The sequence below is a fragment of the Rhizobium viscosum genome (assembly GCF_014873945.1).
GTDB lineage: Bacteria > Pseudomonadota > Alphaproteobacteria > Rhizobiales > Rhizobiaceae > Rhizobium > Rhizobium viscosum.
The window spans coordinates 1575900-1630332 of the sequence record NZ_JADBEC010000001.1 but is presented as its reverse complement, the minus strand read 5'-3'; the positions used below and the strand labels follow the sequence as shown (position 1 = coordinate 1630332).

The window sequence follows — 54433 nt, the reverse complement described above, 5'->3', positions numbered from 1 at the left end:
GCCCATCGGTTTTCCGGGAAGACTGTCCTGCTGGCAGGGGGAGCGGGTTTCCTTGGGAAGCACTTCGTCAAGGTGTTTCAGAAGCTGAATAACGACGTGCTGGACAAGCCCTGCTCTGTCATCTCGGTGGATAACTACATCACTGGCACCAAGAACCTCGATGAAAGCATCGTGCGCGATCCCAACATCATGCAGGTCTGGGCCGATGTGACCCATCCGCTGCCCGTGCGCGAAGATATCGACTTCATCATCCAGGCTGCGGGCATCGCATCACCCGTTTTCTACATGCGTTATCCGCTCGAGACAATCGAGAGCGCGGTGCATGGCACCCGCAACCTCTTGGACCTGGCTTCACGCAACAAGAACCTCGAGGGCTTCTTGTTCTTCAGCTCCTCCGAGATCTACGGCGATCCCGACCCCCGCGCGGTGCCGATCAAGGAAGATTACCACGGCAACGTTTCGACCGTTGGGCCGCGCGCCTGCTACGACGAATCCAAACGCCTAGGCGAGACGCTCTGCACGATCTACAAAGAGCACCACGGCGTGCCGGCAAAGATCGTGCGCCCGTTCAACGTCTTTGGTCCGGGCATGGGTCACAACGACCGCCGCGTGATCCCGATGTTCACCTATCAGGCGCTCAATGGCCGTACGATCCCGGTCCACGGCACCGGCCTGCAGACGCGCACCTTCTGCTACATCACCGACGCCATCTACGGCTTCCTGATGACGCTGCTTGAGGGCAAGTGCGGCGAGGCCTACAACATCGGCAACCCGGACAACGAAATCTCGATGATCAAGCTGGCGGAGATGTATCCCAAGCTGCTGCCGGGCGCCTCCTTCACCCGCATCGACTATCCGGACACCTATCCGGCGGGAGAACCTAACCGTCGCTGCCCGGATATCACCAAGGCGCGGGAAACCTTTGGTTATACCTCCGAGGTGGATGTCGAAGATGGTCTCGCGCGCTTCATCGACTGGGCTCGCAATGAGCGGAACTATATCGATTTCGAGCCCGAAGCGGCGCTCAAAAAGGCCGGATAACAATAGGTGGTAACACTGGGCCTCATCGGGCGGGGTGCCTGGGCGCGCATCATTGGCGCCACTCTGGACAGCCTGCCCGAAGTGCGCTGGGTGCCGCTGAACGGCCCCGGCGCTTCTGTTGACGGCGTCATCGTCGCCAACAGGAGCAAAGATCACGTGTCCTCGGCGCTCCCCTTCGTTGAGGCGGGGGTGCCGTGCTTTATTGAAAAACCTCTGGCCACATGCCTCGAGGATTTCCTGCGCCTCAAGGCGGCGGCTGGTGCAGCGGGCGGCCACGTCTTTGCAGGGCACCTGCACCGGTTCAACCCGGCCGCAGAGGCCTTTTGTGCTGCCCTGCCGGAGATCGGCCCGATCCAATCGGCAACTGCGCTCTGCGCCAATGGCAAACCGCGCGACGATACGTCCGTGATCTGGGATTGGTTGCCGCACCCGCTATCGCTGGCAGCACGGATCTTCGCCACTCCGGCCGAGCGCGCGACGGCCCGGTCGCTTGAAGGCGGAGCGCGCCCGCTTCGCGTGGCGGCACAATTGTCCTATGAAGGGCGACCTTTCGACCTTGAGGCCAGCTGGCTTTCGCCTGATCCAGCCTTTCGGATCACGGCCGCGGGCACCAAGGGACGTCTCATCTTTGATGACAAAGCCGCGCAGAAAGTCACGCTCATTCGCGACGGAAACAGTGTCGCCCTTGCCTATGATCCAGAGCTGCCTCTAACCCGCGAACTGCGCGCCTTTGTCGAGTTGATCCGTGGCGTGCGCGACAACCCGTCTCCGGTTGAGGAGGCAGAGGAAGTGCTGCGCAGCCTCGATGCCATCGAACGCTCCGCAGCAGCAGACGGCGCCCCGGTCGCGATCAATTGGCCGGATTGAGGTATCCGTAAATCTGCGCGAGGATTTCCTGAACGCGCGTGTCCACATGGCCGGTTGCCATGGCCGCCTCGTGACGCGCGATCACACCGGCCTCGCCCTGCATACGGAAATGTGCATTCGCCGCCTCCACAATGGCTTGCGGGGCCCACACATCGCTCGGTTCGAAGTAGAACAGATGCTCTTGCAAAGTGGCCAGGGCTGGAAGATCTCTCAGACTGGCCGGAAGGATCGGCACCCCCCCGGTGATCAGCGCATCAAAGACACGGATCGGCAGATCGCCACGAACCGGGATGATCCAATGGCTCATATGAGCCGCCCATTCGTCCAACCGGTCTAATTCTGTGCGGTCATGATACGTCCTCCCCACCGGACCGACGTGTTTGAAATGCGTGCTCAGCGTCTGAAGCATCGCATTACGCTCGGGGAATTGCGGATAGAGGATATGCCGCCCAAGGGGTTCCGGATCACGCGTGGCGGCGAGGAGGCGATCGCGATGTTCGCTCAGATAGGCACGTGACCACTGGATGACCGCTGCGCTTACGGGGCTTCCCATCGCCTTGGTCACCTGCGCGTAAGTCTCATTGTTATGCGGATGGCAAGGCACGTAAAAGTCGGACAGAGCTGCAAAATTCAGGGACGCCGCAACGTCATGATGATTGTCGAAATCCCAGATACAGACATGCGCACGCGGCTCGTTGACAAACATGCCCACATACTTCTGCCCAGCCTGAGCGATATCGTTGTTGTTCAGTATGTAGATAGTGTCGGGCTCGAACTGTTCGATGGCCTTCAGGTTCACCAACGAGATCCGGTCTGTCTTCTCGGTCTTGCTGAAGATCCCATCGCTCAACTGAACCCGCGTTTGCGGGCGCAGTTTCATGCCCTCAGAAAAGGCCTGTCGGCGGACTTCCTTCTGCACGTTCAACTGTTCAATCTGCTTGCTTACGGATGTCATGTCAGGTTGGTTTCGCTCTAGTTTATCTGGAAATTTTTTTAACACTTTATGGTTAAATGTTCCTAAATTGGCGGTGAATTGGTCCGGCCAGCGGGACGCTTTTCTCTCCGAGGGGCTAGGCTTTGACCCGCTCCCCTGAAAAGTCCGCGGTTGACTTTAGCCTGTTCCTCGAACGAGGAGACAGACAATGCGGAAGAGCCGATTCAGTGCAGAGAAAATCATAGTTATCCTGAAAGAACACTAGGCCGGGATGGGAGCTAAGGAGCTGTGTCGCAAGCATGGCGGCGGAGCGCACCGATGAGTATTTTCTCGTTTCCGGCCGGAAGTTTACGCTCCGCGAGCTTTTGGCGGTGATCGACGAGGAAGGCGGCAGAACGCTGAACATTTCCTGGGATGCAAGATCCTACAATCAAGGGGATATCATGGACCCCTACACGGATGGTCCGGCTCTTCCCGGCTGGCCCAAGGTGACTTTGGAAGAGGGCGTTCGCGACCTGCTTCAGCACTCTCGTCGGTGAGTTGAAAGCAAATGATGACGATGCCGAGCAACGGTGACGCTCCCCAGGATTGAAGCGCTCAAAGAATCCGGTCGATCTTGTGCTGGATATGCAGATTGGGCATCAAACCAGCCGTATGCGCGGCGCGATAAGCATTGCGCGCAGCATCGAACGTCACGCCCCACATGATGGCGCTGAGAAGAAAAGCGATGATGTAGACCTGAATCCGCATAGTGCCATCGAAATGGAGCATGGTGGCATTAATGTGGCAATGCTGAAGGGAGCTCGCATAAGGGCGAATTCTCGACAGAAGCTGTTGAAAAATAAGCTCTTTCGAGAAAGGAAATGGTGCCCAGAAGAGGACTCGAACCTCCACGCCTCGCGGCACAGGTACCTGAAACCTGCGCGTCTACCAATTCCGCCATCTGGGCGACGGAGAGCCATGTACGGGGGTGGCTCGTTACTGTCAACAGGGTTTTTGAAGTTTTCCTGACAGTCTGTGAAAAAGCTTCACGAAGCTGTGGTCGAACCCAACGGACAAGTGGATGGCAGGGCCTGTTTCTCCACCCTATATAATGGATATCGGAAAGGAACGCGCCATGTTCGACCTTCGCCCTGTCCTTCTTGTTGGTCTGTTTGCCGCATTGCCATTGGTGGGGGCCAACGCGGCCTCGCCGTCGCTTGGACCTCTCAATACCCAGTCGACGATCTGCGACTATCGCGGCTGCTTCGGCTTCGGTCCGCAGCAGTGGCATCGCCCTGCCTACGTCCAGCCGAACTATCGCCCGCCGAATGCAGCCGGTCCAAATTATTACCAACCGCCCGGCCAGCTGCCGCCGCGGCTGACCTACGACCCGCCGCCGGCGCCGCGTGTGCAGCCTTCGGCTGACAATCAGACCCGCCATCAGCAGTGGTGCCGGAACGAATATCGGTCCTACAATCCGCGCACGGATCGTTTCCTGACCTATGAAGGCATCTACAAGACGTGCAACTCGCCTTATAACTGAGTGTCAGCTTTCGAGCGAAGCGCGATCGGTATGGCCAAGATCGCGGTCGGGCTCAATGATGTCGCGCACCCGCTGCTTGAGTTCCTTCGGCCCCGGAAAACCGCCGTCGCGCTTGCGCTCCCAGATCAGGTCGCCATTGACGCGGATTTCGAAATTGCCGCCGGTGCCGGGAATGAGGGCCACCTCGCCAAGGCTGTCCGTAAAAGTCTGCAGCAGCTCCTGCGCCATCCAGGCGGCACGCAGCAGCCAGTTGCACTGGGTGCAGTAGAGAATCGTCACACGGGCTTTCTCGGTCATGGGAATCTCCTTTTATCTGAAGGATCTAGAGGGCCGAAAACGGTGCTGCAATGCGCCTGGCGCCGAATCAGCGGACAGAAAGTTCGGATTCAGTCTTTTTTGATAATTTTCCGTTAGCTATTCCGGATTGGTGTTTTTCCGAAATGGCTGAAGCACCCTGGTTCTTGTTTTGCGTACGGGTGCTCATGCGTTCCACGGCTGTCCCAGCGATCCTCGTTGCCTGCCTCGCTTTGGCGGGCTGCTCGTCGGCTTCCGGTCCGGAGAGTCTTACTGCCAATGTCACATCGAAGCCTTCGAAGGAAATCACGGCTTCCGTCACCCCGCCGCCGGCACCTATGCCGCAGGCCACGGTCGCCGCGATCGATGCAGCCGATGCCACTCCGCAGACAAGCCTTGCCTGGGAGGCCCCCATGCCGGAGTCCCGGGCCTTCTCGGCGGTGACGCCTTCAGCCGTTTCGCAGCCGGGTATGCCGGTTCCGAGTGACCGCCCCGTCGAATTCGCCATGGCGGCCGCACCTGCGATCGAGCCGCCGACCCGTGGCCGCTCGCGCGTCTATGGTTACGGTTTCCGCGATGCCAAACCGATCAATTTCGGCAAGATCTCGCCTCGCAAGCTCGCCGTCCATGGCGTCGACGTCTCACGCTGGCAGGGAGACATTGATTGGGAGACGCTCAGGACCCGCGGCGCGAACTTCGCCTTCATCAAGGCGACGGATGGCGGGGACCATCTCGATCCGATGTTCAAGACCAATTGGCGGCGTGCCAAGGAAGCTGGCATCAAGCGCGGCGCCTATCATTTCTTCTACTGGTGCCGTACGGCCGGTGAGCAGGCCGACTGGTTCATCCGCAACGTCCCGCGCGATCCGGATGCATTGCCGCCGGTCATCGATGTCGAATGGAACGGCGAATCGAGCTGCAAGGTGAAGCTCTCCCGCGCCCGCGTGCTGGAAAAGATGCAGGTCTTCATGGAGAAGATCGAGCAGCACTATGGCAAGCGACCGATCATCTATACGGCCCCGGATTTCTACGCCGACAATCTCGAAGGCGCCTTCCAGAACTATCACTTCTGGCTGCGCGCGGTCGCCGAACATCCTTCGAAGGTCTATCCGAACCGCAAGTGGCTCTTCTGGCAATATTCCGGCTCCGGTCTCTCGCACGGCGTCGAAGGCCGCATCGATCTCAATGCCTTCCGGGGCAGTGAAGAAGAATGGCACCGCTGGGTGGCGGGGCTTTAAAACGCAAAAGGCTGGCCATTGGCCAGCCCTTCAATTCGCCTTCATAGCAAGATCCCGGCCTACTCGTCGCCCATCTTGAGTGCGGCGATAAACGCTTCCTGCGGAATCTCCACCTTGCCGAACTGGCGCATGCGCTTCTTGCCTTCCTTCTGCTTTTCCAGAAGTTTGCGCTTGCGGGTGGCGTCGCCGCCGTAGCACTTGGCCGTCACGTCCTTGCGCAGCGCTGAAATAGTTTCGCGGGCAATGACGTTGCTGCCGATCGCTGCCTGGATCGGGATCTTGAACATGTGCTTCGGGATCAGTTCCTTCAGCCGCTCGCACATGTCGCGGCCGCGCTTTTCGGCAGCGGCGCGATGCACCAGCATCGAGAGCGCGTCAACCGGCTCGCCGTTGACGAGGATCGACATCTTCACGAGGTTGCCTTCGCGATAGCCTTCGAGGTGATAATCGAAGGAGGCATAGCCCTTCGAGATCGACTTCAGGCGGTCGTAGAAGTCGAAGACCACTTCGTTGAGCGGCAACTCGTAGGTCACCATCGCGCGGGTGCCGACATAGGTCAGCTCGGTCTGGATGCCGCGGCGGTCCTGGCAGAGCTTCAGGATGCCGCCGAGATAATCGTCAGGCGTCATGATCGTCGCCTTGATCCAGGGCTCGCGGATTTCGGCGATCTTGACGACATCGGGCATGTCGGCCGGATTATGCAGCTCGCGCTCGCTGCCGTCGGTCATCGTCAGCTGATAGACGACGGAAGGTGCGGTCGCGATCAGGTCGAGGTCGAATTCGCGCTCCAGGCGTTCCTGAATGATTTCGAGATGCAGCAGGCCGAGGAAGCCGCAGCGGAAACCGAAGCCGAGTGCGGCAGACGATTCCATTTCGAAGGAGAAGGACGCGTCGTTGAGGCGAAGCTTGCCCATCGCGGCGCGCAGGTCTTCGAAGTCGGCCGCATCGACCGGAAACAGGCCGCAGAAGACAACCGGCTGCGCCGGCTTGAAGCCCGGCAGGGCTTCCGCCGTCGGGCGCTTGTCTTCGGTGATCGTATCGCCGACGCGCGTATCTGCCACTTCCTTGATCGAGGCGGTGATGAAGCCGATCTCGCCGGGGCCAAGGCTGTCCACATTGACCATCTTCGGCGTCAGCACGCCGACGCGTTCCACCTGATACTTGGCATCCGTGCCCATCATGCGGATCGTCTGTCCCTTGGAGAGCACGCCGTCGATGACGCGCACCAGAACCATGACGCCGAGATAGGTGTCGTACCAGCTATCGACGAGCAGCGCCTTCAGCGGCGCCTTTTCGCCGCCGGTGCTCTTCGGCGCCGGCAGCTTGTGGACGATTGCTTCCAAAACGTCGGGGATGCCGAGACCGGTTTTGGCCGAAATCAGTACGGCTTCAGAAGCGTCGATGCCGATCACTTCCTCGATCTGCTCCTTGATGCGGTCGGGTTCGGCCGCCGGCAGGTCGATCTTGTTGAGAACAGTGACAAGCTCGTGATTGTTGTCGATCGCCTGATAGACATTGGCGAGCGTCTGGGCTTCCACGCCCTGCGACGCGTCGACGACGAGAAGCGAGCCCTCGCAGGCCGACAGCGAGCGCGAGACTTCATAGGCGAAGTCGACATGGCCAGGCGTGTCGATGAGGTTCAGCACATAGGTTTCGCCGTTATTCGCCTTGTAGTGCAGGCGCACGGTCTGTGCCTTGATGGTGATGCCGCGCTCGCGCTCGATATCCATATTGTCGAGCACCTGCTCGGACATTTCGCGCTCGGCAAGGCCGCCGGTCGTCTGGATCAGGCGGTCAGCAAGCGTCGATTTGCCGTGGTCGATATGGGCCACGATCGAGAAGTTGCGGATATGGGATAGCGGAGTCGTCGAATTGGTGCTCATGCGCGCCATATAGCAGCGCGCTCATCGCCCGCAAAGCGGTAATTATACCGGGGTTTACCCTATTTTACAGACTGTGGGGCGTGGCTCAGACCCGCCACGTCTCCAGCCGCCAGGCCGAATCCCAGAACATCCATTCATATTGGGAGGCGCGCACGAAGGCGTCCATCATCTGTTGGCGCTCTGTCGGCGAGGCGGCGCGCGCAGCTATATCCGTCAAGGCAATCACTTCGCGGGCGCCGGCGGCAAATTGCGGATCGCCATAGGTGTTGATCCAGGCCTGGAACACATTGCCCTCGATCGCCGGCCTGCTCTTGATGCCTTCACCGACATGCCAGTAGATCCAGAAGCACGGCAGGATGGCCGAAAGCGCAACGGCATAGGAGCTGTGATAGGCGGTCGCCAGCAGGAAATTCGTATAGGCGAAGCAGGATGGCGAGGGCTCGGCGGCCGTCACATCGGCGCTCGAAATGCCGAACTGCGTCAGGAAACCGGCATGTAGGCCCTGCTCGACGGTGATCGCTTTCTGTGCCGAACCAAGGAAACGCAGCACCTGCGCATTGTCTGGCGCCTTGGCGGCGACGATTGCAAGGCAGCGGGCGTAATGCTTCAGGTAGATTGCATCCTGTAGGATATAATGGCGAAAAACCTCCGGCGGCAGCGTGCCGTCCGAAAGCCGCTCCAGCAGTGGCAATCGCTCGATCTCGGCCATGATGGGCTTGATCCGGTCCCAGGCGGCGGCGGTGAAGCTTTCTGTCGTCTCAGTGCCGTGCGTGATTCCGTCCATGGTGCTGTTCTCCGCTCGTGAATGCCGCTGCCATATATCGACGGCGCCATGGTGAAAGCAAGGCGGCTTACGAGGGCTTGATTCCATCATCGGATCCTGTATTTCTCTTATAGTAGAATTTTGGATCCGGATAATGGAACAGGAACTCGAACAGGCGATCGGCATCCGCATTCGGACGTTGCGGATGGACAAGGGGCTGACGCTGGATGATCTCGCAACCGCTTCAGGCGTCAGCCGCGCCATGATCTCCCGCATCGAGCGGGCCGAAGCGAGCCCGACCGCCTCGCTGCTGGCGCGGGTCTGCGCCGCGCTCGGCCTGTCGCTGTCCGAATTCTTCGCCGAGGAAGGCCAGGAGGCATCGCCGCTCTCGCGCCGCCAGGACCAGCAGGTCTGGCGCGATCCCGAAACCGGCTATATGCGCCGCGCCGTCTCACCGCCGGGCACTTCCTCGGATGTCGATATCGTCGATGTCGAATTTCCCGCCGGCGCCCACGTCAGCTTTCCGCCCCATGCCGCCAGCCGCGGCATGACGCAGCATGTCTGGCTCTTCGATGGCGAGCTGGAAATGACCGTCGGAGAAATCGTCCATCGCCTCAAGCCCGGCGACTGTCTCTTCATGCCGGTCAGCGATGGCCATGTCTTTCACAATCCGGGCCATGCGCCGGCACGCTACTGCGTCGTCCTGGCCCGCGGCGACCACTAAATCACGCGCTCACTTATCAGGGGACCATCATGCCGACTATCCGTCTTCTCTCTGCCGCCGAGGCACACGCGGCGATTCCCGATCTCTGCGAGGTGCTTGCCGATTGCGTCAATGGCGGCGCCTCGGTTGGCTTTATGCAGCCCTATACACCTGGGGATGCCGAACCCTACTGGCGTAGTGTCGCCGAAGCCGTGGCCGATGGCGCCACCCTGCTCTTCGGCGCTGAAGTTGATGGCAAAATCGTCGGCACGGTGCAGGTTGGCGCTGCGCAGATGCCGAACCAGCCGCATCGCGGTGACTTGAAGAAGCTGCTTGTTCACCGTTCCGCCCGCGGCCATGGCCTGGCGCGTTTGCTGATGGAGATGGCCGAGCAGGAGGCGGCCCGCCGCGGCAAGACGATCCTTGTGCTCGACACGGCAACGGGCAGCGATGCCGAAGCCATCTATCCGCGCCTCGGCTGGGAGCGCGTCGGCGTCATTCCCGATTATGCGCTCTGGCCTGAAGGCGGCCTGTGCGCCACCACCTTCTTTTACAAGCGCGTGGCCTGATCGCCGTGAGCAAAGGCGTCTATCGCATCGGCCAGTCTTGAAGCCGGCGTCCAGTGCAGGGCCTTCCAGCCGAATTCCTTGGCCGCCACGATATTCTCCTCGACATCGTCGATGAAGCCGATGTCTTCAGGGGCGGCACCGACTTCCTGAGTCGCAAGCCGGAAGAAATCGCTGAAAGGCTTTCGCGTGCCGAGTGCAGCCGAGTAGAACATGCCGTCGAAAAGCGCGCCGAGCCCCAACACATCGCGCAGATAGGCGGCGCGCTGATGCTCCTGGTTGGTGGCGAGGTAAAGAAGCGTGCCTTTGTCTTTTAGGCGGGCGAGGTCGTCGAGCAGCTGCCGGTCGAGGCGGGAGTCGTTTTCGAACCAGTAGTCGAGAAGGGTCTGCGCGTTAAGATGCGGTGCGATCCGGCTGAGAACCTCCGTCAGGCGCGGTTCGATCGGCTCCTGACCGGTGACGATGCCGACCCAGTAAGGTTTGAAGAATTCCTGTTGAAGCAACGGCACCGGCAGGCCGAGGTCGCGCTCGAGATAGGTGAAGAGCGGCAGACCGTCCGTCGGCCGTCCGTGAACCAGCACGCCGTCGACATCGACCATCAGGATTTTCATGAGGCTTAATCTCGTGAAGAAAAGGGACGCATTCTGAAATCGGCTTGAACGTGGCGTCATCTGCAGTGGCGATCAAGGCATGTTCAGCGCTTTTTTCTTTAGGTCGGCCTGTGTAAGGCTTGAGTCTGACAGACTGATTTGCGGAGGACACTCGTGCGCGTCATCTATTCCGAAGACCACAAGCTGCGCGATGCGAAGACGGAGCTGCACGACGGCCAGCTCGTGACGCCCTTCGAGGCGCCGTTCCGGGCGGAATGGATTCTCGCCGCAGTGAGGGAGGCAGGCTTTACGGATGTTGTTGCTCCGGAGGCGCATGGCCTGGAAACGGCGCGCAAGGTGCATGACCCCGCCTATCTGGAGTTCCTGGCGACGGTCTGGGACCGATGGGTGGCGGCAGGTTACAAGGGAGAGGCGATCGCCAATTCCTTCCCCGTGCGTCGCACCAGCCAGCGGGTGCCGGAAAACATCGTCGGCGCGATCGGCCATTATGCCAATGCCGCCGACACGTCCATCACCAAGGGGTCCTATGAGGCGGCCATTGCCTCCACGCGCTGCGCGATGACGGGCGCGGACTGGCTGAATGCTGGCAACCGCTTCGCGTTCGCCCTCTGCCGCCCGCCCGGCCATCATGCTGGCATCGATCTCTTCGGCGGCTATTGCTTCATCAATAATTCCGGTGTCGCGGCCCAGCGTCTGCTGGATCGTGGCGCCAGGAAGGTTGCCGTGCTCGATGTCGATTTCCATCACGGCAACGGCACGCAGGATCTCTTCTACCGTCGCGGCGATGTCTTCACCGCCTCGCTGCATGGCGATCCCATCCACGCCTTTCCCTATTTCCTCGGTCATGCCGACGAGGAGGGAGAAGGGCAGGGCCAGGGCGCCAATCGCAATTACCCCATGGCGCCCGGCACCACATTCGATGTCTGGTCGGCAGCCCTTGCCGATGCGCTTTCCCGCATCAAGGCCTTTGGTGCGGAAGCCATCGTCGTGGCCCTTGGCGTCGATACGTTCGAGCACGATCCGATCTCCTTCTTCAAGCTGAAGTCGGAGGACTTCGTCCGCATGGGCGAGATGATCTCAGCGGCTGGCCTGCCCGTCGTCACCTGCATGGAAGGCGGTTATGGTGTGCCGGAGATCGGCCTCAATGTCGCCAATGTGCTCAAGGGCCTGGAAGCCTGATCACTGCCGATGACCGAGGAGACCATTTCATCCGATATCCCGACGCCCCGCATGCTGAGCTGGGCACGCAATTCGACCATCTACCGGCTCGAGCGGCGCATGATGACGGAAAAACAGCTCTTTGACGCCATCACCCGCAAGGCGAAGGAGAAATTCGAGGACATCAGCGCGGCGCAGCTCAAGGCAGTCGCCGATTTCGCGGTCAAATTCGCCTATGACAACAAGGCGATCGACGATAGCGCTTATGCCGAAATCAGCACGCGTTCCGCCGTGCGCAGCGGCAAGTCGAAGCGTGCCATCGCCCAGAAGCTTGCGGTCAAGGGCGTCGCCAGCGACAAGGTGGAGGCAGCATTGGAAGAGGCTGACGATCTCTGTGCCGCGGCGATATTTGCCCGCAAACGCGCCTTCGGCCCGTTCCGCCGCGTCGAGCTTGATGAAAAGCGAAAGGCAAAGGAGCTCTCCGCCTTCGCCCGCAACGGCTTCAGCTTCGAGATCGGCAAGAAGGTCTTCGGCATGAGCTTCGAAGAGGCCGAAGAGGTGATCCTCTCAGGCCGCCTCTGATATCGCATCAAGCCTTTTGCTGCCTCGATCAGAAGTTTGAATTTGTCGCTCATGCGCTGCTCTCATATGAAGAGTGCGCAACCGGAGATACCAATGGAAGAAAGAACGAGCGCCGGAACGGGCACGCTGACGGCGAAGATGCCTGCTGCATTCGGCGGCGTGGCTGCCGGCGGCTTGATGTGCCTCATGTCCATGTCTTCCATCCAGTTCGGTGCGGCGCTATCCTCCTCCGCCATCGCCACCTATGGGCCGGTCGGCGCCACCTGGCTGCGCCTCGCTTTCGCCGCCATCATCCTGGCAATCGCCGTGCGCCCGCGCATTTTCAGCTACAGCCGCGCCCAATGGACAAGTGCCCTCGTCCTCGGCACGACCACGGCGCTGATGACGATGAGTTTTTTCTCGTCGATTGAGCGCATTCCGCTCGGTCTTGCCGTCGCAATCGATTTTCTCGGACCGCTTTCTGTCGCGACCATCGGCTACGGATTGAGCCGACGCCTCATCTGGCCGCTCATTGCCGCTTTCGGCGTTCTGGCTCTCGCTCATGACGGAGAAGGCTGGGTCGGAGATCCCCTCGGTGTTCTCTTTGCATTTGGCGCGGGAACCGGCTGGGCGATCTATATCGTGCTCACGAAGAAGATCGGTGCAAGCTTCAAGGGTCTTGAAGGGCTTTCCATGTCGCTCATCGTTGCCGCACTGGTCGCAACGCCCTTCGGCTTTGCCGGCGCTGCGCCGAAGCTTGATGCCTACGGCCTGATTGAAATGGCGGGCCTCGCCATTCTGGTGCCGTTGCTGCCTTATACACTGGAGCTGATCGCGCTGCGGCGGATGCCGACGGCCTCCTTCGGCATCCTCATGAGCCTTGAACCCGCCATTGCTGCCCTCGCAGGCTTCGTCATTCTGGCACAGCCGATGACGCTTCTGCAGATGGCCGGAACGGCTTTGGTCGTCGCCGCAAGCGCCGGCGCGACCTTTTCGGCAAGGCAGTAAAGCGTCAGCCCATCTTCTTCGCGGGATCGTCAAGCGCCGGATTGTAGAAAAGCGATAGCGTCAGGCTTTTGGCAATGCGCTCCGCCGTCGCCATGAACCAGTCCTTGGCTTCTGGCGTCGGTGCCACATCGTCGAGCGTTGCGGAAAACAGCGAAAGCCATTTCGGGAAAAGCTCCGGCGTCATGTTAGCGACGCCGAGATGCGCCTGCACCGGCTTGCCGCAATAGGCGCCGCTGCGGAAGGCGACGGACGACCAGAAGCTCTTCATCTTCTGCATATGTTCGGGCCAGCGGCCGGAAAGCCGTGCATCAAAGACTGGTCCGAGCTCGGGATGCTTGAGCACCCGCCCATAGAAAGTCTCCACCAGCTTCGAAATGAAGGCCTCGTCCACGCCGATCGCCTTCATCTCGGCCTCGGCCTTTTCACGGATCGCGGCAACATGCGCGGCCCGTCCCTGTATCTCGCTATTCATCCTTAACCCCGGTGCTGCTTACGGCTAGCAGCCTCCATATAGGTTGACGCGCTGCCGCAGCAAAGCGCGATCGTTCGATCGCGGCATTCTGCCAATCCTGCCGGACTTTTGCCTTGACCCATGGGGCTTGCCTCTTTAAATTTAGAATAATTCTAAATTATTGGAGATTACCTGTGTTGGCCCGGTTTTTCAGATCACCGAAGCGTTCATTCCGTTCCCTCTCTGAGCAGGAAATCCTGGCGCTTGCCATCGCCTCGGAAGAAGACGACGCCCGCATCTATCTCGCCTATGCAGAGCATCTTAGGCAGGAGTTTCCCGCCTCCGCCAAGGTGTTCGAGGATATGGCTGAGGTGGAAGACACACACCGCAAGTCACTGATCGAGATTCACCGCCAGCGCTTCGGTGAGCGTATTCCCCTCATCCGCCGCGAGCATGTCGAGGGCTTCTATGAGCGCAAGCCCGACTGGCTGCGCGCCAATCTTTCCCTCGATGCGATCAGACAGGAAGCCGAAGCGATGGAGGAGCAGGCCTATCGCTTCTACGTCGAGGCGATCAAGCAGACTTCTGACGCCTCTACTCGCCAGCTTCTCGGTGATCTCGCACTTGCCGAGCAAGGCCACGAGGATATTGCCCGCATGCTCGGCGACAAGCACACGCCCGAGGATGTGAAGAAGGAAGAGGACGAGACGGCACGCCGACAGTTCGTATTGACCTATGTGCAACCGGGCCTCGCCGGTCTGATGGACGGCTCGGTTTCCACGCTGGCGCCGATCTTCGCCGCCGCTTTTGCCACGCAGGATACCTGGCAAACCTTCCTCGTCGGTCTCTCGGCCTCGGTCGGCGCCGGCATTTCGATGGGCTTCACGGAGGCCGCTCACGACGACGGCAAGATCTCCGGCCGCGGCTCGCCGATCAAGCGCGGCCTTGCCTGCGGCATCATGACGGCGCTTGGCGGCCTCGGCCACGCGCTGCCCTATCTTATCCCGCAATTCTGGACCGCGACGATCACCGCCGCCGTCATCGTCTTCTTCGAGCTCTGGGCGATTGCCTTCATCCAGAACAAATACATGGAGACGCCGTTCCTGCGCGCGGCCTTCCAGGTCGTCGTCGGCGGCAGCCTCGTCCTCGCAGCCGGTATTCTGATTGGGAATGGGTGAGGAGCGGTCGGCGCAGCCGAGCAATCGATCCAGTGAATCGATTGCAGCGACGAACGCCCTGAGCCAAAGCGAAGGGCGGGGCGCCGGTAGCGTCACACCCGGCGTAATTGATCGGTCGGGCAAAGCCCGAGCAACAGGCCCAATGAATCGATTGCGGCACCGCCGCCTCACTCCGAAGCGAAAGTCCCGGTGGTCGCTGCTGCAAATTCCAAGCACCGAAAATGAAAAAGCCGGCTGTCGCCGGCTTTTTCACAGTCCCCCCTTGAAACTTTTACCTGAGAGCGCCGACCAGAACGTCGCGGCCATTCTCAATGGTAACCCAGCGGCCGGCATTGAAGCTCGACTGGCGCTTGATGAAACTATAAGGCGTCGCAAACCAGGGCTTGACGTCGGAAGCCAGGTTGTCGAGCACGAAATCGCCTTCGGCAGTGCGCAGCGTCAGCACAGCATGGCCTTCACCATCGGGCTTGCGGACGACGGTCATCAGCAGATCGGCAGGCGAGAAACCGCGCTGAATGAGGATACGGCGCTTCAGAAGCGCGAAGTCCTCGCAGTCGCCGGCCGTGGTCGGATAGGCCCAGACCTCATCCTTGCCGTAGATTTCCTTGTCGGTCATCGGTGTGATGGTGCGGTTGACGGTCGCGTTGACCGAACGGACCGTGGCCCACTTGCCACCGGTCATGGCGACCGGGCCGGTATTGCGATTGGCACCGCATTCGCTGCGGTGTGTTTGACAGAAGTCGTAGTGACCGACCGGTTGCGATGTCGCATTGCCGGTCACCATGGAGGCATTTTTGCTAGGAGCCGGAATAGCGGCCGGCGCCATTGCAAACACGGCCATCATGGCCACGAGGAAACCCTTGATCCGCACGCCCTACTTCCCTGCATCGCCCTTCATTTATTAACAAACAGTTAACGGAGAGGGCTGAAAGGAGTCAATCGTTACTTCTTGGGAGGGCCTTGCAACTCGTAGACATGGTTAAAATGCGACATAACCTTAGGGTTAGCTGAGCATAACTTGCTCAACCATAGTCCTCTATTCGGGCAGTTGCATATTTTTCGGCGAACGACTGGCCTCAGCCTATCGGATGAGGCCTTTGACGGCGCTGCGCAGCCGTTCGATATCCTGTGGGCGCGACAGCCGGTGGTCGCCGTCGCGGATGAATGTCAGCACCACGTCGTCTGCCGGAAGATGTTCCACGAGTTTCATCGCATGCAGATAAGGCACGTCAGCATCCTTCATGCCCTGCAGGATATGAATCGGGCAGCCTGTTTCGATGATGCCGGTCAGCACCCGGTTCTGGCGGCCGTCGTCGATCAGGGCGCGGGTGTAGATGTTGGGCTCCGGGCTATACTGCGAGCGTTCCTCGAAATAGCCGCGCTCCTCCAGCGAGGCGCGTTCCTTCTTCTTGAGATTCGGCTCGATGAGATCGGAGGTGAAGTCCGGCGCCGGCGCGATCAGCACCATGCCTTCGAGCTTCGGCCCGCCGCCCTTCGCAAGCTCCTGTGCCGCCCTGAGCGCGATCCAGCCGCCCATCGAAGAGCCGACGAGGATCATCCGTTTGGGGGCGGCGTCGCGGATCACCGCGAGCGCCTCCTCCAGCCAGCGCGAGATCGTGCCATCGGTGAAGGCGCCGCCGGAAACTCCGTGGCCGGAATAGTCAAGGCGGATGCAGGCGGCACCCAGCTCTTCCGCCAGCCGGTCGATTTCGACGGCCTTGCTGCCGCTCATGTCAGATCGGTAGCCGGATAGCCAGACGAGGGCGGGAAGGTCGGCACCTGTCCGCGCCGGCCGCAGCAGCATGGCGATCTGCCTTGCGTCCGCGCCTTCGCCGACGGTCAGGAACTTCGGCTGAGGAATGGGCACGTCGTCGGACATCGGGTGGAACTCCTGTTGTTTCGGCCTATAAAACAGATTCTTGACAGGCTGACAGCAGGTGATTTTTCCGCTATAGGGTGTTATTGAATCCGTTGCAGTGATGGCGTGACCCGTTTGTGCCCCCTTTCGAACTGGGACACGAAGCTGCAACGTTCCGAACAACGCGAGGAGAATACGACCATTCGCAGACCCTTTAAAACCGACGCGCCCGTAAAGGATGGACCGCGCTCGAACCGGGAGATCCGCATTCCCAAAGTTCAGCTGATTGCGGCTGACGGACAGAATATGGGCATCGTGCCCACCGACCAGGCCTTGAGAATGGCGGAAGAAGCCGGCCTCGACCTCGTCGAAATTTCCCCAAATGCCGAACCGCCTGTGTGCAAGATCCTCGATCTGGGCAAGCTGAAATATGCCAACCAGAAGAAGGCTGCCGAGGCGCGCAAGAAGCAGAAGATTGTCGAAGTCAAAGAAATCAAGATGCGTCCGAATATCGACACCCATGACTATGAGGTGAAGATGAAGGCGATGGGTCGCTTTTTTGACGAAGGCGACAAGGTGAAGGTGACGCTGAAGTTCCGCGGCCGTGAAATGGCCCACCAGGAACTCGGCATGAAGCTTCTCCAGCAGGTCAAGGCCGACACGCTTGAGATTGCCAAGGTTGAGGCCGAGCCGAAGCTCGAAGGCCGCCAGATGATGATGGTGCTGGCGCCGAAGTGACCGGTGCCGCATCCTTTCGCTCAAAGCCGTCCGACAGGGCGGCTTTTGTGTTTCCTACGGATGCAAGAATCATTCTCAGCCCCGTTGCGCTTTTATGACGCTGCGGTTATAAGCGCGCGTCCGAACTGACCGGCAGGGCATGCCGTGGCAGTTTCGAATGCTTGCGGGCAGGTTTCGTCACTGGACCCGCAGATCAACAACAAACGCTCCCACGCCTTTGGCGAAGACCGTAACCGGGCTTTCGCGGAAGGGCTTCTTTAGCGAAGCGGGTGAGGAGCTCTCAGAACGGAGTAGCAAAATGCCCAAGATGAAGACGAAGTCCTCTGCCAAGAAGCGGTTCAAGATCACCGCTACCGGCAAGGTCAAGGCGGCTGCCGCTGGCAAGCGCCATGGCATGATCAAGCGCACGAACAAGTTCATTCGCGATGCACGTGGCACGATGGTTCTGGCAGAACCCGATGGCCGCAAGGTCGTGAAGAACTATCTGCCGAACGGTCTCTGAGACTATTCCGGTAACGCGTTAGATTAAGGAGATCATGAAATGGCACGTGTAAAAAGAGGCGTCACCGCCCACGCCAAGCACAAGAAGGTTCTGAAGCAGGCCAAGGGTTTCTACGGCCGCCGCAAGAACACCATCCGTACCGCCAAGGCTGCCGTCGATCGCGCCAAGCAGTACGCATACCGCGACCGCAAGGTTAACAAGCGCAACTTCCGCGCTCTCTGGATCCAGCGTATCAACGCTGCCGTCCGCGAATTCGGCCTCACCTACGGCCGCTTCATTGACGGTCTGAACAAGGCTGGCATCGAAGTCGACCGCAAGGTTCTCTCCGACATGGCAATCCATGAGCCGGAAGCATTCGGTGCCCTGGTTGCTGCCGCCAAGAAGGCCCTTGAGTACCTCAAGGAAACCGGCACGGCTAACGAGTTTGAAGGCGCGGTTCGTTAACCAGCGCTTCCCAAGCTTGACGCTTTTTTGAATTTTGGGAAACCCGCGCTGGTTTGGGCTAGCGCGGGTTTTTCTTTCTCTATAGTGCTGGCGCGGCCTTGCCGAGCCCGCCTTTCGAACGCCGCCTGATCCGGACGGAAAGAAGACAATGTCAGATATCGACCAGCTGAAATCCTCTTTGCTTGCCGAAATTGCCGCCGCCAATGATGAGCCTGCGCTTGAAGGGGTCCGCGTTTCCGCGCTCGGCAAGAAGGGCTCCGTCTCCGAGCTCCTGAAGACGCTCGGCGCCATGACGCCGGAGGAGCGCCAGACGCGCGGCGCTGCCATCAACGCCCTGAAGAACGAGGTGACGGATGCTCTCGCCGACCGTAAGACGGTGCTGAAGGACGCGGCGATCAATGCCCGCCTGAAGGCCGAAACGGTTGACGTCAGCCTGCCGGTGCGCTCCTCGCCGGCCGAACGCGGCCGCATCCATCCGATCAGCCAGATCGTCGATGAAATCACCGCCATCTTCGGCGACATGGGCTTTTCGATCGCTGAAGGTCCTGACATCGAGACCGACTATTACAATTTCACGGCTCTGAATTTTCCCGAGGGACACCCGGCCCGCGAGATGCACGACACCTTCTTCTTCAATCCGGATGAGAAGGGCGAGCGCAAGGTTCTGCGCACGCATACTTCGCCGGTGCAAATCCGCACCATGGAAGCGCAGAAGCCGCCGATCCGCATCATCATTCCCGGCAAGACCTACCGCCAGGATTCCGATGCCACGCATTCGCCGATGTTCCATCAGGTCGAAGGCCTCGTCATCGACAAGAAGGCCAATGTCGCCAATATCCGCTGGGTGCTGGAAGAGTTCTGCAAGACCTTCTTCGAGGTCGACAGCGTGACGATGCGTTTCCGCCCGTCCTTCTTCCCCTTTACCGAGCCCTCCTTCGAGGTTGATATCCAGTGCGACCGCTCCGGCCCGATCGTCAAGTTCGGCGAGGGCACCGACTGGATGGAGATCCTCGGCTGCGGCATGGTCCACCCGAACGTGCTGCGCTACGGCGGCCTCGATCCGGATGAATATCAGGGTTTCGCCTGGGGCATGGGCCTCGACCGCATTGCCATGCTGAAATACGGCATGCCGGACCTGCGTGACTTCTTCAACGCCGACGTCCGCTGGATGAACCATTACGGCTTCCGCCCGCTCGACATGCCGACGCTGTTCGGCGGCCTGAGCGTTTAAGGGAGGATTGGACCTATGAAATTCACGCTTTCCTGGCTCAAGGATCATCTGGAAACAGATGCCACGCTCGTTGAAATCTGCACCCGCCTGACCGAGATCGGGCTGGAAGTGGAAGATGTCGACGACAAGGCAGCCTTCAAACCCTTCGTCATCGCCAAGGTTCTCTCCGCCGAAAAGCACCCGCAGGCCGATCGCCTCAAGGTGCTGATGGTCGATACTGGCCAAGGCGCGCCGGTGCAGGTCGTTTGCGGCGCGCCGAATGCGCGTGCAGGCCTCGTCGGCGCCTTTGCCGCTCCCGGTACCTATGTTCCCGGCATCGATGTGACGCTCTCCGTCGGCAACATCCGCGGTGTCGAAAGCCGCGGCATGATGTGCTCGGAAAAGGAACTGCAGATCTCCGACAATCACGACGGCATTATCGATCTGCCTGACGATGCGCCTGTCGGCACGAGCTACGCCGCATATTCCCATCTCGACGATCCGGTCATCGAGATCAACCTGACGCCGAACCGTCCGGACTGCACCTCGATCTACGGTATCGCCCGCGACCTCGCAGCCTCCGGCCTCGGCACGCTGAAGACGCGGCCGGCGCCGTCCTTCGCCGTCGAAGGCGAAACGCCGGTCAAGCTGACGCTCGATCTCGACGATGCCAAGCTCTGCCCGGGCTTCAGCCTGCGGCTCGTCCGCGGCGTGAAGAATGGTCCGAGCCCGCGCTGGATGCAGCAGCGGCTTCTCGCCATCGGCCTGCGCCCCATCAATGCGCTCGTCGATATCACCAACTACATGACCTTCGATCAGGGCCGGCCGATGCACGTCTTCGACGCCGCCAAGGTCAAGGGCAACCTGACTGTGCGTCGCGCCAGGGAAGGCGAAACCGTGCTTGCGCTCGACCAGCGCGAATATAAGCTCGGTCCGAACAATGTCGTCATCGCAGATGAGGACGGCGTTGAATCGATCGGCGGCATCATGGGCGGCGAACATTCCGGTTGCGACGAAAACACCGTCGATGTGCTGATCGAATCCGCTCTCTGGGATCCGATGAACATCGCCAAGTCCGGTCGCGCGCTCGGTATCATCACCGATGCCCGTTACCGCTTTGAACGCGGCGTCGATCCGGAATATATGGTTCCCGGCCTCGAGCGCACGACGGAACTGATGCTGGAACTTTGCGGCGGCACGCCGGCAAAGGCCGAGATCGTCGGCTACAAGGGTTACGAGCCGAAGATCATCGACTTCCCCTATTCGGAGGTCAGGCGCCTGACCGGCCTCGAAGTCTCGACCGAGGAAAGCAACACGATCCTGACCCGCCTCGGCTTCAGGGTTTCGGGCTCCGGCGAACGCGTCTCCGTCGCCGTTCCCTCCTGGCGACCGGATGTCGACGGCAAGGCCGATCTCGTTGAAGAAGTCATGCGCATTCACGGCGTCGACAATATCAAGCCGGCGCCGCTAGAAAGCCATGCCGCCGTCAACGGCCGCATCCTGACGACGCTCCAGATCCGCACCCGCGCCGCCAAGCGTGCGCTCGCCTCGCGCGGCATGCTGGAAGCTGTCACCTGGTCCTTCATCGCGGAAGATCAGGCAAAGCTCTTCGGCGGTGGCTCCGCAGCCCTCAAACTCGCCAATCCGATCGCCGCCGAAATGTCGGACATGCGCCCCTCGCTGCTGCCGGGTCTGCTCACGGCTGCCCAGCGCAATGCCGACAAGGGCTATGGCGACGTGGCAATCTTCGAAGTCTCTGGCACCTACGAAAACGACACGCCGGAAGGCCAGCGCCGTGTGGCCGGCGGCATCCGCCGCGGCACGGCCTCGCTCGCTGGTGCCGGCCGCATGTGGTCGAACGCTTCAAAGGGCGGCGGCAAGCCGGTCGACGTCTTCGATGCCAAGGCCGATGCGCTGGCCGTTATCGAAGCCTGCGGCCTGCCGATGGCCAATATCCAGATCGAGCAGGGCGGTCCTGATTGGTATCATCCCGGCCGCTCCGGCACGATCAAGATGGGTCCGAAGGTGATCCTCGGCTATTTTGGCGAGTTCCATCCCACCACGCTCGAAAAGCTTGACGTGTCCGGCGCTCTCTGCGGTTTCGAAGTCTATCTCGATGCCATGGCCGAGCCGAAAAAGAAGGCGACCCGCACCAAGCCGGCGCTCGATCTTTCGCCCTTCCAGGCCGTCAAGCGCGACTTCGCCTTCGTCGTTGACAAGACGGTGGAAGCCGGCGCCATCATCAAGGCTGCCACCGGCGCCGATCGCAAGCTGATCACAGGTGTCAACGTCTTCGATATTTTCGAAGGCGTCTCGGTCGGCGAAGGCAAGAAGTCTGTCGCGATCGAAGTCCAGATCCAGCCGGCCGAGCGCACGCTGACCGACGAGGATTTCGAAGTGCTGACGCAGAAGATCGTCGCCAGCGTTGCAAAGTTCACTGGCGGCGTTCTGAGAAGCTAAGCCGGCTACAAACCGGATATTATAGCCGGCAGCGCGCACTGCCGGCTTTTCATATGTGAAGATGATAAAGCTTGCTGACGATCGTCCAGCGGCCCTCGATCTTCAGTAGCGAGAGATAATCGGTGAAGCGCATGCCAGCGAATTCGTCGGTTACTTTCACGGTCGCTGCATCGCCTGATATATCGATGCTTTCGATATCCATGTAAGGCTGGGTGCCGGGCGGTGCTGCCCCTTCCTCGATGATTGCGGCAATGAATTCATCGCGAGAGAGCCATTCCACCGCATTTTGATAGTGCCCGATGATCGAACTCTTCGGGTGAAAGGCTTTCTTCAGGGCTGCTTCATTGGCGAAGGCCATGCCCTCGACATAGAGATGAACCGTCGCTTCGATTGCCTGCCTGTCGGCCATATCGACACCTCGCCTCATATTCTGAAGGAAATGATAGCGGGGTCGTCGGCGAAGGCAAGGCTGGGAGAAGGAGAGCAGCCGGCGCCGGCCGCTCTCCTTGTGTGAGGACAAGTATCAGGCTGCGCGTGAAGCCTTCTGGTTTGCGGCAGTCGTTGCGAGCTTCGTCAGAAGCTGGTCGGTCCTGCCTTCTTCCTGCAGCGTCTGGTCGAGAAGCCTGACGGCTTCCTTGAAGCCGAGCGTCTGTGCCCAGGTCTTCAGCGTCCCGTAGCGGGCGATTTCATAATGCTCGACGGCCTGCGCCGAGGAGATCAGGCCTGCATCGATCGCGGCAGTGCCCTTGAACTCTTCGATGATTTCCTCGCCTTCGGCAATGATGCCCTGGATCGCCTCACAGGTTTTGCCCTGGGCGCGCTTGCCGATGATTTCGAAGACCTGCTGCAGCCGCTCGACATGACCTTCGGTTTCTTCGCGATGCTTCTCGAAACCCGCCTTCAGTTCCTGAGACTGAGCAGCACGCGCCATCTTCGGCAGGGCCCGCAATATCTGCCGTTCGGCGAAATAGATGTCCTTGAGCGTATCGTAAAACAGATCTTCCAGCGTCTTTTCCTTGGCCATTGTTCCGTTCCTTTGTTGATGGATTTGCGCCCCTCGGGCGACATTTCTTAGAAGTTGGCACCGGGCTAATTGTTCCCTGCGTATTTCGGGTGGAATCACTGCATCGTCCGGGCGATGGTATCGTCAGGAATCGGAGGATCGCGCATGAAGAAACCGGGATCGATGAAAGGGCTCGAGGATCTCGGCCGCGTGCGTCTGTCGAAGAACTTCTTCTTCCGCGATTTTCTCCACTCCGAGATCGCCGATTTCTATCGTATCCCGAACATCCCCGACGATCCCGATCTTGCCGTGGAGACAGGCCGTCGCCTGTGCGAGGAACTTCTGGAACCGCTGGAAGCGACGTTTGGGCGCCTTCACATCCGCTCTGGCTACCGCTCGCCTGCGGTCAACCGCTTCGGCAATGAGAACAAGCTGAACTGCTCGACCAATGCCGCGACCGCCGCCCACCATATCTGGGACATGCGTGACTTCGATGGCTGCATGGGCGCTGCAGTCTGCATCGCCATCCCGTGGATGGTCGATCATTATGGTGATGAAAGCGATTGGCAAAGGCTCGCCTGGTGGATCCATGACCACCTGCCTTATGCCTCGCTCTGCTTCTTCCCGAAATTATGGGCCTTCAACATCCAGTGGCACGAGCGGCCGAGGCGGGTGATCCAGAGCTACGTGCGCCCACGCGGAATCTTGACCAAGCCGGGCATGGCCAATTGGGAGGACGATCATTCCGAATGGTATGAAGGCTTTCCGCAACTCAGAAATTGATGCGGTAGCGGATGTGGCCGTCGCTCCTGACGTATGTATCGTAGAGCGTGCGGGCCGTCTTGTTCTGCTCGCTCGTATGCCAGTAAAGCCGCGACCAGCCATTCTTCGTGCAGAGGGCCACGAGGTCGTCCATCAGCGCCCGGCCGACGCCTTTGCCACGCACCTTCTCTGATACGAACAGGTCTTCAAGATAGCAGTCCTTGCCGCGAATCCATGTACCTTCATGTGTCAGGCAGAGCGTAAAGCCCACGACTTCTCCGTCGAGCTCCGCGACCCGCATGAAGATTGCCGACGCCGGATCGAAGACCCGGCGCCAGGTGGAATCAGTGATGTCGGCATCGACGGTAACCTCGTAGAAAGCGAGATAGTCCGCCCAGAGCGCACGCCAGCGCGCTTCGTCTTCGGGCTTCGCATCGCGGATTGTCACGGTCATGCCATCACCTCGTTTCAGGCGCCCGCTTTATCAAGCAACGCCATCGCCTCTTCGGAGAGTTTGAGCGTTGCCGATTTCACCAGGCTGTCAAGCTGGGAAAGGCTCGTAGCACTGGCGATCGGCGCCGTCACGCCCTTCTTGCGCAGAAGCCAGGCGAGCGAGATTTCCGCCGGCTTGGTACCCGTCTCGGCCGAAACCTTGTCGAGTGCGGCAAGGATGCGCATGCCCTTCTCGTTGATATATTGCGAAACGCGGCCCTCACGAGCGCGGCCCTCCGTATCCGCCTTGCTGCGGTATTTGCCGGAGAGAAAGCCGGCTGCGAGGCTGAAATAGGTGATGACGCCGATATCTTCCTTGACGCAGAGATCGGCAAGCGGGCCTTCGAAGCTCGAACGCTCATAGAGATTGTACTCCGGCTGCAGCGCTTGGTAGCGCGGCAGACCGGCCTTGTCGGCTGCGTCGAAGGAGGCTTGCAGCAGGCCTGCATCAAAATTCGAGCAACCAAAGGAGCGGATCTTGCCCTGTTCCTGAAGCTTGGCATAGGCGCCAAGCGATTCCTCATGCGGCGTATCCGTATCCGGCCAGTGCGACAGGTAGAGATCGATATAATCGGTCTGCAACCGGCGCAGGGAATCCTCGACCGCCTTCAGGATATAGCTAGCCTTCAGCGTCTTGCCCTGGCCCATATCTGAGCCGACCTTGGTAATGATGACGGCCTTGTCGCGGGAGACCTTTCCCTTCTTCAGCCACTTGCCAATGATCTCTTCGGAATCGCCACCTTTGTTGCCCGGCACCCAGGCGGAATAGACGTCGGCCGTATCGATGGTGTTGAGACCCGCGTCGAAAAAGCCATCCAGAATGTCGAAGGAGGTTTTCTCGTCAGCCGTCCAGCCGAATACATTGCCGCCGAAGACGATCGGCGAGACCGAAAGACCCGTTTTTCCAAGCCGGCGCATTTCCATGGCGCTCTCCCAAAATGCTGAAGTGATGAAATCGGAGGAAACGGCAGAACGCCGTTCATCAGTAACCTAGCGCGGACTCCCCTCGAAGGAAACCAAACTTCCGTGATCGCCCGTCGCACCATTGCGCCGCGTGAGAGGGCTGAATAAGGTGCGCCCGATCGATTGCAGGAGGACCTTTCATGTTGCGTTTCGGTATACTTTCAACGGCCAAGATCGGCCGGGACAATGTCGTTCCCGCCATTCAGGACGCGGAAAACTGCGTCATCACCGCTATTGCCAGCCGTGATTTTGCGCGCGCCCGGGAAATGGCGGACCGCTTCTCTGTTCCACATGCCTTCGGCTCCTATGAGGAAATGCTGGCGTCGGACACGATCGATGCCGTTTATATTCCACTGCCGACCTCACAGCATGTCGAATGGTCGATCAAGGCCGCCAACGCTGGCAAGCATGTACTCTGCGAAAAGCCGATCGCATTGAAGGCCTCCGAGATCGACGATCTCATCGCCGCGCGCGACCGCAACAAGGTCATCATCAGCGAAGCCTTCATGGTCACCTATTCGCCGGTCTGGCGGAAGGTTCGCTCGCTGCTGCAGGAGGGGGCGATCGGCGAGCTTCGCCATGTCCAGGGCGCCTTCACCTATTACAACCGCGACCCTGGCAACATGCGCAACATCCCCGAGCTCGGCGGTGGCGGCCTGCCTGACATCGGGGTCTATCCGATCATCAGCACCCGTTTCTCCACCGGCAAGGAGCCGTCCTGGATCCAGGCGATCACCGAGCGCGATGCCGAGTTCGGCACCGATATCTATTCCAGCGTGAAGGCCGATTTCGGCGATTTCGAGCTGAGCTTCTATATCTCCACCCAGATGGCCGGCCGCCAGATCATGGTCTTCCACGGCACCGACGGCTATATCGAGGTCAAATCGCCGTTCAACGCCAATCGCTGGGGGCCCGAGGAGATCGAAGTGACCGACCGCGGTCACAGCGAATCCCGGATCATCCGCTTTCAGGACAGCCGCCAGTACAGATGCCAGGCGGAAGCTTTTGCCCGCGCTGCGGCGGGTGAAAAGGAAGAAATCGTCACGCTGGAAGATTCCAGGCTCAATCAGAAGGCGATCGACGCCATCTACCGCGCCAGCGAGAAGGATGGTTGGGAAGCCGTCTAGTTTTTCTCGGCTTTGCCGCGGAAGACGAAGCGGGAATAGCCAATGAAGCTTAAGAACATCGACGCTGCGGTCGCGAGCACCATTGCGACGAGCGGCTGCAGCGCCGGTAGTGACAGAAGCAGCGCCGAATAGAGCCCGTAATTGACGAGGGCTGCCGTCACGCCGACCGAGCCGTAGCGGAAGCCTTCCGCCGCCAGCGATCGGCCTGACCGGTCAAAAGTGAAAGTCCGGTTGAAGGCCCATGTCGTCGCCATCGCGAGCGCAATGGCAATCAGCCGGCCAATAAACGGGCCGAGTGGCGTCAGGTGCAGGAGGGCAGCAAGCACGCCCGCATCGACGATGAAGCCAAGGCCACCGGCGATCGCGAAACGAACGAGCTTCTTCATGCGGCATCCGCCTTCTTGCCATCAAGCGTTATGGTTGAGGTTTTATCCTTTACCGAAACCGGTGCTGCAAGGCTCATATAATGAATGCGCAACTGCTCGGCCCGCGCCCGTGCAACGGAATCGAGGATCACACCGGCAGTAAACAGCATGATGGAGATCATCGCCAGTGCTGTCGAAAGCACCCAGGTCGGCATGCGGCTGACGAGACCGGTTGCAAAATATTCGGCCAGCACCGGACCCATGAAGCCGAGACTTGCCAGCACGAAGAATGCGCTGATCGTGCCGAAGAAAGCGAAGGGCCGCGTCTCCTTCATCAACATGGCAAACATCCAGAGGATCTTTCCGCCGTCGCGGAAGGTCGAGAGCTTCGAATGCGAGCCTTCTGGCCGCCTCCCGTAATGCAGTTCCAGTTCACTGACAGGCAGTTTTAGCCGCGACGCATGCACCGACATCTCCGTCTCGATCTCGAAACCGCCGGAAACCGCGGGGAAACTCTTCACGAAACGGCGTGAGAAAGCCCGGTAGCCGGAGAAGATATCGGTGAAGTCAGGCCCGAAGATCGCGCGATAGAGGATGTTGAACAGCCGGTTGCCGAGGGCATGTCCATGCCGGCCGGCATCGTCATGCACGCCGCGCCGCGTGCCGACCACCATATCGGCCCGCTCCGTCAACAGCGTCCGCACCAGCTCTTCGGCATCCTCAGGCGCATAGGTCCCGTCACCGTCGGCGATGATGTAGATGTCGGCATCGATATCGGCGAACATGCGCCGCACCACATGTCCCTTGCCCTGGCGCCGCTCGCGTACGACATGCGCGCCGGCGAGCATGGCATGCAGCGCCGTGCCGTCAGTGGAATTGTTGTCGTAGACGTGGATATGCGCATCGGGCAGTGCCGCCCGGAACCCCCTGACGACAGCCCCGATCGTCGCCGCTTCGTTGTAGCAGGGAAGCAGAACGGCAATGTCAGGATTTTCGCTGAGCGATCGCGCCATGGAGTTACACTCGTTACAAAGAAACCGCGGTGAATTTACGCCATGCTGCGTTAACAAGCCGCTATAGGCAGCGAAAGCTGTCGCGTCCTGTGGTTTACGCTTTCTTGACAAGCCAAGGCTAAGGTTTGCCCATCACGCAACGACCTGGCTATCATGATGAACGCAGTGCAGCCGATCGCCAAGGCGCAATCCACATCAGCCAGGACTGGAATCATCGGCAGTATCCGGCGGATGCTGACGCGTCTCCTGCCATCCGCCCTCATCTACACCCTTGTTCTGATCGGCATTATCACCGTCATGAAATACGCCGGGGGTCCGATTGATTATGTCGGCCCCGACAATGACGACGGCATGCGCCTCGTGGAGGTCAGGGATTTTCTGAATGGGCAGGGTTGGTTCGATCTGATGCAGTATCGGCTCGGCCTCGGCGAAGGCACGCTCATGCACTGGTCGCGGCTGATCGACCTGCCGATCGCTGCGCTGATCCGCTTCTTCGGCCTCTTCCTCGGTCATGATGCCGCGGAAGCTGCCGCACTCGTGGTCTGGCCGCTGTCGCTTGTTTTTCCTGCCATGCTTGCCATGGGCCTTGCCGGCCGTCGTATCGGCGGCCTTACCGGCATGCACCTGTCTTTCTGCTTTGCCGGCATGGCGATCTATACCGGCAATCGCTTTGCGCCCGGTGCCATCGACCATCACAATGCCCAGCTTGCGCTCATCGCAACCATGGCGGCGATGCTCTTCGATGAAAAACAGCGCGCCTGGAACTACGTCGTTGCCGGCACGTCAGCCGCATTGGCGATCGCGATCGGCGCGGAAACCACGCCCTTCGTCGCCATCTATTGCCTTGTCGTGGCGCTGCTCTGGGTCTGGGAAGGCGAGCCGTTTGCTGCCGCGACCAAAGCTTTCGGCCTCAGTCTGGCTGTTGCGATCAGCATCCTCTTCTTTGCGACGGTACCGCCACAGCACTATTCGGCAGTGACTTGCGACAATCTTTCGCTCGGCTTCTACAGCCTGGCGACCATTGGCGGCGGCCTGCTGCTCGCCTCCGCGGTCTTTGGCAGCCGTCTCGGTCGTAGCCAGCGTTTTGCTGTGCTCGCTGCCGTCGGCGCCGCCGTCTTCGGTTCGGCCATGATCATTGCGCCGGAATGCCTGCGCAATCCGCTTGCCGATCTCGATCCCATGCTGGTCGAGCTCTGGCTGCGCAATGTCTCGGAAGCGCAATCCATTCTCGCGCTCAGCCGAACAGATCCCTTTTCCCTTGGCGCATTCTATGCGCCCGGCCTGTTCGCGATCGCGGTCTGCATTTTCCGCTCCGTGCAGGGCGATCGCGTGCAGGTTCATCTCGTCCTTCTGGCGCTCTTGAGCGTCAGCTGGGCCGTTGCGCTGGTCCAGGTCCGGGGCGCCGTCTTTTCAAATCTGCTGTCCATCCTGCCGCTTGCCTTGCTGATCATCGACATGCGCCGCATGTCGAACGGCGATAGCGAAAATGCCGCAGCTGCCCTCATCTATATCGTGACGGTTCTGGCAAGCGTGCCGGCGGTATGGGCCGTCGGCGGCGCGCTTGTCGAAATGCAGGTCAACAAGACAAAGAATACGGAGGAGGCAGCTGAGAGCCCTTCATGTTCCTCCAGACAGGCGCTCGCGCCGCTTGGCGACCTGCCTGCCGGTCTCGTCTCGGCACCGTCGGAAATGGGTGTGCCGATCCTGCGCTACACCGCCAATCGTGTTTTGTCGGCGCCCTATCATCGCAACCAGGGCGGCATGCTGACCGAGATGCATATCGGTCTGGCCGAGCCGCAGGAGGCAGAAGCATTTCTGAGAGGGGCGGGCGTCACTGTGCTTGCCTTCTGCCCGGATGATCTGCAGACCAGTGAGATCGCCAGATTGAAGCCCGACGGGCTTTATGCCCAGCTTGGCAAAGGCAATATTCCAGCCTATCTCGACCCGCTGCCGAAGGCCGCTGACAGCGGGGTGCAGTTCTTTCGTTACCTGACGCCGGATTGACGCCCTGTCTTTCAGGAGTGGACCAGCACAGCCCGCAGGCGATCGGTGGTAAAGAGGCCGCCCAGATAAAGCAGCAGGCCCGCATTGTAACCGATGATCGTGTAGAAAAGCGCCAAGAATGAAACCGCACCGCCTGAAACAATAGCGGCGATGGCAAAGGTTACGGCAATCAGCATGGCGACGATTGCGATAACGCCGGCCGAGCGCATCAGGCCAACGGTGAGGCCCAGGGTAGTTGCTGTCAGGATGATCATGTTGTCACCTCTTTTTCAGGTCGTTTGCGAGGAACCTAGGGGTCCTCCGCTAACAAAAGTTTATTGGCCACCCTTAATGAAAGCTGCACTTGCAGCCATGGTTACGGATGCGTTCACCTGACGGCATTTCCTCCGGCTTGCGCCGGGCATGTGTTTCGATACAGTTCAACTCTGTTACAGGCTGAAAAGTTCCGTTACTTTTTCACTTACGTAAACGGAACTCCCGGGCTACAAAAGCCGCGCTCGCACGAAGCAGCCTCACGCTGCCAATTCGATCGCGCCTGATCGACCAGTTGTTCAGAAAGAGGGCGAGCCGATACCTATTAGGTTGAGCAATAGCGACGATGAGAGAAGCGACCGCTCCCGCGTCGTTCATCGACGGGGAATTCTCACTGTCACCAGCATGCTCATTTTTCGGGTCGGTGTTCGCCACTCCCTACGAACGTGAATGATACTAAGATTTTTTTTTGAGCAGCGATATCCCTATTTCTTGGGTCTCCCACCGATTTTTGAATAAAAGTCCGCCCTTCTCCTGCACCGACCTTTCCGTTTAGGAGCGATCAAAATAGAAAGGGGAGATGAGCAATGTCTTTGACGGCGATTCGCCTACCAATCTTGCGGAATATTCGGTCTCTGAACTCTCCGGTTCCATCAAGCGGACCGTCGAGACGGCCTTCGATCAGGTGCGTGTGCGCGGCGAGATTTCTGGTTATCGTGGTCCGCATTCCTCGGGCCATGCTTACTTCTCGCTGAAGGACGATCGCGCGCGGATCGATGCGGTCATCTGGAAGGGAACCTTTTCCCGCCTGAAGTTCCGCCCGGAAGAAGGGATGGAAGTGATCGCAACCGGCAAGGTCACGACTTTCCCCGGCTCTTCCAAGTACCAGATCGTCATCGAGACGCTGGAGCCCGCCGGCGCCGGCGCATTGATGGCGCTGATCGAGGAGCGTAAGCGTAGGCTCGGCGCCGAGGGCCTTTTCGATCCGTCGCGCAAGAAGCGCCTGCCTTTCATGCCCAGGGTAATCGGTGTCGTGACATCGCCGACGGGCGCCGTCATCCGCGATATCCTGCATCGCATCTCCGATCGTTTTCCCGTCCATGTCATCGTTTGGCCGGTCAAGGTGCAGGGGGAGGGCTCCGGCGAGGAGGTGGCGAACGCCATCAACGGTTTCAACGCCCTGGAGCCTGGCGGCGAGATTCCGCGCCCTGACGTGCTGATCGTCGCCCGCGGCGGCGGCAGCCTCGAAGACCTCTGGAGCTTCAACGACGAAATCGTCGTGCGGGCCGCAGCCGATAGCCGGGTTCCGTTGATCTCCGCCGTCGGCCATGAGACCGACTGGACGTTGATCGACTACGCCGCCGATATCCGCGCGCCAACGCCAACCGGTGCCGCCGAAATGGCCGTGCCCGTCAAGGCCGAGCTCGAGGCCCAGGTCGCAGGTCTCACAGCCCGTCTGCAGGGCTGCATGAGCCGCCAGATGGATCAGCGCCGCCAGTCCGTCCGCGCCTTGATGCGCGCCCTGCCGTCGCTCGATCAGCTGCTGGCGCTGCCCCGACGCCGCTTCGATGAGGCCGCTGCCGGCCTCGGCCGCGGGCTGGAGCTCAACACCATCAACAAGCGCCGCGGTTTCGAACGTGTCGCCTCGCATCTGCGGCCGGACGTGCTCTCCAACCGCATCACCGAGCGTCGGCAGCTTCTGAACGAACGTATGGCCCGGGCTGAACGCACGGTCGAGCGCCTGCTCGATCGCTCGAAGTCCCGCATCGAACGTGCCGAGGCGATCCTTGCCTCGCTGCCGGCGCGGTTGAAGACCCAGACCGATCGCGGCCGTGAGCGCCTCGGCAATCTTTCGCGCCATGCCGATACCGCAATCCGCCACCAGCTGACGCGTGCCCGCGCCGAGCTTACTGCGCAGGACCGCGTTCTTCAGTCTCTATCTTACAAGAACGTGCTGAAGCGCGGTTATGCCGTCATTCGCGATGAAGACAACAGGCCGGTCTCGCAGGCATCGGCACTCTCCGCCGGCATGGGCATCGCCATTGAGTTTGCCGACGGCCGCGTCGGCGCCATGACGACGGAAGGCGGCGCTGCGCCATCAGGGGCGAGGAGGCGTTCGGTCAAGGCCGGCGAGCCACCGAAGCAGGGAAGCCTGTTCTAGCAATGCACATTCTGCTTGTGCTCGCCCATCCGCTACCCGAAAGCTTCGCCGCTTCTGTGACGCGGACCGCTCGCGAGGCACTCGAAACCTCTGGCCATACTGTTGATCTCCTGGATCTCTATGCCGAGGATTTCGACCCGCGGCTGTCCAGGGCCGAGCGGGGCGGTTATTTCGATGTGCCTTACGATACGTCGGCCATTTCCGGTATCGTTGCGCGGTTGAAGGCGGCTGACGGCCTCGTTCTGGTTTTTCCGCAGTGGTGGTTCAACTTCCCGGCCATATTGAAGGGCTTCATCGATCGCGTCTTTGCGCCGGGCGTCGCCTTCACCCATGATGCTGCCGGCGGCCGTATCGTGCCGCAGCTCACCAATATCAAGCTGCTCTACGCGCTGACGACGACTGGCTCGCCCTGGTGGCTGGTGCACTTCTATATGGGCAATCCCGTCCGACGCCTGCTGAAGCGCGGCATCGCCAATTTCTGCGCCAAGCGAGTGAAGTTCCGGATCCTGAGCCTGCACGACATGGACCGCGCAACAGATGCCAAGCGCAAGGCCCATCTGGAGCGCGTCCGCAAGGCACTCGCCGCCATCTGACTATTCGAAATCCGATAGGAATTTCTTGAGCAATCGGTCAAGCTCTGTCTTGTCCTCGGCCGTCAGGTTGCGCGTCAGCCGCTGCTGGTTGGCGACATGCGCGCCGACCGCTTCTTCCACCGTCGCCAAACCCCTCTCGGTCAGCGCAATCAGCACGCTGCGCCGGTCTTCGGGATTGAACAGACGTTCCACGAAGCCGGCCTTTTCCAGTTGGTCGATCCGGTTCGTCATCGTGCCGGAACTCACCATCGTCATGCCGAGCAGCTCTCCGGGCGACAGCCGGTAGGGTGCGCCGGAACGGCGAAGCGTGGCCAGCACATCGAAAGAGGAGGAAGAAAGGCCGTGCTTGAGCAGAACCGCGTCCACTTCGCGGCCGATATGCGTCGTCAGCCGCTTCAGCCGGCCGAAGATCCCCATGGGTTCGACATCCAGCTCCGGCCGCTCGCGCCGCCACTGCGCCAGGATCCTGTCGACATGATCTGATTTCTCCTTGTCCATGCTGCATCGATACCAGCAGGTATCTTGACGTCAAGATAAAACACGCTATTTTGAATTTATCTTGAAGTAGAGATTCTTGAAATGAAGACAAATATCCGATACGTCACCGATGTGTTGATGACCGCGATCGCACCCGCCATCTGGGGCAGCACTTATTTCGTCACCACATCTTTCCTGCCGCATGGCTACCCGCTGACGATTGCAATGCTGCGGGCGCTGCCGGCAGGCCTGCTTCTGCTGCTGATTGTCCGGAAGCTGCCGACGGGCATCTGGTGGAGCCGCGTCTTCATTCTGGGCGCTCTGAACTTCTCGTTCTTCTGGGCGATGCTCTTCGTTTCGGCCTATCGCTTGCCCGGCGGCGTTGCCGCGACGGTCGGCGCCGTGCAGCCGTTGATCGTCATTGCGCTCTCGCGCCTTTTCCTCGGCAAGCCGATCCGCGTCATTGCCGTTATGGCCGGCTTGATTGGCATCGTAGGTGTCGCACTTCTGGTGCTGACGCCGAAAGCGGCACTCGATCCCGTTGGTGTCCTTGCAGGTCTCGCCGGCGCCGTCTCGATGGCCTTCGGCACCGTGCTGACCCGCCACTGGCAGCCGCCCGTCTCCAGCCTCACCTTTACCTCCTGGCAATTGACCGCAGGCGGGATTCTGCTCGTGCCGGTGGCCTTTTTCCTGGAGCCGGCGCTTCCTGTGCCGACGACAGCCAATATCCTCGGCATCGCCTGGCTTGGCCTCGTCGGTGCTGCCTTCACCTATCTGCTGTGGTTCCGGGGCCTCTCGCGCATAGAGCCCTCGGCCGCTGCGTCGCTCGGCTTCCTGAGCCCCGTTGTCGCGACCCTGCTCGGCTGGCTGGCGCTCGGCCAGAGCCTGACGCCAACCCAGCTTTCAGGCTTTGCCATGGTGCTGGTCAGCGTCTGGCTCAGCCAGCGCAGCCTGATGCCGAAGGCAGGAGCTGTTACGCCCATTCCCCCTGGCGCATCACCGGCACCCGCGATCCGTCAGGCTTGATGCCGTCGATATCGACCTTGTCGGAGCCGATCATCCAGTCGATATGGATCAGGCTGGAATTGCCGCCCTGCGCCTTGATCTGTTCCTGGCTCAGCGAAGCGCCGTCGAGGAAGCATTTCGAATAGCACTGGCCGAGTGCGATATGGCAGGAGGCATTCTCGTCGAACAGCGTGTTGTAGAAGAGGATGCCGCTCGCTGAAATCGGCGAGGAATGCGGCACCAGCGCAACTTCACCAAGCCGGCGTGCGCCTTCATCCGTATCGAGCACTTTGTTCAACACTTCCTCGCCGCGCGAGGCCTTGGCCTCGACGATGCGGCCGCCTTCGAAGCGAACCCGGATATTGTCGATCAGCGTGCCCTGATGTGAGAGTGGCTTGGTGCTGGATACATGGCCTTCCACGCGTAGCGCATGCGGCGTGGTGAAGACTTCCTCGGTCGGGATATTCGGATTGCAGGTAATGCCGTTTTTCGCCGTCGAGGCACCGCCGTGCCATTCATGGCCGTCCGCGAGGCCGACGGTCAGGTCCGTGCCCGGCCCGGTGAAATGCAATGAGGCAAAGCGCTCGCCGTTCAGCCAGGAAGAGCGCTTGCGCAGATTGGCATTGTGCTCTGTCCAGGCGGCGACCGGATCGGGCACATCGACACGCGACGCCGCAAAGATCGCCTTGGCGAGTTTGGCAACGGCGATCGCTTCCGGATCGTCGGGGAAGACGACCTTCGCCCAGGAAGGGTTGGGGTAGGAGACGATGTTCCAGTTGATGTCGAAGTTGGAAATCTTCTCCAGCGCTGGCTTATAGGCGGTGGAATTGGCGCGATTGGCACGGCCGACCTTGCTGGGGTCCTGCTCCGCCAGCAACATCGGGTTGTCGCCGGCAATGGCGAGGCGGGCGGCACCCTTTTCGTAGGCTCTCGCCATGCCATCATAAAGCCAGCCGGAAGCCCGGTCGAAGCTTTCGTCGCTGCCGTACTGGTAGCGGGCAAGCGTCGTCTCTTCGTCGGAATAGAAGGTCGAAACCAGACCTGCGCCCGAGAGATAGGCGTGTTTGGTGATCAGCCGCACCAGCGGCAGCGCCACGACCGGCGCGGTAATAACGAGATCCTGCCCTTGCTGGAGCTGCAGGCCCACCTTGATGGCGACTTCCGCAAGTTTCTCGAGTTTGCCGGGATCGACGGAGCTGTGGCTCTGGGGCATGAACGTCATGGGTCAACCTGCCTTCTGATATCTGCGACGGGAGGTGAAAGACTTAGACGCCTTTACGGCGAAAATGAAGCGTGCCGCATCCGATTTGAAGGCGTCCGGATGCATGTCCGGCCGCCTGTGCGTGCGCGTCAAGCGACGGCGGGCAGCCGGAGCAGCACCGAATTATGCTTCTCGAGGAATTCCATCAGGCGCTGCGTATAGTCTTCGCCGACGCAGTTCTGGACGCTCGCCCGCTCGGACAGCGCCTTGCGCCAGCGCTTGACCCGCTCGAGCCCGTCGAAGATGGGGCTGTCGCCGAGCGTATCGAACAGATCGAAGTACCGAAAGATCGGCCCAAAGACCGCATCGACGAGGCTGAATCTGGCCCCGGCGAAATAGGGGCCGTCCGACAGCGCGCCCTCGATCGTCGTGAATTTGGCGACAAGCGCCTTGTGCTTGGCCTCCAGCTGCGTCGTATCCTGGGCTGTCTCATAGCCCCAGAGATCGGAAAGCGCGGAGGAGCCGAACTCCATCCATCCGCGATGGCGGGCGCGGGTCAGCGCGTCGGCGGGATGCAGGGCCACACTCGCCTGCGTTTCCTCCAAATATTCGCAGATGACGCTGCTTTCGAATAACACCTCTTCGCAACCGTCGTCCTCTTGTATTCGGAGCAGCGGAACCTTGCCGAGCGGCGAGATTTTCAGGAACCAATCCGGCTTGTCGGCGAGATCGATATTGATCCGCTCGAATGGCACGCCCTTTTCGAGGAGCGCGATTGCAGCGCGTTGCACGTATGGGCAGAGATGATGACTGATGAGGGTAAGCTTGCTCATGAAAGTCTCCTGGGTTCGCAAGGGATCGTCGGTTTCATATGAATGCAAATGCATCTAGTATCGCTTGCGCTGAGTTTCAAGATAGATGTAGTTGCATTTATGTCTGAGAATATGCCGAAGCCGAGCGAAGCCGTGGTCTCTGCCTGGACGCGCATCATGCGCGCCCGTGAGCGGCTGCTGGGTTTGATCGAAGCCGATTTGAAGAATGCCGGTATGCCGCCGCTTGCCTGGTACGACGTGCTTTGGGAATTGGCGCGCTCGCAATCAGGCAGGCTGCGCCCCTATGAGCTCGAGGAGCGGACATTGCTGGCGCAATATAATCTTTCCCGCCTCATCGACCGGCTGGAAAGGGAGGGCCTGGTCGTTCGCGAGGTCTTCGCACAGGATGGGCGTGGCCGCTGGGTGGTGATCACCGATGCTGGCCGGCAGCTTCGGGAGCGCATGTGGACCGTCTACGGCAAAGCGATCGAAACTCATATCGGCAGCAAGCTTGCCGAAGGCGAGGCGAAGACGATTGCCGGTCTGCTGGACCGCTTTCTCTGATCAGGCGATCAGCGGTGCTGCCGCGGCCTTCAGTGCCTTCAACGCCTCTTTGGGATCGAGCCGCACCTGCAGCCCGCGTTGCCCGCCATTGATATAGACGACCGGTTCGGCAAGGGCGGTTTCCTCGATCGCCGTCGGCACGATCTTTTTCTGCCCGAACGGGCTGATACCGCCGACATGATATCCCGTCAGCCGCTCCGCATCGGCCGGTTTCATCATATTGGCTGATTTGCCATGAAAGGCGCTCGCGAGCCTCTTCATGCTGACCTCGCGGTCGGAAGGCACGACCACGCAGACCGGCTTCCCGTCCACCTCTGCCATCAGCGTCTTCAGCACGCGGTGCGGCTCCTCGCCCAACGCTTCGGCCGCCTGCAGCCCGACGCGCTCGGCGTTTGGGTCATAGTCATAGGTGTGAACCGTGAAGGTGACGCCGGCCTGTGTCAGTACCTGGGTGGCGCGAGTGGTTTTGGACATGGCTCAGCCCTCGAATGTCCGCGCGTAAGTCTCCGGCTTGAAGCCGATCAGCAGTTTGCCATCCGCTTCCAAAACCGGCCGCTTGATCATCGACGGCTGGTCGAGCATCAGGGTGATGGCTTTTTCGCTGTCGAGATTTTCGCGCGCGACGTCCGGCAGGTTGCGGAAGGTCGTGCCGGCGCGGTTTAGCACCGTCTCCCAGCCTGACTCGTCGATCCATCGTTCCAGGTGTGCCCGGTCGATGCCGACGGCCTTGTAGTCATGAAAGTCATAGGCGACGCCGTGTTCGTCCAGCCAGCTGCGGGCCTTCTTCATCGTGTCGCAGTTCTTGATACCGTAGATGGTGATGGCCATGCCGGTTCGATCTCCCTGTTTGCTCAGGGAGATAACATGCCGGATGAGCGCTGCAAACGCCGTCCGGCGCTTATCCCTCGAGCTCTTCGATGAGCGCCGGCAGGTCGGCCACGGTCTCGATGACGTAGTCGGCGCCGGCGGCAATCAGCTTCTCGCCGATCCGCTTGTGCAACTCGGCTCGCGCCTCTGGCGAAAATGCATCCAGCTCTTCAGGTGTTACGCCCGCCTCGTTGCCCGAGAGCGTCACGCCAACGGTGACACAGCCTGCGGCAGCACCCTCGGCAATGCCGGGTTCGGTATCATCGACCTTCAGCACGGCAGAGGCCGGATAGACCATCAGGTCGACGAAGCATTTATACATGCTGATCGGCGTCGGCCGGCCAAGCGGCAGATCGTCTGCACAGATCAGATTGTCGGGTACATAACCCTGTTCGGCGGCGAGCGGCAGCACGCGCTCCATGATCGAGCGCGTATAGCCTGTCGTCGAGCCGATCTTCATCTGCCGCTCGCGCAGATATTCGATCGTCTTGATCGCGCCAGGCACCAGCGCGCAATAATCGGCTACGACAGCTTCGTTCAGCGGCACGAAGAGTTCGTAGACGCGGTCGATCGTCACTTCATCCGGAAGCGTGCCTTGCGCCGCCTGCCAGCGGGCGGCGATATGCGGCTCGGCCAGCATCGCGGCGATATGCGCACGCTTCGGGAGCCCCATCGGCTTGCGCGCGTCGGTGATCGTCACCTCGACGCCGAACTTGCCGAAGGTTTCCACGAAGGCGCCCATCGGTGCGAAGGAGCCAAAATCGATGATCGTGCCGGCCCAGTCGAAGACCACTGCCTTGAATTGCGTCATGCTGCGCTCCCGTAGAGATCCTCGATGGTTTCCTCGCCAATGCCGAAGGCGGTCGAGGCGCCGCAGCCTGCCGTCACCACGACAACGCGCAGCGCGTCAGAAGGCTTGTCGGTGAACCGCCAGCGGTTCGGGGCGGAGGCATAGGTGCCGATCCAGCGTTCGGTAATGAAGCGGCCCGGCAGATTGAGCACGGCATCCATTTCGTCGAGAGTCAGCCGGTCGACCCGTTCGAGACCAAAAGGATCGGGCGTTTCAGAGTAGTGATGGCTGTCCCCGACGATCAGCGAGCCGTCCTCTGATTGCGTGACGATCAAGTGGATGCCATTTTCGCGCTCCGGCTTGAACTCACGGTCAAGCCGCGCCTTCAAGGCAGTCGCCTCAGGCAATTCCGCGTAACCGAGGTAGCGGCCAAGCCCGAGATCGGACATGACGGCGGTGCTCAGCGAAACCCGCTGGGCCGGCACGACACGCATCATCTGCAGCTTGCAGCGGGTGACGTTATAGGCAGCGATCCGGTCGGCAAGCAGGCTCTTGAAATCGTCGCCGGGGCAGACAACCACCGTCTCCGCCTCGATCACGCCCGTTGAGGTTTCGATGCGCGGCGGCTCGACGGCGCTCACTGCTGTCGAGCGGCGGAACTCGATGTCATATTTGACTTCGAGATAGCGGGCGAGCAGCGGAATGGCCGTCCGTGATTCGATGCGCAGCTCATGCGGGCTGTAGAGCGTGAAGCGCCCTGCTTCCGGCCGCAGCGCAGGCGCAAGCCGCCGCGCCTCGTCGATCGTCAGCCTTTCGCAGCCTTCACCCATCGGTGTTCGCAGGAAGGCGTCAATCACGGCTTCGGATTCGTCGAGCCTCGCTGCGAGCAGGAGGCCGCGCTGCAGGACGTCGATGCCGGCCTCGTCGACAATCTCCGCCCATATATCGCGGGCACGTCGCGCCTTATCCCAGCAGTCGCCAGCCTGCTGGCCCGTCACCGTGACAAAGCCGAAATTGCGCACCGAGGCGCCGTTTGCCTGCGCGTCACGGTCAATAACGATGACCCGTTTGCCGCGCCTTGCCGCCGCCAGCGCATGCGCCAGCCCGACAATTCCCGCGCCGACGATCGCAATGTCGTAATGCGGCATGAAAGCTCCTTCGCAACATGTCTGCAACGGCTTGGCGGATTTTCTTGAAGCCCGTGTGACAGTTGCGCGGAGCCTTACATTCGCGTGTGGAAAATAACGCCGGTTCAGTCCTCCAGCGTACCGGCCTTTCGGGCTGCCTTGCTTGGCTGTTCGGCCGCGATCTTCATCAGGTCGCCACGCCGGCGCACGAGGCGGTCGGATGTGCGGGTGAGAAGGAGTCCATCCTGCGGCGCCCGGATATCGATATCACCTTCGGCAAAACCGGGTCGGGTGACGATCGTCGCCAGAAGCTCTCCTTCCGAGACACGCTCGCCGATATCGTGATGGAACAACACGGTGCCACCCTGCGGCGCGCGCACGATCTCGACATTGTCGAGTGGCACGGCTGGTCCGGAAAACGTGGTGTCTCCGGCTGCCCCACCGTTGACGACACCGCGCCCGATCAGGAATTGCAGCAGGCCTTCGGCATCCTTTTCGGCCATGCCGGGATAGACATCGCGCCGGCCACGCAATTCCACTGTTACCGAAAGCTTGCCGGGAAGCTTCGCCTTGCGCTCGCCCGGCACCTCATATTTCCAGGCAAAGCCGACTGCCTCTTCGAAGGCGGTGCTTTCGCCATCCGAAAGCAGCACCGCTTCCATGTCGAGCGCATTGGCGAGGTCTGCCGCTTCCGGCCAGAAGGCTTCGTCGATATAGGCATATTGCAGCGATTCATCGTCGCAATGCAGATCGAGCACCAGATCGGCTCCTAGCGCCATATGAATCAGCTCTCGCTTCAATCGATCCGTAGCCGGATAATCATCAAGACCGTCAAGCAACTCCTGCCGGTCGCGGACCAAGATCAGCGGAAAGTCACGGTTGAAATTCGTCCGCGAACCGAGATCGAACCTGCCTTGCAGCTCGCCGAAATGCGATTGCGCCGCTCCGATCGGATTTGCCTGCGGCACGAGCGTGATATCACCAGCGATCCGCTCTTCGCTTTCGGCCTGCCGCAGCTTGCCGCAGAGGAAATGCACCAGCGCCGTTCCCGGCAGTTCGTTCGCATGCAGTGCGGCCTGGATATAGACCTTCGGGGCGGCAGGATCGTTTCCCTTGAAACGGATGACCGGCAGCCGCCATTCGATGCCGGGCGTATCGCCGGGGATGTTGATCTCTGAAACGTCCACTGTCTCGCTCCGCGTGTGCATATTGGGTGGGGTGTTTTATAAGAATCCCCACCCGCGGTGCAAGCGCAGCTCAGCCGATGAGAGGCCATCGGTTGATGACGCGATGCTCGCTCTTCCCGTAGATGCTGTGGATTAGCAGGAACTCCTGGACGGTCCAGCGCACGGGTCGGTCGAGCTTTTCGGGCAGAACGGTCTTGCGATCATAAAGCATCGTCATGTGCGGCGTCAGATGCCCGCCGACATTATAGGGTAGTCCGGCCTCGTAGAGACCTTCCTGGATTTGGTTGCGAAGATCCAGCAGACCTTCGTTTTCCTGCCTGCCGCAGATTACGAAGGCTTGCGGTTGGCCGGGATGCTTGAAGCTCATGGCTTCGTCGAGAACAATTTCGAACGGTTGGGCACGCACTGTCGCGGCGACTTGTTCAGCGCTGAACACGATATCATCCGGGAGCCGACGGTAGGCACCGATGCCGTTTAGCGTGACATGAAGCACTGCGTTGGGCCGCGAGGGGCCGGTCAGAGAATGTCCATTCCGATACACTTGCGCGATGTCCAGCGCCTCGGATGCCGCTTCGATAGTTGGACGAAGCGCGAAGAAAATCCTGTCGTGAAATTCCCCGACAAGATTGGATTTCTTCTGGGGGCCTGCGCTATTCGGATCGAGTGGAAAATGAGGCATTTGAACTACGGACTACATCGCCCGCCTCCTTGTTGTTACAAGGAGGAGCGTATCAGGGCTGGCATTTTAGTCAAGAACAAAGCATGAACAAACTGTTTTGCTAGGATATTCAAAACAGAAACGGCCGCCTTTACGGCAGCCGTTTGCAGGCGCCAATCAAGCCAATCGGCGGCAGTTTCCCATAAGTAGAATTGAACACTTTAGGTATGGCAGGATTTAGATGCTGAAACACCCGCTGTTCATGTGCCTTAGCTATCATTCAGGCCTCTGGAGGCCGAAGCAAAAACGGGAACCGTATCAGATTCTCCAGATCTTCACTCCCACTCGATCGTGCCGGGCGGCTTGCTGGTAACATCATAAACCACGCGGTTGATGCCGCGGACTTCGTTGATGATGCGGGTGGCGGCGCGGCCGAGGAATTCCATGTCGTAGTGATAGAAATCCGCAGTCATGCCGTCGACCGAGGTGACGGCGCGCAGTGCGCAGACGAATTCGTAGGTGCGGCCATCGCCCATGACGCCGACGGTCTGGACCGGCAACAGCACGGCGAACGCCTGCCAGATGGCATCGTAGAGACCGGCCTTGCGGATCTCGTCGAGATAGATCGCATCGGCTTCGCGCAGGATCTCAAGCTTCTCGCGGGTGATGCCGCCGGGGCAGCGGATGGCAAGGCCTGGACCGGGGAAGGGATGACGGCCGATGAAGCTATCCGGCAGGCCGAGTTCCTTGCCGAGCGCCCGCACTTCATCCTTGAAGAGTTCGCGCAGCGGCTCGACGAGCTGCATCTTCATGCGCTCCGGCAGGCCGCCGACATTGTGGTGCGATTTGATGGTCACGGAAGGGCCGCCGGTGAAGGAGACGGACTCGATCACATCGGGATAGAGCGTGCCCTGACCGAGGAAATCGGCGCCGCCGAGCTTCTTGGCTTCGTCCTCGAAGGTCTCGATGAACAGGCGGCCGATGATCTTGCGCTTGGTTTCCGGGTCAGAAACGCCTTCAAGCTCGCCGATGAAGCGGTCAGAAGCGTCGACATGGATCAGGTGCAGATTGTAGTGCTCGCGGAACATGGCGACGACACCGGCCGCCTCGTCTTTGCGCATCAGGCCATGGTCGACGAGGATGCAGGTCAGCTGATCGCCGACGGCCTCGTGAATGAGAAGGGCCGCAACGGACGAATCCACGCCGCCGGACAAAGCGCAGATGACGCGCTTGTCACCGACCTGCTTGCGAATATCCTCCACCGCCTTCTGGCGGTAGGCAGACATGGTCCAGTCGCCCTTGATGCCGGCAATATTGTGGATGAAATTCGCGATCAACTTGGCACCGTCGGGCGTATGTACGACCTCAGGATGGAACTGCACGCCGTAATATTTGCGCTTCTCGTCGGCGATGAAGGCGTAAGGCGCGTTGGAGGAAGTCGCCACAACCTCGAAACCTTCGGGCAGTTTTGTCACACGGTCGCCGTGGCTCATCCAGACCTGATGACGCGAACCCTTGGACCAGAGGCCCTCGAACAACGCGCAGTCCTCATCGACCTCCAAGAAGGCGCGACCGAATTCGCGGTGATGGCCGCTTTCCACCATGCCGCCGAGCTGCATGCACATCGTCTGCTGGCCGTAGCAGATGCCGAACACAGGAAGACCGCTGTCGAAGATGACCTGCGGCGCTCGGGGCGAACCCTCATCGACCGTCGAGGCCGGGCTGCCGGACAGGATCACGGCTTTCGGCTGGAGGCGCTGGAAGCCTTCTTCGGCGGACTGGAAGGGAACGATCTCGCAATAGACGCCGGTTTCACGCACACGACGTGCGATGAGCTGGGTCACCTGGCTGCCGAAATCGACGATGAGAACGCTGTCGGGATGTGCTGTCTGGGTCATGGCGAGCCTTTAATGAAAAGCGCCTCTTCTTGCAATCCGGGAATTCGGCCGTATCAGGGTTTTATTGTCCCGATTGTCCCTGTCTTCGGCGCTTGAAGCGTGTCGCGATCTTTCAGATTCGCTGCCGCGCCTCAAGCTTTCGTCTTCGCATGTCGTTGTCGAAAAACCGCTGCACACTTTTGCGCGACATGCTCTAGAACCAGAAAACGCCGTCCTCCAGAGCGGTGAAAAGGCTGTCCACGGCATAGGAAAGCTTGCGGTCGACGATATGCAGATATTCCGTCCAGCCGGAAATATGCTGCAGCTCGACCGCACCGTCGGAAATGCCGCGAAGGCCGATCAGCGGCAGTTTGTAGCCCTGGCAGGCGCGCAGCACCGCATAGGTTTCCATGTCGACCATGTCGGCTGTGATATTAGCGTAGGCAGCACCCGAGACGACGTTGCCCCCGGTCGAAAGCGTGGCCTCGGGAATGCCGGGAATGCGTAGCGGCAGGTCGAGGTCCGCCGGCAGGTCGAGGAAGGGAGTCTTGCCCTTTTCGAAGCCGAGCGGCGAGGCATCCATGTCACGGTAGGAAACGGAGGTAACCTGATAGACTTCGGTCTGCTGCAGACGCGCCGAACCGGCCGAGCCGAGCGAGACAACGAGATCAGGCAAGTCGTCGGATGCATCGAGACGAGAGAGCGACTTGGTGATTGCGATCGCTGCCTCGACCGGGCCGACGCCGGTCATCAGCGGTTCGATGCGCGAGCGCAGGAAAGGGCCGTATTCGGCCTCCGCGGCCATGACGAACAGGATGGATTTGCCTGCGACCGACTTCAGTTCGAATTTCATCCCGTAATTCCCTCTCTTCCGCGAATGACCATCATCGTCCCGGTCATGGACGCAATGAGCTTGGCCGGCCCGTCGCTGATCGCATAACCTCGCCCATCGGCGACGATGATGTTGGAGCCGGGCTTGGTGATCTCGCCCCTGAAGAGGAAGCGCTCGCCGCGCCCCGGCGACATGAGGTTGACTTTGAACTCGATCGTGAGGATCGAAGCTTCGGCATCGATAACGCTGTAGGCAGCAAAACCGCACGCCGAATCGAGCGCTGCGGAAATGATGCCCGCGTGCAAAATGCCGTGCTGCTGTGTCAGTTTGACGTCGAAGGGAAGCTCGATTTCCACCATGCCGTGCTCGACGCGTGTCAGCTCCGCGCCGATGGTGTGCATGGCTGCCTGGCGGGAAAAACTCTGGCGTATCCGCTCGCGGAAATCGCCCCTGTCGGTGTCGTTCATCATGGTCCCTCTTGCGATCGCGAAAGTGGCATGGCCGGCCGGATTCGACAAGGTTTCAATCCGGCTCACGACGGTTTTGTCCGTCGAGACAACTTTTCGATCACGCGGTGCCGGGGTGTTGCCTGCGGGAACAAGGAATTATTGCGTCCCGCAAAGCAACCAGCTATTTCGCATCTGACGCTTCTTTTGCAATGTCGCTTATCAGCGTTCGCAGCCAGCGATGCGCGGGATCGTTGCGGTAGCGGACATGCCAGGCCATCTCGACCGGGAATGTCCCGAGATCGACGGGTGCCGGCAGGACTTTCAGACGAGGGTCTGCGGCCAGACGCCGGCAGATCAGGTTTGGCAATGTCGCGCAATAATCCGTCACTGCAATCATTTCCGGCACCGCCAGAAAATGGGTCACCGAAACCGCGACCTCGCGTTTAAGTCGTCTCTGTTCCAACGCTGTAAACAGGCCGACACGCAGCCGGCCGGGTGGCAACACGTTGACGTGCCGCATCTGTTCATATTGTTCCCGGGAAATGCGGTCGCCGATGTCGGGGTGATCGGTGCGTACGACACAGGCGAGGCCATCGTCCAGCAGATGCTGTACGACCAGACTGTCAGGCGGATCGACGATACGTCCGAACACCATCGCCGTGGTGCCTGATATGACACCGGTCTCGCCGAGATCCGTGCCGAAGGGTGCGAGGCGAAGCCTGATGCCCGGGGCCACCTTGCGAAGCCGCGCCACGATCGCCGGTATCAGCACGAATTCCACATAGCTGTTCGGGGCAAGAGTCATCAACCGCTCGGCCCTGGCTGGGTCGAAATCCTGCTGACCGAGAACCACCTCGTCGATCTTTGCGAGTGCTGCGGCAATGACCGGCGCGAGCTCATGGGCCATCGGCGTCGGCTGAATGCCGTAACGCTCGCGGACGAAGAGCTGATCGCGCATCATCTCGCGCAGGCGCGACAAGGCATTCGAAAGCGCGGGCTGTGTAATGCCGAGCCGCTCGGCGGCGCGAGTGACGCTGCGCTCTTCCATCAATGTAACGAATACGGGCAGGAGATTGAGGTCATATCGCATGAGTTATAATCTCATATGAATATCTGAAATTAAAGAAATAAACTTCTGGAATATGTTGCCCCGGAGCATGATCTGGCCATTCGAAGAGGACACCAGTCACAGCAAACGGAGATGACAATGAGCAAGGCAAAAGTACTTCTGATCGGCTCCAACGCAACCCGTATCGAGCTCCAGGGCGGCCGCACGGCAGCCACCGGCCAGTATCTCAATGAGACCGTCGTACCGGCGATAGCGATCATCGAGGCGGGCTACGGGATCGTTCTCGCAACACCTGATGGCACCAAGCCGCATATCGACGAGATTTCGGATACGCCGGACCATTTCGGCGGAGACAGGACCGCCTATGATCGCGCCAAGACCTTCTATGCGCAGGATCCCGCAATGAAGCACGTGCGTACGCTACGCTCAGTCATTGAGGAAGGCCTGGACCAGTATGCGGGCGTCTTCGTCCCGGGCGGTCATGCACCGGTGGTCGACCTGATGCAGGATCCGGATCTGGGTGAAATCCTGCGTCACTTCCATGAGCGGGCCAAGCCGACCGCGCTGCTTTGCCATGGTCCGATGGCTGTCGCTGCGGCCATGCCGCATGCTCGCGAGTTTCGCGCCGCCTTGATTGCCGGCGCTCCCGCCAAAGCCGCCGAATGGGCCAGAGGCTGGCAATATGCCGGATACAAGATGACCGTCTTGTCAAACACCGAGGAAAAGATCGTCGAGGATCATATCCTGCACGCCAAGCTCTATTTCAACGTAGTCGATGCGTTGCAGACCGCCGGTGGCGACGTCATCACCACAAAGACGGACTTTGAAGCGCATGTCGTCGAAGATCGCGAACTTATCACCGGCCAGAACCCGCGTTCGGATCGTCCGCTCGCCGAGAAATTCGTCGCAGCACTCGATCGTTCGCTCGTCAGCGCGTGATCCAGCAGCTTTCCGAGGTGCGCGCTGTTGCGCCCCCGCAGCAGCTCGACCCGGAAAGGGAGCCAAAGACATGTCGAACCCCGTAAAGATCATGGCGATCCTCACTGCCCGGCCAGGAAAGATCGATGAACTGAAGTCGCTTCTTGCTGGTATGGTATCGCCAAGCAGGGCGGAGCCCGGCAATCTGCGCTGGGATATCTGGCAGGATTACGCCAATGCCGACTGCTTCGTGCTGGACGAGCTCTATGCGGATAGCGCCGCAGCGGCCGCCCACCGCGAGACGCCGCATTTCAGGAACTATTTCGCTGTCATCAATGATCTCGCCGAACGCACTGCAGTGGTGCTCAATCCGGTCGAGATCGTCTGACAGGTTTAACGCTCACAACTATCTCGAGGACTAAACAATGGCACTCAAAGACATTCTCCCGGGCAAGCTTGGCTTCGGCGCCGCTCCGCTCGGCAATATGTTCCGTGATATCCCGGAAGAGGAAGCACTGGCGACCGTGGAAGCCGCCTGGAACGACGGTATCCGCTATTTCGACAACGCGCCCTTCTACGGTGCGGGTCTTGCCGAACTGCGCATGGGCGAGGCGCTCGCCAACAAGCCCAGGGATCAATATGCGATCAGCACGAAGGTTGGGCGGGTGATCCTCGACGAGATCGAGGATGTCACCGCCCGCGATCTCGGCGAGAAGGGCGATGTCTTCAAATACGGTCGCCCCAACAAGATCGTCAACGACTACTCGGAAGACGCGACCCTGCGCTCGATCGAGGACAGTCTGAAGCGGTTGAAGACCGACCGTATCGAAATCGCCTGGGTTCACGACGTTGCACAGGATTTCTACGGCGATGAGTGGCTCGGTATCTTCGAAAGCGCGCGCAAGGGTGCGTTCAAGGCACTTGATCGGCTGCGCGACGAAGGAGTCATCAAGGCCTGGGGTCTCGGTGTCAATCGCGTGGAACCGATCGAGCTGCTGCTGGCCCTGCAGGAGCCGCGTCCGGATGGCTTTCTGCTGGCCGGCCGCTATACCCTGCTCGATCATGATCGGGCGCTGCAGCGCGTGATGCCGATGGTTGCCGAACGTGGTCTTGGCATCGTCGTCGGCGGCCCCTACAGTTCCGGCGCTTTGGTCGGCGGTCCGAACTTCGAATATGCGCCCGCCACACCGGCGATCCTCGACAAGGTCGCGCGTATCAAGTCAATCGCCGATCGCTACGGCATCAGCATGAAGGCGGCTGGACTGCAATTCTCACTCGCCAATCCGGCCGTGGCGGCAGTCATTCCCGGCGCAAGCAAGCCGGACCGCATAGCGGAAGATCGGGCCGCACTCGACGAGGTGGTCCCCGGTGATTTCTGGCGGGAACTGCGCAAGGCGGATCTCGTAAACGCCGAAGCCCCGCTTCCGGTATGATCGCATTGGTCGGCGCGGTTCATCTCAGCATGGTAAGCCGCGTCGCGCCCCGTCTTGGGATCATCCAAAACCTCTTCTGAATAAGGCCGCGCAGGATTATGATCAACCAAACCTGAGGGCGAGCCGATGAAGAAATTTTCTCAATCTATGAGCGATTACGAGGCGTGGCTGGCACACGAGCTGCAGGGCGAGATCGTACAGGAGGGTATCGACGAGAAACACCGCAAGATGGGCGAGGAGGCATTCTCCTTCTTGCGCGCTACCTACTGGCGTTGGGCGGAGATCATCTACGCCGTCAGGCCGGAGCTGGCCGACATGCCGCAAGTACTGTCGATCGGCGATACGCATCTGGAGAATTTCGGCACTTGGCGGGATATCGAGGGGCGGCTCGTCTGGGGCGCCAATGATTTCGACGACGCGGCGATCATGCCCTACGCGCTGGATCTCGTGCGGCTGGCGGCAAGCGCCATTCTGGCCCAGCCGAACGCCGGGATTTCCGGCCAGGCGATCGCCAAGCTCGTTCTCGCTGGATATGTGCGCGGCCTTGAGCATGCGAATCCCATCATCCTGGAGCGCGATCATCCCTGGCTGCGCGACAAGCTGCTGCTTTTGGAGGATGAGCGGCAGGAGTTCTGGAAGAAATTGGACAAGCGTAAACCCGATGAAAAGCCGGCTCCTGGCCGCTTCGTTGATGCGCTGAGAAATGCCCTGCCAAGGGGCGCAGGAAGTTTTACGCCCTTACCCGTGAAGAAGAAGGGAACGGGCAGTCTCGGGCGGCCACGTTTCGTCGCCTATGTGAAGGAGTGGCGCGGCGGGCCCGTCCTGCGTGAAGCCAAGGCGCTCGTGCCCTCGGCCTGGTCGCTGGCAAGATCAGGGGATCGCGTCATCAGAACAGGCGTCATCGCCGCCGGGCGCATGCGCAGCCCAGATCCTCATTTCGCAGTGTCGGGCCGAATTCTTGTCCGCCGGCTTTCGCCAAACAGCCGCAAGATCGAGATCGAGACCGATGCGAAGACGCTCCTGGATGGCGCCATGCTGGAGCTGATGGGATTCGAGATCGCCAACTGCCATTCGGATGACGCGCTAAGTGCTGCGGCAATTCACAATGACCTGCATTCCCGCGGTGAGGACTGGCTCTATGAGGCGGCGCGGGCAGCCGCCGAAGTCACTGAAAAGGAATGGAAAGATTACCGCATGAGTGCCGGCTGAGTGATCCGCACGATATGCTGATCCCAGGCGACATCGCTATGCGCCGAAAGGAAGTCGCCATCATAGGAGGAAACGGCAAAGCCGCCGGGAGCAGGCGCGATTCCGGCGGCATCGCGAACATTCTCCTCACGCAGCACCTTGCCTGTTTTTGCATCGATGGTGACAGACGAACCGCCGATCGGTGAGGTGACACCGACCAGACCTTCCTTTCGATTGACTGCGATCGCGCCGACATAATTGGCAAGTCGTCGCGTCGTCTCCTCGGGCAAGTCGATGAAAACAAGATCTTCGCCCTTGCCGAAATGGCCGACGAGCGGCGGCAGGTCCTTGCGGTGGCCCTCGTATTGGCAGGCGAACCAGATGCGGCCGCTGGCATCGACATCGACATGGCGCGTGGAAACTGACGACCATTGCGGCGGCAGGATATGTTTTTCGATCAGCGCTCCGGTCGCCGCATCAATCAGCGTCAGCGACGGCTGCATATTGCCGAGATTGAGCTTGGTGCGGCCGAGATCCGGATGTGTCTCGATGCCGCCATTGGCAACAACAAGCATGCGGCCGTCATCGGAAACCGTCATGTCGTGCGGGCCGACGCCATAGGTCTCGTATTCGCCGATCCGCACAAAGCGGTTCGTCGCATCATAGAGGCCGATCATGCCCTTGTTATTGTCGAAGTCGTTCTCGCTGGCATAGAGCAGCCGCCCATCCGGCGAAAAGGCACCGTGGCCGTAGAAATGCCGGCCCTCCGGCGAGGTGATGACGATGGGTTCGCCTTTGTTCCAGGGATCGAAGATCATCGCGAAGGTACCCGGCCGGCGGGCGAAGGCGATGGTGCGGCCGGTGGCAACGCTATGGGCCATGCCATGGGCACGGGCGGGCAGCGCCACCTGATCGACGATCTCCCCGCGCTCGGTGACTGTCGCCACGGCAAAGGAGCCATTGGCGGCGCGGATACCGGACGCATAGACGGCATCGGCGCGATCAAGCGCCAGCAGTGCTTGCGGCTTCAACGCCGCCAGAAAACCGATACCGGCGGCCTTGATGAAGCCGCGCCGGTCGATGGCGGCGCTACGCCACATCGGCTCAATCCCCGTCCGAGAAGGAGAAGCCGGCCGAAAGGCCGATTGCGGTTCCATACTGATCGCTGATCGTGGTGATGAGGTCGCGGCTTTCGGTCAGCAGCGTATCGAGCTTGGCCTTCTCCGCATCGCTGACCGCGACTTCGATATCCGGGTTCAGCTTCGAGACGCTGTCGATGATCGTCTTCAGCTTGATGTCGATCGAATCGGCAACCGCCTTCTTCTCCGGCGGCAGCAGTTCCGCCATGCCGGCCTTCTGCCAGAGTGTGCGGATGCCCTCGAGATTGGCGGCCATCGACTTCCATGTATTCTTCGAACGCCAGTAGATCGCCATGCGCGGGCGGGCGGGCGTATCCTTGCCCTTGTAGAACTGCTCCAGCCGCTGGTCGCGAACGTTTTCCGCACCATGGACGAGGATGCCGAGGAGGGCGGTGACGGCCTCCTTGTTGTCCATGAAATCGTCGCTCTGCGGGCCGGGGTGCTTCCAGCTCGCCTGCACGCCGTCAGGCTTCTCCCAAGCGGCGACCACCTCGCCGGCTTCACGCTGGATATTGCCGGCGACCGCCTGGCCGTAGAGGCAGCGGAAGCCACCCTTCTGCTTGAGGAGGTCATCGGAGCCGTTGCCATAGAGGACATATTCGAGTGCGGTCAGGCCCTGCAGCGCCACGCTCTTGCCGGCAATGGCATCGACGGTCGCGTCCTTCGGATCGGCCTTGGCGAGCAGCGCCTGAACCTGCTTGAGGCCGACGCCCTTGCGGTCGGGATAGAAGAGGATGTGCTCAAAGAGATTGTCCTGGATAACAGGGCCGGTCTGCACGATCTCGATCGTCGACCAGTAGCGGATCGCATCGTCGAATGCTGACTTGGCGCGATCGAGCGTCTGCTGCGTACCTGAGGCACAGAGATCGTTCATGGCTGTCGTCAGGCGCGCGGATGATTGCTGCATATTGCGATAGCCGGGGCGGATAACCTCGTCGACAGCGCGCTCCATGACTGAAGGCACAGCATCCTCGTTGAGGCCCGAAGTGGGCGGTGCGGCGCTTTGGGCGGCAGCCGATGTGGCAAGGCCGGTCAAAGCGAGGCAAAACAGGGTGTGCCAGGGGCGCATCAGAGTGACTCCAGGAATGTAATCAGGGCCTCTCTATCGTCTTTTGATAGCGAGGAGAATGCGTTACGGGCTTTTTCAGCTTCGCCGCCATGCCAGAGAATTGCTTCGGTGAGATTTCTGGCGCGGCCGTCATGCAGGAAGAAGCTGTGTCCGCTCACAGTCCGGGTCAGTCCTATACCCCATAGCGGCGGCGTGCGCCATTCACGTCCGCCGGCCAATCCTACTTGCTGTCCGTCGGCCAGACCGTCGCCCATGTCGTGCAGCAGGAAATCGGAATAAGGCCAGATGAGCTGGAAGGATTGGGCCTTCTCAGACGTATCACGGCGGGTAACGAATTTCGGCACGTGGCAGGAAATGCAGCCGGATTCGTAGAAAAGCTGCTTGCCGCGCAGGGTCCCGGCAAAACTCGCCTTTCGGCGCGCCGGCACGGCGAGGTTCTCGGAATAGAAGGTAACGAGATCGAGCACCGGGCCTGGCGCCTCCTCATTGCCGAGGCGTTTCTGCACGCCATCAGGCATGGCGAGGCACTTTGTCTCGGCTGCGGTGCAGTCGCCATCAGCGTTCGGCGCGTCCGGCGTCGAAATGCCGATATCGGTGGAGAAGGCATCCGCACTCTGGTCGCGCACTGTGGCATTTTGCGCCTTCCAGCCGAAACGGCCGAGTGCGATCTGGCCGGTACGATGATCGCGCACGATCGCGGCCTTACCGGAAATGCCATCATGATCAAGATCGTCGGGATCGGCATGGGCCAGAATATCGGTCTCGGGAATTGCTTCGATCAGCCCGAGGCCGATCATCGGCGGGGCGACGCGTGCCGAGATCGTTGTCGCCGGGTCGAGCGGGCCGTAGGCGAGATCTTTGACGGAATAGGCCGGCTTACGCAGGTTCACCGTCTCGCCGCCGGCAAGCGTGATCGTCTCTTCGGTGTAGGTAACCGCGACCTTGCCCTCGGCGGCAAGTCCTGGAACCGCGAGATCCTGAAGCTGGTGGCCGTAAACCGGATCGGGGAAATTGACGACATCGGCGTCGGCGATCGCTTTTTCTTCCTCTGGTGTCTTTGCCGCACGAGCCACGCGCAGGACCGTCGAGACAGCGCTCGGACCGCCCTCCGGTGGTTTGCCGCGGCCGTCATTGGCGTGACAACTCATGCAGGAGCGGGCATTGAAGAGCGGGCCAAGCCCATCGGATGCCTGCGTCGAGGAAGGCGCAGAGACCCAGAGTTTGCGGAAGAGCGCATTGCCGAGTCGGAAATTCTGCTCTTCCTCGAAAGGGATATTGGCCGAGATGTGCGAGAAACTGTCTTCGGTGACCGGATCGACAGAGGTCGCCGCACCTGCCTGCATCGCCTCGTAGGGCTCGACCTTGGCGAAATCGCCGGTCGGCCGCGTGACGTCGGCAACGCGCTTCAAATCCGCATCGGAAAGATCGGTACGCCTGATCGGGAGATCGAAGCTGCCGGCGATGGCGACGGGAAGTCCGGCGAGCAGAGCGCAGAAAGCTGCGCTGACAAAAAGACGTCTGGCCGGGTTATGCGACATTTCAAGGGTCCGGGCCGCTCCGGGTTCGGAGCGGCCCGCCTTTTTGCTCATTTGAAGACAGCGTTAGGATTATCCAGGCTGTCGGAACCTTCAAGCTCGACGGTGCCGAGGTCAAGTGCGGAAATAACGCGCTGGACCGACTTCGTCTGGTCGATGAGACCGTCGATAGCGGCCTGAACGACGGCGTTGCCTTCCTTGTTGCCTTCGCCGATCATCTGGTCGTACTTCTCGACCGTCTCGCCGCGCTTGGCCATGGCATGCATGGCATCCAGCGTCTTGTTGAGCTTGCCGGTCATTTCCGCATCCAGAGCCTTGTCCTTGGCGGCAACGAGGTCGTGCAGCGACGGGCCGGTCATCTTGGTGCCGTCGACGCGGGTATATTCGCCCGTATAGGCGGCCGCGATGCCGATCGCGTCATTGAGATGCGAGTTGTAGGTATTGTCGGAGAAGCAATCGTGCTCTTCTTCCGGATCGTGCAGCAGCAAGCCGAGCTTCATGCGCTCACCGGCCAGTTCGCCGTAAGAGAGCGAGCCCATGCCCGTCAGGATGGCCACGAGGCCGGCTTTCGGATCGGCTTCGACATGCTTTGCGGCTTCACCATCCGGCGCCCAGTTGTCGGTCATTTCCTGCAGGTCGGAAACGAGCAGCGTGGAGGCCGACTTCAGATATTCGGCGCGGCGGTCGCAATTGCCATGCGTGCAGTTCTTCAGATCATAGTCGGTAGCAGGGCGCTCGCCCGCGCCCGGACCCGTGCCGTGCAGATCCTGACCCCAGAGCAGGAATTCGATGGCGTGGTAGCCGGTCGCGACGTTGGCCTCGATACCACCCGCCTCGGCAAGCGTGCCGGAGAGGAATTCCGGCGTCAGCTTGGAGGCGTCGACATCCTTGCCGTCAATCTTGATCGTCTTGTTGGCGATGACATTGGCGACATAGAGGGAGTTCTCGTCGCTTTCCGTGCCATAGGAAGGATCGACATAGTCGATCAGGCCTTCGTCGAGCGGCCATGCGTTGACCTTGCCTTCCCAGTCGTCAACGATCGGGTTGCCGAAGCGGTAGACTTCCGTCTGCTGATAGGGGACGCGCGCCTTGATCCAGGCTTCCCTGGCGGCCTTCAGCGTCGTATCGCTAGGCGTCTTCAAAAACGCGTCGATGGCCGCGTCGAGCGCCTTGGCTGTTGTCAGCGAGTCTTCATACTTGGCATGCGCGACCTCGGCATAATGCTTCACGACAGCGGCTGCGTCGGTAGCCGCATGCGCGGGAAGGGCGAGCAGGGCGGCGGGGGCAATCGCCAGCGCAGCTGCCCGGAATGTGCGGTTGAGCTTCATGATCCTCTCCTGTGACGGATTTCCGTCTGAATCCGGCATTCGTCTCTTCGCCCAAAAGCAAACTGGTGTCAAACACTCTAGTTTGGAATGGTTTTAAGGATGGATTTCCGCAAGCAGCCTGTCTATTTGAAAAGCATTTGCTTGAAATTTCAGCACGGCGCGCGCTATTAATCGCGCACT

General features: G+C 60.4%; 60 protein-coding genes and 1 tRNA gene (1 of these 61 running past the window's edge). 27 read left to right on the top strand and 34 right to left on the bottom strand.

Annotation, left to right across the window (positions count from 1 at the left end):
• Together H4W29_RS08225 and H4W29_RS08220 are read left to right on the top strand one after the other, a co-directional pair.
• Positions 1-1041, top strand: partial view of an NAD-dependent epimerase/dehydratase family protein gene (locus H4W29_RS08225; RefSeq protein WP_246517144.1) — the 3' portion only. It extends 45 nt beyond the left edge of the window; 1041 of the gene's 1086 nt are visible here — the last part of the coding sequence; its start codon lies beyond the left edge, outside the window; it ends in the stop codon at positions 1039-1041.
• Positions 1042-1047: 6 nt separating this feature from the next.
• Positions 1048-1908, top strand: coding sequence for a Gfo/Idh/MocA family protein (locus H4W29_RS08220; RefSeq protein ID WP_192728491.1), 861 nt, complete (start codon positions 1048-1050; stop codon positions 1906-1908).
• Here the strand turns inward: H4W29_RS08220 and H4W29_RS08215 are convergent.
• Positions 1892-2863: a hypothetical protein gene (locus tag H4W29_RS08215; RefSeq protein WP_192728490.1), complete on the bottom strand. Its 972-nt coding sequence runs from the start codon at positions 2861-2863 to the stop codon at positions 1892-1894. The genes H4W29_RS08220 and H4W29_RS08215 overlap by 17 nt on opposite strands.
• 278 nt (positions 2864-3141) lie before the next feature.
• On the opposite strand from H4W29_RS08215, the gene H4W29_RS08210 reads away from it, so the two are divergent.
• Positions 3142-3381, top strand: a complete 240-nt coding sequence (locus tag H4W29_RS08210) for an NAD-dependent epimerase/dehydratase family protein (RefSeq protein ID WP_192728489.1) — start codon at positions 3142-3144, stop codon at positions 3379-3381.
• Positions 3382-3439: 58 nt separating this feature from the next.
• Here H4W29_RS08210 and H4W29_RS08205 read toward each other — a convergent pair whose 3' ends face one another.
• Both H4W29_RS08205 and H4W29_RS08200 read right to left on the bottom strand, forming a co-directional pair.
• On the bottom strand, positions 3440-3736 hold the full coding sequence (locus H4W29_RS08205) for a hypothetical protein (RefSeq protein ID WP_192730818.1): 297 nt from the start codon (positions 3734-3736) through the stop codon (positions 3440-3442).
• A tRNA-Leu gene (locus H4W29_RS08200) sits at positions 3707-3791 on the bottom strand. Before H4W29_RS08200 ends, H4W29_RS08205 begins: the two co-directional genes overlap by 30 nt.
• A 168-nt stretch (positions 3792-3959) precedes the next feature.
• On the opposite strand from H4W29_RS08200, the gene H4W29_RS08195 reads away from it, so the two are divergent.
• Positions 3960-4367, top strand: a complete 408-nt coding sequence (locus H4W29_RS08195) for a BA14K family protein (RefSeq protein ID WP_192728488.1) — start codon at positions 3960-3962, stop codon at positions 4365-4367.
• Positions 4368-4370: 3 nt separating this feature from the next.
• Here the strand turns inward: H4W29_RS08195 and H4W29_RS08190 are convergent, their stop codons facing one another.
• Positions 4371-4664: an Rdx family protein gene (locus H4W29_RS08190; protein ID WP_007813273.1), complete on the bottom strand. Its 294-nt coding sequence runs from the start codon at positions 4662-4664 to the stop codon at positions 4371-4373.
• Positions 4665-4849: 185 nt separating this feature from the next.
• Here H4W29_RS08190 and H4W29_RS08185 point away from each other — a divergent pair, with 185 nt between their 5' ends.
• Positions 4850-5899, top strand: coding sequence for a glycoside hydrolase family 25 protein (locus H4W29_RS08185; RefSeq protein ID WP_192728487.1), 1050 nt, complete (start codon positions 4850-4852; stop codon positions 5897-5899).
• Positions 5900-5958: 59 nt separating this feature from the next.
• Here H4W29_RS08185 and lepA read toward each other — a convergent pair whose 3' ends face one another.
• Both lepA and tenA read right to left on the bottom strand, forming a co-directional pair.
• The gene (gene lepA, locus H4W29_RS08180) at positions 5959-7791 is read right to left on the bottom strand and encodes a translation elongation factor 4 (protein WP_192728486.1); all 1833 of its coding nucleotides are present in this window, start codon (positions 7789-7791) and stop codon (positions 5959-5961) included.
• Between the two features lie 76 nt (positions 7792-7867).
• A complete protein-coding gene (gene tenA, locus H4W29_RS08175) occupies positions 7868-8566 on the bottom strand; it encodes a thiaminase II (RefSeq protein ID WP_192728485.1) in 699 nt (232 codons plus the stop codon).
• Positions 8567-8699: 133 nt separating this feature from the next.
• On the opposite strand from tenA, the gene H4W29_RS08170 reads away from it, so the two are divergent.
• Both H4W29_RS08170 and H4W29_RS08165 read left to right on the top strand, forming a co-directional pair.
• Positions 8700-9269, top strand: coding sequence for a helix-turn-helix domain-containing protein (locus tag H4W29_RS08170; RefSeq protein ID WP_192728484.1), 570 nt, complete (start codon positions 8700-8702; stop codon positions 9267-9269).
• A 29-nt stretch (positions 9270-9298) separates the two neighbouring features.
• Positions 9299-9817, top strand: a complete 519-nt coding sequence (locus H4W29_RS08165; protein WP_192728483.1) for a GNAT family N-acetyltransferase — start codon at positions 9299-9301, stop codon at positions 9815-9817.
• Here the strand turns inward: H4W29_RS08165 and H4W29_RS08160 are convergent.
• Complete coding sequence (locus tag H4W29_RS08160; protein ID WP_192728482.1) at positions 9799-10425, bottom strand: HAD-IA family hydrolase; 627 nt, start codon at positions 10423-10425, stop codon at positions 9799-9801. The genes H4W29_RS08165 and H4W29_RS08160 overlap by 19 nt on opposite strands.
• 153 nt (positions 10426-10578) lie before the next feature.
• Between H4W29_RS08160 and H4W29_RS08155 the strand changes: the two genes are divergently transcribed.
• From H4W29_RS08155 to H4W29_RS08145, 3 genes are all read left to right on the top strand, one after another.
• Positions 10579-11604, top strand: coding sequence for a histone deacetylase family protein (locus tag H4W29_RS08155; protein ID WP_192728481.1), 1026 nt, complete (start codon positions 10579-10581; stop codon positions 11602-11604).
• A gap of 9 nt (positions 11605-11613) precedes the next feature.
• Positions 11614-12165, top strand: coding sequence for a recombination regulator RecX (gene recX, locus H4W29_RS08150; protein WP_192728480.1), 552 nt, complete (start codon positions 11614-11616; stop codon positions 12163-12165).
• A 93-nt stretch (positions 12166-12258) separates the two neighbouring features.
• Entirely contained in the window at positions 12259-13152 is an 894-nt protein-coding gene (locus H4W29_RS08145) for an EamA family transporter (RefSeq protein ID WP_192728479.1), read from the top strand.
• A 4-nt stretch (positions 13153-13156) separates the two neighbouring features.
• Here H4W29_RS08145 and H4W29_RS08140 read toward each other — a convergent pair whose 3' ends face one another.
• The gene (locus H4W29_RS08140) at positions 13157-13624 is read right to left on the bottom strand and encodes a group III truncated hemoglobin (protein ID WP_192728478.1); all 468 of its coding nucleotides are present in this window, start codon (positions 13622-13624) and stop codon (positions 13157-13159) included.
• Between the two features lie 173 nt (positions 13625-13797).
• Here H4W29_RS08140 and mbfA point away from each other — a divergent pair, with 173 nt between their 5' ends.
• Positions 13798-14781, top strand: coding sequence for an iron exporter MbfA (gene mbfA, locus H4W29_RS08135; protein WP_192728477.1), 984 nt, complete (start codon positions 13798-13800; stop codon positions 14779-14781).
• Positions 14782-15052: 271 nt separating this feature from the next.
• Here mbfA and H4W29_RS08130 read toward each other — a convergent pair whose 3' ends face one another.
• A complete protein-coding gene (locus H4W29_RS08130) occupies positions 15053-15652 on the bottom strand; it encodes a transglutaminase-like cysteine peptidase (protein WP_192728476.1) in 600 nt (199 codons plus the stop codon).
• 210 nt (positions 15653-15862) lie between these two features.
• Entirely contained in the window at positions 15863-16660 is a 798-nt protein-coding gene (locus H4W29_RS08125) for an alpha/beta hydrolase (RefSeq protein ID WP_192728475.1), read from the bottom strand.
• Positions 16661-16840: 180 nt separating this feature from the next.
• Here H4W29_RS08125 and infC point away from each other — a divergent pair, with 180 nt between their 5' ends.
• The 5 genes from infC (at position 16841) to pheT (ending at position 21993) form a co-directional block, all read left to right on the top strand.
• Positions 16841-17377 carry a translation initiation factor IF-3 gene (infC, locus tag H4W29_RS08120; protein WP_082928759.1) on the top strand — a complete coding sequence of 179 codons (537 nt, stop codon included), beginning with the start codon at positions 16841-16843 and terminating at the stop codon, positions 17375-17377.
• Between the two features lie 298 nt (positions 17378-17675).
• The gene (gene rpmI / locus H4W29_RS08115) at positions 17676-17879 is read left to right on the top strand and encodes a 50S ribosomal protein L35 (protein ID WP_004108077.1); all 204 of its coding nucleotides are present in this window, start codon (positions 17676-17678) and stop codon (positions 17877-17879) included.
• A gap of 39 nt (positions 17880-17918) precedes the next feature.
• Entirely contained in the window at positions 17919-18323 is a 405-nt protein-coding gene (rplT, locus tag H4W29_RS08110) for a 50S ribosomal protein L20 (RefSeq protein WP_007813309.1), read from the top strand.
• Positions 18324-18471: 148 nt separating this feature from the next.
• On the top strand, positions 18472-19554 hold the full coding sequence (gene pheS, locus H4W29_RS08105; protein WP_192728474.1) for a phenylalanine--tRNA ligase subunit alpha: 1083 nt from the start codon (positions 18472-18474) through the stop codon (positions 19552-19554).
• Between the two features lie 15 nt (positions 19555-19569).
• Positions 19570-21993 carry a phenylalanine--tRNA ligase subunit beta gene (pheT, locus tag H4W29_RS08100; protein ID WP_192728473.1) on the top strand — a complete coding sequence of 808 codons (2424 nt, stop codon included), beginning with the start codon at positions 19570-19572 and terminating at the stop codon, positions 21991-21993.
• Positions 21994-22042: 49 nt separating this feature from the next.
• On the opposite strand, the gene H4W29_RS08095 is transcribed toward pheT, so the two are convergent.
• Positions 22043-22402: a nuclear transport factor 2 family protein gene (locus H4W29_RS08095; RefSeq protein WP_192728472.1), complete on the bottom strand. Its 360-nt coding sequence runs from the start codon at positions 22400-22402 to the stop codon at positions 22043-22045.
• Between the two features lie 114 nt (positions 22403-22516).
• Entirely contained in the window at positions 22517-23017 is a 501-nt protein-coding gene (locus tag H4W29_RS08090) for a YciE/YciF ferroxidase family protein (protein ID WP_192728471.1), read from the bottom strand.
• Positions 23018-23161: 144 nt separating this feature from the next.
• Between H4W29_RS08090 and H4W29_RS08085 the strand changes: the two genes are divergently transcribed.
• Positions 23162-23779 carry a hypothetical protein gene (locus H4W29_RS08085; RefSeq protein WP_192728470.1) on the top strand — a complete coding sequence of 206 codons (618 nt, stop codon included), beginning with the start codon at positions 23162-23164 and terminating at the stop codon, positions 23777-23779.
• On the opposite strand, the gene H4W29_RS08080 is transcribed toward H4W29_RS08085, so the two are convergent.
• Together H4W29_RS08080 and H4W29_RS08075 are read right to left on the bottom strand one after the other, a co-directional pair.
• A complete protein-coding gene (locus H4W29_RS08080) occupies positions 23769-24212 on the bottom strand; it encodes a GNAT family N-acetyltransferase (RefSeq protein ID WP_192728469.1) in 444 nt (147 codons plus the stop codon). The genes H4W29_RS08085 and H4W29_RS08080 overlap by 11 nt on opposite strands.
• A 14-nt stretch (positions 24213-24226) precedes the next feature.
• Positions 24227-25174 (bottom strand): aldo/keto reductase, encoded by a 948-nt coding sequence (locus tag H4W29_RS08075; RefSeq protein WP_192728468.1) that lies wholly within the window; start codon positions 25172-25174, stop codon positions 24227-24229.
• 179 nt (positions 25175-25353) lie between these two features.
• Here H4W29_RS08075 and H4W29_RS08070 point away from each other — a divergent pair, with 179 nt between their 5' ends.
• Positions 25354-26340, top strand: coding sequence for a Gfo/Idh/MocA family protein (locus tag H4W29_RS08070; RefSeq protein ID WP_192728467.1), 987 nt, complete (start codon positions 25354-25356; stop codon positions 26338-26340).
• On the opposite strand, the gene H4W29_RS08065 is transcribed toward H4W29_RS08070, so the two are convergent.
• Positions 26337-26726, bottom strand: coding sequence for a GtrA family protein (locus H4W29_RS08065; RefSeq protein WP_192728466.1), 390 nt, complete (start codon positions 26724-26726; stop codon positions 26337-26339). The genes H4W29_RS08070 and H4W29_RS08065 overlap by 4 nt on opposite strands.
• A complete protein-coding gene (locus tag H4W29_RS08060) occupies positions 26723-27718 on the bottom strand; it encodes a glycosyltransferase (protein ID WP_192728465.1) in 996 nt (331 codons plus the stop codon). The genes H4W29_RS08065 and H4W29_RS08060 overlap by 4 nt, the downstream gene beginning before the upstream one ends.
• Before the next feature lie 156 nt (positions 27719-27874).
• On the opposite strand from H4W29_RS08060, the gene H4W29_RS08055 reads away from it, so the two are divergent.
• On the top strand, positions 27875-29722 hold the full coding sequence (locus H4W29_RS08055) for a hypothetical protein (protein WP_192730690.1): 1848 nt from the start codon (positions 27875-27877) through the stop codon (positions 29720-29722).
• 11 nt (positions 29723-29733) lie between these two features.
• Here the strand turns inward: H4W29_RS08055 and H4W29_RS08050 are convergent, their stop codons facing one another.
• On the bottom strand, positions 29734-29976 hold the full coding sequence (locus H4W29_RS08050; protein WP_192728464.1) for a hypothetical protein: 243 nt from the start codon (positions 29974-29976) through the stop codon (positions 29734-29736).
• Between the two features lie 578 nt (positions 29977-30554).
• Between H4W29_RS08050 and xseA the strand changes: the two genes are divergently transcribed.
• Together xseA and H4W29_RS08040 are read left to right on the top strand one after the other, a co-directional pair.
• Positions 30555-32135, top strand: a complete 1581-nt coding sequence (gene xseA, locus H4W29_RS08045) for an exodeoxyribonuclease VII large subunit (protein WP_192728463.1) — start codon at positions 30555-30557, stop codon at positions 32133-32135.
• Positions 32136-32137: 2 nt separating this feature from the next.
• The gene (locus tag H4W29_RS08040) at positions 32138-32728 is read left to right on the top strand and encodes an NAD(P)H-dependent oxidoreductase (protein ID WP_192728462.1); all 591 of its coding nucleotides are present in this window, start codon (positions 32138-32140) and stop codon (positions 32726-32728) included.
• On the opposite strand, the gene H4W29_RS08035 is transcribed toward H4W29_RS08040, so the two are convergent.
• Positions 32729-33226 (bottom strand): MarR family winged helix-turn-helix transcriptional regulator, encoded by a 498-nt coding sequence (locus H4W29_RS08035; RefSeq protein ID WP_192728461.1) that lies wholly within the window; start codon positions 33224-33226, stop codon positions 32729-32731. It abuts the gene before it with no gap.
• An 81-nt stretch (positions 33227-33307) separates the two neighbouring features.
• On the opposite strand from H4W29_RS08035, the gene H4W29_RS08030 reads away from it, so the two are divergent.
• The gene (locus H4W29_RS08030) at positions 33308-34231 is read left to right on the top strand and encodes an EamA family transporter (RefSeq protein ID WP_192728460.1); all 924 of its coding nucleotides are present in this window, start codon (positions 33308-33310) and stop codon (positions 34229-34231) included.
• Here H4W29_RS08030 and H4W29_RS08025 read toward each other — a convergent pair.
• Both H4W29_RS08025 and H4W29_RS08020 read right to left on the bottom strand, forming a co-directional pair.
• Positions 34179-35432 carry an aminopeptidase gene (locus H4W29_RS08025; RefSeq protein ID WP_192728459.1) on the bottom strand — a complete coding sequence of 418 codons (1254 nt, stop codon included), beginning with the start codon at positions 35430-35432 and terminating at the stop codon, positions 34179-34181. The two genes, H4W29_RS08030 and H4W29_RS08025, sit on opposite strands and share 53 nt — an antisense overlap.
• A gap of 128 nt (positions 35433-35560) precedes the next feature.
• Positions 35561-36244 (bottom strand): glutathione S-transferase family protein, encoded by a 684-nt coding sequence (locus H4W29_RS08020; protein ID WP_192728458.1) that lies wholly within the window; start codon positions 36242-36244, stop codon positions 35561-35563.
• A 99-nt stretch (positions 36245-36343) separates the two neighbouring features.
• Here H4W29_RS08020 and H4W29_RS08015 point away from each other — a divergent pair, with 99 nt between their 5' ends.
• The gene (locus H4W29_RS08015) at positions 36344-36787 is read left to right on the top strand and encodes a MarR family winged helix-turn-helix transcriptional regulator (RefSeq protein ID WP_192728457.1); all 444 of its coding nucleotides are present in this window, start codon (positions 36344-36346) and stop codon (positions 36785-36787) included.
• On the opposite strand, the gene ybaK is transcribed toward H4W29_RS08015, so the two are convergent.
• From ybaK to H4W29_RS07965, 10 genes are all read right to left on the bottom strand, one after another.
• On the bottom strand, positions 36788-37261 hold the full coding sequence (gene ybaK, locus H4W29_RS08010) for a Cys-tRNA(Pro) deacylase (RefSeq protein ID WP_192728456.1): 474 nt from the start codon (positions 37259-37261) through the stop codon (positions 36788-36790).
• Positions 37262-37264: 3 nt separating this feature from the next.
• Positions 37265-37615: an ArsC family reductase gene (locus H4W29_RS08005; RefSeq protein WP_192728455.1), complete on the bottom strand. Its 351-nt coding sequence runs from the start codon at positions 37613-37615 to the stop codon at positions 37265-37267.
• Positions 37616-37685: 70 nt separating this feature from the next.
• Entirely contained in the window at positions 37686-38465 is a 780-nt protein-coding gene (gene phnX / locus H4W29_RS08000) for a phosphonoacetaldehyde hydrolase (RefSeq protein ID WP_192728454.1), read from the bottom strand.
• Positions 38462-39592, bottom strand: coding sequence for a TIGR03364 family FAD-dependent oxidoreductase (locus H4W29_RS07995; protein ID WP_192728453.1), 1131 nt, complete (start codon positions 39590-39592; stop codon positions 38462-38464). The genes phnX and H4W29_RS07995 overlap by 4 nt, the downstream gene beginning before the upstream one ends.
• Positions 39593-39696: 104 nt before the next feature.
• Positions 39697-40758: a succinylglutamate desuccinylase/aspartoacylase family protein gene (locus tag H4W29_RS07990; RefSeq protein ID WP_192728452.1), complete on the bottom strand. Its 1062-nt coding sequence runs from the start codon at positions 40756-40758 to the stop codon at positions 39697-39699.
• 70 nt (positions 40759-40828) lie between these two features.
• Positions 40829-41437: a 2'-5' RNA ligase family protein gene (locus H4W29_RS07985; protein ID WP_246517140.1), complete on the bottom strand. Its 609-nt coding sequence runs from the start codon at positions 41435-41437 to the stop codon at positions 40829-40831.
• A 314-nt stretch (positions 41438-41751) separates the two neighbouring features.
• Entirely contained in the window at positions 41752-43314 is a 1563-nt protein-coding gene (guaA, locus tag H4W29_RS07980) for a glutamine-hydrolyzing GMP synthase (RefSeq protein ID WP_192728450.1), read from the bottom strand.
• 193 nt (positions 43315-43507) lie between these two features.
• Positions 43508-44146 (bottom strand): 5'-methylthioadenosine/S-adenosylhomocysteine nucleosidase, encoded by a 639-nt coding sequence (locus tag H4W29_RS07975; protein WP_192728449.1) that lies wholly within the window; start codon positions 44144-44146, stop codon positions 43508-43510.
• Entirely contained in the window at positions 44143-44592 is a 450-nt protein-coding gene (locus H4W29_RS07970) for a PaaI family thioesterase (RefSeq protein WP_192730689.1), read from the bottom strand. The genes H4W29_RS07975 and H4W29_RS07970 overlap by 4 nt, the downstream gene beginning before the upstream one ends.
• 163 nt (positions 44593-44755) lie before the next feature.
• Positions 44756-45664 carry a LysR family transcriptional regulator gene (locus H4W29_RS07965; protein ID WP_192728448.1) on the bottom strand — a complete coding sequence of 303 codons (909 nt, stop codon included), beginning with the start codon at positions 45662-45664 and terminating at the stop codon, positions 44756-44758.
• Positions 45665-45781: 117 nt separating this feature from the next.
• On the opposite strand from H4W29_RS07965, the gene H4W29_RS07960 reads away from it, so the two are divergent.
• From H4W29_RS07960 to H4W29_RS07945, 4 genes are all read left to right on the top strand, one after another.
• On the top strand, positions 45782-46582 hold the full coding sequence (locus tag H4W29_RS07960; RefSeq protein ID WP_192728447.1) for a type 1 glutamine amidotransferase domain-containing protein: 801 nt from the start codon (positions 45782-45784) through the stop codon (positions 46580-46582).
• Between the two features lie 70 nt (positions 46583-46652).
• Complete coding sequence (locus tag H4W29_RS07955) at positions 46653-46949, top strand: putative quinol monooxygenase (RefSeq protein ID WP_192728446.1); 297 nt, start codon at positions 46653-46655, stop codon at positions 46947-46949.
• Between the two features lie 37 nt (positions 46950-46986).
• Positions 46987-47994, top strand: coding sequence for an aldo/keto reductase (locus tag H4W29_RS07950; RefSeq protein WP_192728445.1), 1008 nt, complete (start codon positions 46987-46989; stop codon positions 47992-47994).
• Between the two features lie 126 nt (positions 47995-48120).
• Positions 48121-49203: a DUF2252 family protein gene (locus H4W29_RS07945; RefSeq protein WP_192728444.1), complete on the top strand. Its 1083-nt coding sequence runs from the start codon at positions 48121-48123 to the stop codon at positions 49201-49203.
• Here H4W29_RS07945 and H4W29_RS07940 read toward each other — a convergent pair.
• From H4W29_RS07940 to H4W29_RS07925, 4 genes are read right to left on the bottom strand one after another with little or no spacing between them, the layout of a single operon-like run.
• Positions 49182-50282: a DUF1513 domain-containing protein gene (locus H4W29_RS07940; protein WP_192728443.1), complete on the bottom strand. Its 1101-nt coding sequence runs from the start codon at positions 50280-50282 to the stop codon at positions 49182-49184. The genes H4W29_RS07945 and H4W29_RS07940 overlap by 22 nt on opposite strands.
• Before the next feature lie 4 nt (positions 50283-50286).
• A complete protein-coding gene (locus tag H4W29_RS07935; protein ID WP_192728442.1) occupies positions 50287-51390 on the bottom strand; it encodes an imelysin family protein in 1104 nt (367 codons plus the stop codon).
• Positions 51390-52928, bottom strand: coding sequence for a di-heme oxidoreductase family protein (locus H4W29_RS07930; RefSeq protein WP_192728441.1), 1539 nt, complete (start codon positions 52926-52928; stop codon positions 51390-51392). The genes H4W29_RS07935 and H4W29_RS07930 overlap by 1 nt, the downstream gene beginning before the upstream one ends.
• A gap of 47 nt (positions 52929-52975) precedes the next feature.
• Entirely contained in the window at positions 52976-54253 is a 1278-nt protein-coding gene (locus tag H4W29_RS07925; RefSeq protein WP_192728440.1) for an imelysin family protein, read from the bottom strand.
• Positions 54254-54433: the final 180 nt, after the last annotated feature.

What these genes read in the sequence shown, in the direction of transcription:
- lepA (WP_192728486.1), bottom strand. Translation starts at nt 7,791, where the DNA reads ATGGCGCGCATGAGCACCAATTCGACGACTCCGCTATCCCATATCCGC.
- H4W29_RS08215 (WP_192728490.1), bottom strand. Translation starts at nt 2,863, where the DNA reads ATGACATCCGTAAGCAAGCAGATTGAACAGTTGAACGTGCAGAAGGAA.
- H4W29_RS08185 (WP_192728487.1), top strand. Translation starts at nt 4,850, where the DNA reads ATGCGTTCCACGGCTGTCCCAGCGATCCTCGTTGCCTGCCTCGCTTTG.
- H4W29_RS07930 (WP_192728441.1), bottom strand. Translation starts at nt 52,928, where the DNA reads ATGTCGCATAACCCGGCCAGACGTCTTTTTGTCAGCGCAGCTTTCTGC.
- H4W29_RS08060 (WP_192728465.1), bottom strand. Translation starts at nt 27,718, where the DNA reads ATGGCGCGATCGCTCAGCGAAAATCCTGACATTGCCGTTCTGCTTCCC.
- pheS (WP_192728474.1), top strand. Translation starts at nt 18,472, where the DNA reads ATGTCAGATATCGACCAGCTGAAATCCTCTTTGCTTGCCGAAATTGCC.
- H4W29_RS08075 (WP_192728468.1), bottom strand. Translation starts at nt 25,174, where the DNA reads ATGGAAATGCGCCGGCTTGGAAAAACGGGTCTTTCGGTCTCGCCGATC.
- H4W29_RS08055 (WP_192730690.1), top strand. Translation starts at nt 27,875, where the DNA reads ATGAACGCAGTGCAGCCGATCGCCAAGGCGCAATCCACATCAGCCAGG.
- ybaK (WP_192728456.1), bottom strand. Translation starts at nt 37,261, where the DNA reads ATGTCCAAAACCACTCGCGCCACCCAGGTACTGACACAGGCCGGCGTC.
- H4W29_RS08125 (WP_192728475.1), bottom strand. Translation starts at nt 16,660, where the DNA reads ATGTCCGACGACGTGCCCATTCCTCAGCCGAAGTTCCTGACCGTCGGC.
- H4W29_RS07965 (WP_192728448.1), bottom strand. Translation starts at nt 45,664, where the DNA reads ATGCGATATGACCTCAATCTCCTGCCCGTATTCGTTACATTGATGGAA.
- phnX (WP_192728454.1), bottom strand. Translation starts at nt 38,465, where the DNA reads ATGACGCAATTCAAGGCAGTGGTCTTCGACTGGGCCGGCACGATCATC.
- rplT (WP_007813309.1), top strand. Translation starts at nt 17,919, where the DNA reads ATGGCACGTGTAAAAAGAGGCGTCACCGCCCACGCCAAGCACAAGAAG.
- H4W29_RS07960 (WP_192728447.1), top strand. Translation starts at nt 45,782, where the DNA reads ATGAGCAAGGCAAAAGTACTTCTGATCGGCTCCAACGCAACCCGTATC.
- H4W29_RS08195 (WP_192728488.1), top strand. Translation starts at nt 3,960, where the DNA reads ATGTTCGACCTTCGCCCTGTCCTTCTTGTTGGTCTGTTTGCCGCATTG.
- H4W29_RS08160 (WP_192728482.1), bottom strand. Translation starts at nt 10,425, where the DNA reads ATGAAAATCCTGATGGTCGATGTCGACGGCGTGCTGGTTCACGGACGG.
- H4W29_RS07940 (WP_192728443.1), bottom strand. Translation starts at nt 50,282, where the DNA reads ATGTGGCGTAGCGCCGCCATCGACCGGCGCGGCTTCATCAAGGCCGCC.
- guaA (WP_192728450.1), bottom strand. Translation starts at nt 43,314, where the DNA reads ATGACCCAGACAGCACATCCCGACAGCGTTCTCATCGTCGATTTCGGC.
- recX (WP_192728480.1), top strand. Translation starts at nt 11,614, where the DNA reads ATGACCGAGGAGACCATTTCATCCGATATCCCGACGCCCCGCATGCTG.
- H4W29_RS08070 (WP_192728467.1), top strand. Translation starts at nt 25,354, where the DNA reads ATGTTGCGTTTCGGTATACTTTCAACGGCCAAGATCGGCCGGGACAAT.
- H4W29_RS08085 (WP_192728470.1), top strand. Translation starts at nt 23,162, where the DNA reads ATGAAGAAACCGGGATCGATGAAAGGGCTCGAGGATCTCGGCCGCGTG.
- H4W29_RS08050 (WP_192728464.1), bottom strand. Translation starts at nt 29,976, where the DNA reads ATGATCATCCTGACAGCAACTACCCTGGGCCTCACCGTTGGCCTGATG.
- H4W29_RS08015 (WP_192728457.1), top strand. Translation starts at nt 36,344, where the DNA reads ATGTCTGAGAATATGCCGAAGCCGAGCGAAGCCGTGGTCTCTGCCTGG.
- H4W29_RS08140 (WP_192728478.1), bottom strand. Translation starts at nt 13,624, where the DNA reads ATGAATAGCGAGATACAGGGACGGGCCGCGCATGTTGCCGCGATCCGT.
- H4W29_RS08210 (WP_192728489.1), top strand. Translation starts at nt 3,142, where the DNA reads ATGGCGGCGGAGCGCACCGATGAGTATTTTCTCGTTTCCGGCCGGAAG.
- H4W29_RS08080 (WP_192728469.1), bottom strand. Translation starts at nt 24,212, where the DNA reads ATGACCGTGACAATCCGCGATGCGAAGCCCGAAGACGAAGCGCGCTGG.
- H4W29_RS07935 (WP_192728442.1), bottom strand. Translation starts at nt 51,390, where the DNA reads ATGCGCCCCTGGCACACCCTGTTTTGCCTCGCTTTGACCGGCCTTGCC.
- H4W29_RS07925 (WP_192728440.1), bottom strand. Translation starts at nt 54,253, where the DNA reads ATGAAGCTCAACCGCACATTCCGGGCAGCTGCGCTGGCGATTGCCCCC.
- H4W29_RS08145 (WP_192728479.1), top strand. Translation starts at nt 12,259, where the DNA reads ATGGAAGAAAGAACGAGCGCCGGAACGGGCACGCTGACGGCGAAGATG.
- pheT (WP_192728473.1), top strand. Translation starts at nt 19,570, where the DNA reads ATGAAATTCACGCTTTCCTGGCTCAAGGATCATCTGGAAACAGATGCC.
- H4W29_RS07975 (WP_192728449.1), bottom strand. Translation starts at nt 44,146, where the DNA reads ATGAAATTCGAACTGAAGTCGGTCGCAGGCAAATCCATCCTGTTCGTC.
- rpmI (WP_004108077.1), top strand. Translation starts at nt 17,676, where the DNA reads ATGCCCAAGATGAAGACGAAGTCCTCTGCCAAGAAGCGGTTCAAGATC.
- H4W29_RS07955 (WP_192728446.1), top strand. Translation starts at nt 46,653, where the DNA reads ATGTCGAACCCCGTAAAGATCATGGCGATCCTCACTGCCCGGCCAGGA.
- H4W29_RS08090 (WP_192728471.1), bottom strand. Translation starts at nt 23,017, where the DNA reads ATGGCCAAGGAAAAGACGCTGGAAGATCTGTTTTACGATACGCTCAAG.
- H4W29_RS08025 (WP_192728459.1), bottom strand. Translation starts at nt 35,432, where the DNA reads ATGACGTTCATGCCCCAGAGCCACAGCTCCGTCGATCCCGGCAAACTC.
- xseA (WP_192728463.1), top strand. Translation starts at nt 30,555, where the DNA reads ATGAGCAATGTCTTTGACGGCGATTCGCCTACCAATCTTGCGGAATAT.
- H4W29_RS08035 (WP_192728461.1), bottom strand. Translation starts at nt 33,226, where the DNA reads ATGGACAAGGAGAAATCAGATCATGTCGACAGGATCCTGGCGCAGTGG.
- H4W29_RS08005 (WP_192728455.1), bottom strand. Translation starts at nt 37,615, where the DNA reads ATGGCCATCACCATCTACGGTATCAAGAACTGCGACACGATGAAGAAG.
- H4W29_RS07970 (WP_192730689.1), bottom strand. Translation starts at nt 44,592, where the DNA reads ATGAACGACACCGACAGGGGCGATTTCCGCGAGCGGATACGCCAGAGT.
- H4W29_RS08020 (WP_192728458.1), bottom strand. Translation starts at nt 36,244, where the DNA reads ATGAGCAAGCTTACCCTCATCAGTCATCATCTCTGCCCATACGTGCAA.
- tenA (WP_192728485.1), bottom strand. Translation starts at nt 8,566, where the DNA reads ATGGACGGAATCACGCACGGCACTGAGACGACAGAAAGCTTCACCGCC.
- H4W29_RS08095 (WP_192728472.1), bottom strand. Translation starts at nt 22,402, where the DNA reads ATGGCCGACAGGCAGGCAATCGAAGCGACGGTTCATCTCTATGTCGAG.
- H4W29_RS07985 (WP_246517140.1), bottom strand. Translation starts at nt 41,437, where the DNA reads ATGCCTCATTTTCCACTCGATCCGAATAGCGCAGGCCCCCAGAAGAAA.
- H4W29_RS08165 (WP_192728483.1), top strand. Translation starts at nt 9,299, where the DNA reads ATGCCGACTATCCGTCTTCTCTCTGCCGCCGAGGCACACGCGGCGATT.
- H4W29_RS07945 (WP_192728444.1), top strand. Translation starts at nt 48,121, where the DNA reads ATGAAGAAATTTTCTCAATCTATGAGCGATTACGAGGCGTGGCTGGCA.
- H4W29_RS07995 (WP_192728453.1), bottom strand. Translation starts at nt 39,592, where the DNA reads ATGCCGCATTACGACATTGCGATCGTCGGCGCGGGAATTGTCGGGCTG.
- H4W29_RS07950 (WP_192728445.1), top strand. Translation starts at nt 46,987, where the DNA reads ATGGCACTCAAAGACATTCTCCCGGGCAAGCTTGGCTTCGGCGCCGCT.
- H4W29_RS08040 (WP_192728462.1), top strand. Translation starts at nt 32,138, where the DNA reads ATGCACATTCTGCTTGTGCTCGCCCATCCGCTACCCGAAAGCTTCGCC.
- H4W29_RS08170 (WP_192728484.1), top strand. Translation starts at nt 8,700, where the DNA reads ATGGAACAGGAACTCGAACAGGCGATCGGCATCCGCATTCGGACGTTG.
- H4W29_RS08190 (WP_007813273.1), bottom strand. Translation starts at nt 4,664, where the DNA reads ATGACCGAGAAAGCCCGTGTGACGATTCTCTACTGCACCCAGTGCAAC.
- H4W29_RS08065 (WP_192728466.1), bottom strand. Translation starts at nt 26,726, where the DNA reads ATGAAGAAGCTCGTTCGTTTCGCGATCGCCGGTGGCCTTGGCTTCATC.
- H4W29_RS08030 (WP_192728460.1), top strand. Translation starts at nt 33,308, where the DNA reads ATGAAGACAAATATCCGATACGTCACCGATGTGTTGATGACCGCGATC.